The organism is Kocuria sp. CPCC 205235, assembly GCF_040980905.1.
Taxonomy (GTDB): Bacteria; Actinomycetota; Actinomycetes; order Actinomycetales; family Micrococcaceae; genus Kocuria; species Kocuria carniphila.
Genome location: NZ_JAVKPR010000005.1, coordinates 1 through 57,083, shown reverse-complemented (window position 1 = coordinate 57,083; position 57,083 = coordinate 1). Strand labels below are relative to the sequence as shown.

Genomic DNA, 57,083 nt, shown 5'->3' with positions numbered 1-57,083 from the left:
ATGACTGTCTACGCGCTCATCGTGCAGCTGGGCCAGTTCTACGCGGCCGGCAACTGGCTGCTCGTGGTGCTGGACATCATCATCCTGGTGGCCTCCATCTGGGTGATCTTCGAATCCGCGATGGCAATCGGCAAGGCCCGCAAGGAAGGACCGGACCTCACGGACGATCCCCAGTTGGCCGAGGAGCACAGCGGTGCCCAGCGCCGATAACTCGCACGACGCCGCCCGCCCCGGTTCCGTTCCTCCCTCGCGTGGGGAGGAACGGCCGGGGCGGTCCCGGTTGGCTGAGTTGGGGCGCCGGTTTTCGGCCGGGCTGCAGGATTTTTATGCAGCCCCCTACCGGCGCTCCTTCCAACGCGCCAAGCGCGATCAGGACGACTTGTTCATGATGCTCGTGTTGTCCGAAGCGCTCGGACTCCCCAATCCCGCGAGCTACTACACCCTGGAGCTGCTCCCCGTGGTTTACGAAAACTTCCATGAATGGCACACACGTATGGGCATGGAACGCTCACCGTTGAACGAGATCTCATGCTGTTGAACCTCGCGCAATCCCGCCGTGCCTTGTTCTTCGGTGGCAAAGGTGGCGTGGGTAAGACCTCCGTAGCCTCGACGACGGCGCTCGCGGCCGCCCGCGCCGGCCGTCGCGTTCTGATCGTGTCCACCGACCCCGCGCACAACCTAGGCCACCTGTGGCAGCGGTCTATCGGTGCGGACATCGTGGAGCTGCGAGAGAACCTGTACGGGACGGAGATCGACCCCGAGGCCACGGTGGAGGAACACCTGGCAGCAGTGGGGGAGACCCTCTACTCGGTGATGCCGGAGAACCTGCGCGGTGAGGTGAAGCGGCATCTGGAGTTGTCCCGGCAGGCCCCGGGGACGCACGAGGCCGCGATCCTGGAACGGATCGCGGACCTTCTGGTTCTTGGACTGCGCGATTTCGACTTGGTGGTGTTCGATACGGCGCCGTCGGGGCACACGGCGCGGTTGATGGCACTGCCGGAGATCATGAATTCCTGGGTCGAGGGGCTGCTGCGGAACCGGCAGAAGTCGGAGAAGTTCGCCGCCGCCGTTCGGGGTCTCGAGCACGACACCAACCGGGATCACCTGGTGGAGACTCGTGGCCAGGATCCGTTGATCGAGCGGGATCTCCGGATCCGGCGGATCCTTCTGCGGCGTCAGTCTCGTTTCGAGACGCTGCGGGACACACTGCGGGATGCATCGTTGGTGTCGTTCGTGATCGTAACCAACGCCGAACGGATGCCGGTGCTGGAATCGGCGCAGCTCTACGATCAGTTGAAAACCGCCGGAGTGAACGTGGGTGGGCTGGTGGTCAACAGGCGCTCGCCGGCGGATGCGGGGGAGTTCCTCGCGGGGCGCCGGGAGCTGGAGGCCTCGGCTCTGGAGTTGATGACATCCGAGCTGAAAGCACTACCCAGCACGGAGTTGCCGTTGTTGCCCGGAGAGCTCATGGGTGAACAGGCAATCGGGAAGTTTGCGGACCTGTTGGCCTGATGGCATTGAGCCGCTGGACCGCACGCGGTTGGTGGTTCAGACCCAGGAACCGGTGTCCGCCACACGCAGGTGATCGACCGCGGCCAATTGCGGCTGGTCCTGGGCAGCGCGTTGCGCGGTGAACCTGGATGCCGTGAAGAACTCGCGGAGCCGCGCACGCAGGGTGCCGAGCGGCTTCGTACCGCTGAGCGGCGGCACCTGGTGGGTTGCGGGGCGAATGGCGGATGAGGTCATGACGGGCCTTCCATGGCGTTCTTTCTTGAATCCAGCTTGGCCGTTGCGGGGGCGTGATCCAAGGTTTCCGCAACCGTTCGTCACATAAGGGTCCGCGGACCCGAGGTGCGTGTGCCGGGCGAAGTCAGCTTCCGGGCGATTCCTCTCCCGAGGACTGCTCGGTAGGTGGGGTGAAGCTCAGGATCCGGTCATCCTCCGGTGCGGGATTGCCACGCCCGTCCGTGTTATTGGTCATCACCCACAGGGAACTGTCCGGGGCAACGGTGACATCTCGGAGCCGCCCGTACTCGTCGATTAGATGCGACACGGAGTGGGATGTGTTCTCCCGCGGAATCTCGTGGAGCCGTGCGCCGCGCAGATTGGCCATGAAGAGAGAGTTGCCCAGGATGGCTATCCCGCTGGGGCTTGCCTCTGACGGTTCCCACTGTTGGACGGGGTTGATGTACTCATCGTTGTCGCCCATGCCTTCGACCTCCGGCCAACCGTAGTTGCCGCCGGATTCGATCACGTTGAGCTCGTCCCACGTGTTCTGACCGAACTCGCTGGCGTACATCGTGCCGCCCTGCGCCCAAGCCAGCCCCTGCGGGTTGCGGTGCCCGTAGCTGTAGACCGGGGAATCGGGGAACGGATTGTCTTCCGGTACCTCGCCCTCCGGGGTCAGGCGCAGGATCTTTCCGGACAGTGATTCTCGGTCCTGAGCATCCTCGCGATTGCCGGCGTCTCCTGCCGTTGCGTAAAGCATGTTGTCCGGGCCGAAGGCGAGGCGCCCGCCATTGTGGGTACTACCCGCAGGGATGCCGTCCAGGATTATTTCGGCGTGGCCCAGCGTGAGACTGCCCGGGTCGCCGGAGATACTGAACCGCTCGATGCGGTTCTCGTTCTCGGCCGTGAAATACGCATAGAGGTAGTTCTCGTGGACGGCCAGGCCCAGCAGGCCGCCTTCGCCGCGCGGTGCGGCGTCCTCAACCACCGTGACCTCACGAGCTTGGCCGGCGTCGTCGAGCTCGAGGATTCGGGCCGAATCGCGCTCACTGACCAGGGGAATGCCGTTGTAGAAGGCGATAGACCAGGGCGCGTCCAGATTCTCGGCCACGGTCTCCGGTTCACCCAGCGACGACGCCGCAGCGGGCGTTTCGCTGGTGGCGGGCTGGGGCGGCTGGTCGCTGTTATCGCCGCAGGAGGTCAGAAGGAGTAAACCGCTCAAGAGAATGGCGGTGGATGTGGTGCGCGATGTGGGAACCATGCTGCGGTCCTTCCGGGGCCCAGGCGTGTTCCGAGTGTAGTGCTGGCAGGCGGCGTTGAGAGGTAGATCGGGCAGCTCGAACGCTTCCGGGATCAGTAACTGTCACTGAGCCGCATCCACGAATAGGTCGGGTCCTGCGGGGTGCCAGCTGGCGAGTTTTCCCAGTCTTCCTGGCGTCCATAAGGGGTGAGGTCCAGTAGGTCGAACACTTGCATGAAAGTCTCTTCCCCGCGCCCCTGGGTGGACCAGGTATGGAAGACGCGGTCGCCCTTCCGGAGAAACACGCTGACCGCTTGCCGTTCTTCGTTGTCAACGGTGGCTCCGAAATCAGTGTTGAACTGATCTCCAACGGTTGAGTACCAGGGGAGGTCCCATCCCATCCGCTGGCGGAAGTCCAGCAGTCGATCCAACGGTGCTCGTGAAGCGAGGACGAATGAGGTCCGACGCGCGTGCAGGTGAGACAAGGGGCCGATGTGCTCGGCCATCATCGAGCAGCCATCGCACCCTTCCTTCCAATCCGGACCGAACATGAAGTGCTGCACGATGAGCTGAGGGCGTCCGTCGAATAGGTCGAGCAGGGTGATGGTTCCTTCTGGTCCTTCGAACGCATAGTCAGCTCTCACCTCGATCATGGGCATTCGGCGACGAGCCGCGCTGATCGAGTCCTTCATGCGGGTGAGAGCTTTTTCTTGCTGAAGCAGGACCGCTCGGGCGTCGTCCCACGTATGGCGGTCGACGATCGGAGGCCAGTTGTCGTTGGTAGTCATTGGTCGGACTCTTCACTCAGGTTGAGCTAACTGCGCAGGATCTTCTCCATTGCTTTGCCCTTGGCGAGCTCATCGATGAGCTTGTCCAAGTAACGGATTTCCTGCATGAGGGGTTCTTCAACATCTTCAACTCGTACACCGCACACTACGCCTTTGATGAGAGACCGATTGGTGTTCATGTCCGGGGCATCGTCGAAGAAGGTCTGGAAATCGACCTCGTTGTCCAGCTGGGTACGGAGCTGCTCGGGGGAGTAGCCGGTGAGCCAGCAGATGATCTGGTCGACCTCTGCGTTAGTGCGGTTCTTGCGCTCCGCCTTGGTGACGTAGTGCGGGTATACGCTGGCGAAGCTGGTGGTGTAGATGCGGTGCTGGGCCATGGGGTCCTCTGAGATTTGAGCGGCGGGATCGCTCCGAGTTTAGATGGACATCAGCACCGGGAATGCTGACGGATCACCTCGGTGGAACAGGGCTTCGTAAGCTTCGAGCACTTTATCGGACATGAGTTCGAGCATGCCGAGCGTCGCACGAGCGAACTGGACTGGAGGCTGCGGTCCGGTTGTTACGAGTCCATCTGCTGCAACGGCTCGTTGATCAAGATAGTGATCGCACCCCTGTGGCCGGTGGCTTTGGCCCGCCGCAGTTGACGAGGTCTCTCGTCAGAATCGGCGGATTCCGGCGTGGGCGTCGCTGGAGACCCCCCGGGGATTTACCCGCGTTGATCTCTGCTTGTTCGACCCATCGTCGCAGGGTCTCTACCGCAATGTTCAACCTCGCGGGCGGTTGTCGTGATCACCACATACCGACTAGGAACATCATCGTGCTCAAGCCGATCAAGGACCATCCGTTCTACACGGGCAGGGGACGCCTCTCAATGCTTCTGAGGCATTTGTCCAATCCTCTCAATGATGGGCCGGAACAAAACCCAGGACGGTTCAACCAACCCATCGGACGCCCCCCCAAGACCACCATCCGGACAGCAAAAAACCCGGACCCCCAAATAAGGGTCCGGGTTGTCGCTAATCTCCTGAGAGATCACAGAGTGGAGCTCAGGGGGCATGTGTCGAACTCTTAGCCTTCAGACATCACCTGTTACTGATCCAGCCTGCTGCATGACTCAGTCAAGACCAGCAGGCTAGAGATTGGTCCTAGTCTTATCCTCATCGCAGCAGAAGCTCAATAGCCCGCATCCAGACGGGACAGCGGGTGACCTTGAACGTTTTCACGAAGGTGGCCAGTGCGCTCGGCCAGTAGGTGCAGGCTATTGTCGAACGAGTAGAACAGCTACCGCAGACCAGAGGTTAGGAGTTGATGATGGCTGAGACCTTCGACCACCATCCCTGGACCGTCCAAGATCTCGTTGCAGGGGTCACTTCGGGTCGGGTGAGACTGCCTGATATTCAGCGGCCGTTCGTGTGGGGGAATGCCAAGGTGCGCGATCTGGTGGACTCGATGTACCGCGGCTTCCCTGTTGGCCAGCTCATGTTCTGGGAGAATGCGGGCGCCGAGCACAGCAAGACAATCGGCGTCGGGGAGAAGACGCAGAGCGGCTCCATGCAGGTAGTCGATGGCCAGCAGCGACTCACGTCTCTGTATGCAGTGGTCAAGGGGTTGGATGTGCTGCGGGAGGACTACTCCCAGGAGCGCATCGTCATCTCCTTCAATCCTCTGACCGAGCGGTTCGCGATCCCGGACAGCGCGACCAAGCGGTCCTCAGAGTGGATCCAGGACATCCGTGAGGTATTCACCTCTCCCATCGCGGCACGTCGCGATTACATCCAGAAGTTAGAAGTGGCCCGCGGTGTCGAACGCTTGGATCGGGATCTTGAAGGGGAGATCGAACTAGCCGTCAACAAGCTGGCGGACGTCCTGAAGTTCGTGTTCGAGGTTGTGCAGCTCAAGGAGCACGTCTCACGCGAGACGGTCGCCGACATCTTTGTGCGGATCAACTCCCAGGGCGTGACACTTTCGTCGGCGGACTTCATCCTCACGTGGTTGTCGGTCTTCTGGGAGGAGGGTCGCCAGGCGATCGAGGACTTTACCAGGGCTTCCAGGTTCACTCCGCAGGAGATGACCCGGATGGATCGCAAGCCAGTGAGTTGGACTCCCAAGAACCCCTATCTTGCTCTCGACCCGAGCCATGTTCTGCGAGTCGTCGTGGCAGTCGGGAACCGTCGTGCACCGCTGGGCGACGCCTACAATGCCCTGCGCGGCAGGGACCCGCGGACCCGCGAGATCATTCCTGAGCACCGCGAGCGTGAGTTGGAGAAGCTGAAGAACGGTCAGGCTAGAGCGCTCGATCCAAAGCACTGGGACGAATACCTCAAGGTCATCGAGCGCGCTGGCATTCGGACCTCCGCCATGGTCACCTCAAAAAATGCCGTCATCTACGGTTATGCCCTGTGGCTGATCGGTCGCACGGAGTTCAGCGTCCCGGTGGACGAGCTGCGTGAAGTGATGGCCCGGTGGTATTTCATGGCTCAAATCACTGGTCGGTTCTCCGGGAGTCCCGAGACTCGTGCACAGGAAGACCTCAACCGACTCGACGGGCTGGAACGCACGCCTCAGGCCTTCAAAGGGGCCATCTCGTCCCAAGTCTCCACGATCCTCACCGAGGACTGGTGGACCGTGACGCTACCCGAGGATTTACACACGTCGAGCACCGTGGGACCTGCGTACACCGGTTACATCGCGGCGTTGACGATCCTGGACGCCGACGTCTTGTTGTCGACGCTGAAGGTCAAGGACTGGATCGACCCGTCCCGACGTCCCGTCAAGGGCGTGGAGAAGCACCACCTCTTCCCCAAGGACTACCTCAAGCAGGAACTCGGCCTTTCCAGCGTCCGCCAGATCAACCAAGTGGCTAATCAGGCGCTCGTGGAGTGGTTGGACAACATCAAGATCTCCAGCGAAAGACCGTCTACCTACTGGATACGCCAGGTCGAGGACAAGGGCATCGCTGGTGATCGCCTGAGACGGCAGATGTGGTGGCACGCCCTGCCGCCTGGCTGGCAGTCCATGGAGTACCAAGAATTCCTGCAGGCTCGTCGCGTACTAATCGCTAAGGTGACGAGAGAGGGTTTCAAGAAGTTGTCGGACCCCAACTATCGACCCCAGGCCCCCACTGAGCGCGTGGAGGTGTCGGCTCCGGCGCTGCCGTCCTTCGAAGAGTTGGTGCGCGACGGTGTGCTCCCTCCGCGCACATTGCTGACCCCGACCAATGCGGAGACCAACTCGATCGCCGAGGTCACTGAGGACGCCATGATCCGCCTAAATGATGTCGAGCACCGCACACCGGATCTGGCGGCTCAGGCCGATGGTGCCGATGATGCTGACGGCTGGGATTACTGGACCGCCGCATTTGACGAACCGGTCGCGCTGTCCGAGCTGCGCGCGAGGCCACTGACAGTCGATGCATGAGGCCCGAGGGGGTTCAGTCCATGACTCGTAGCGCGTCTGGCCCACGGCGAAGCCAGTGACTTGGGCATCGAGGGTGGATGACCTGCCCTGCTCCCACTCATGACCTTGGGCAGGTCTAGGGGGGGAGACTGCCTTGGAACCGCGCGTGCGCGCTTGGTGGCTGTAACCGACCCTAACCGACCCTCATCCTTGGGCCACGCCAAGCAACAGCATGTGACCGGTTAGCTCTAGGCCCAAGGCACGGGTGTGGCACAAGCACGGCTGTCCTGATGCGTGGCTTTTGTGCCCCCGCCGCCCCGATTCCCAACCTGGACGTGCTCGACCATGGAGCAACCTTGAAACCGCCGAGATATCGGATTATCCGCAACCCGGACATCGAAAGTGCAGTGCCTGCCGACGCTCGTTTGGCGACCCGTGACCCAACTGCAGCAACCTACATGCCGGTCGTAATGAAGCATAAATGGAGAACCCCTGCCAGCGAGCTGACAGGGGCCACAGGGGTGGAGGTGGCGCGACAGTGTTCGAACCTTGCCCCGGCGCTGACGCGGGCCGTGTCTTCGCATCACGCGATTCGGCGTCGGGACTCGTTGGTTGGCCAGGAGTCTTTGAAGCAGCTGCCGCGCCCGGTGACGCGCCTGACGGAAACTATGCTGCTTGAGGCCGAGCGGAGGTATCGGGGTGGGGAGATCCTGCGGACCATCGCGAAGGATCTGGGGGTGAGTCGTGAACGCCTCTCAAGTCATTTGCGCGAGCGAGGGGTCCGGCTCCGTCGAGAGAAGCCCACTCCTGCGCTGGTGCTTGAGATGTGCCGCCGTTACGAACAGGGTGCGTCGTTGGCGAGAGTCGGCGCGCGCCTTGGATTCAACCCCAGTTCCGTGCGTGTCGCGCTCCTCGCTGCGGGTGTGAAGCTTCGGGACACTCATGGGCGAGTGCGGTGAGTCTCGGCGCCCCTGTCGGGGTGTTACTCGATAGCCCCGAGTATTGCTGCGACTCGGAGTGGCAGCAGAGGCTTCGTACCAGTGGTGTTCACAAGCGTGGCGAGGTTGCGCCAGGCATGGGCTCGAATCTGAGCGGTGGTGACTCCGCGCTGCTTGGCGAGAGCTGCTTCGACGTCGCGGACGTTGCCAGGTTGATGCGGGCGGGCTCCGCTGCGGTTCCCATCGGGGTGGTCTGTTTCCAGGAGGAGACGGTCCGTGGGGATGAGGTCGATGGCGTCGCTTCGGCGCAGGGTGGCGGTGTTGATCGAGAAGTAGGCTCCGAGTTCAACTGCGCGCCTTGTGGTGGCTCGGTCGCCGAGCCACCAGTGCAGGATCGCGCCGGTGATCGGGGTGTGTTCGAGATGTTCCACGACTTCGTTGGTTGCCCGGTAGCTGTGGATCGACGTGAGGCGGGGCTTCGCTTGGAGTTGCGTGAGCAGCGCGGCCAACACCTCGTGTTGTTTGGCGAGGCGGGATGGGACTTTTGCGTCGAGTCCAATTTCGCCGACGTAGGGGGTGCGGGCGATGAGACGCTCGAACTCCTCAGGGTCGTAGCCGTCGAGTGCGGTCTTCACTCCTGGGTGAACGCCGACGCCCCAGATCGCGAGCAGGTCGTGGTGCTGGCGATCGAGGGCGAGACGCGACTCGACGAGGCTACGGCTTGCCGCGAAGATCACGGCTCGGAGGTTCAGCAGGTCGCGAGGGGTGATCGTCGGGTCGATGTGGGCGTGGAGGTCAACGGCCAGGAAGTTGGTCATGTCAGTGTTTCCAGCTCGCGCGCGCCGCGGACGCAGAGGTCACGGGCGTCGGTTGCGGAGTACCCGTCGGGCAGGCGCATTGCTGCGATGTCGCTGACCCGGATTCCGCGGGCCACGAATCCGCGGATGCTGGGAAGGATCGACGCCTTTTCGAGTTGGGATCTCGCGGCCTCGCTGGGAGGGGCGTCGATCACGTAGGTGCTTCGGTCGGCGAGTTCCGCGGCCGCGAACGATGCCCGGCGCACCAGGCACCCGAAGCACGTTCCGCAATGGTCGGTCGCTGTCACGCCGAGCCATCGTCGGTTGGTGAACGCGCACGAGTTGGTGGCGCTGAGAAGGTCCGAGGCGGGGTCATCGCCGACCTGGTCCGCCAGCCACCGGAACATCTCGCCCTTCGTCTGTGCCGCGAATGGATTGGACAGGGTTCCCCATGCGCCAGCGGCGGAGACGAGTCTGGACAGTTCGGTGAGGAACCACGGGTGGGTGGTGCGGGTGGAGAGGCTGCCGAGCTGGTCAGGGCCCAGGGGTGGGTTCAGTGACGCGAACCCGTTCTCGGGGATCCAGAGCTCCACCTTGTTGACCGAAGCAAGGGCGAGGCCGAGCGCAAGGAACAGGAACGATCGGGTTCGCGTGGTGTTCTCATTCTTGAACCGGTGGCCTCCGGGTTGCGTCTGGCGTCGGGTAAAGCGGATCTGCGCGTGCTGCTGCGTGCTGCCCTCGGGGCAGAGGTCTCGGATGCGTTCGGCGACGTCCTGCTGAATGGGTGAGATCGATGTCGCCCCGACGTGAGATACGAGCAGGTGCGGTTCGGGCCGGGTGCGCGCGAGGAATGCACCGGTGGCGGAGTCGGCGCCGCCGCTCATGAGCACCACCCGCTGCACGTCGGGATACCCGTTGGGCGCGATGTCCTCACGAGGGATGCGTGCTGCACGGAAGGTGAGCGTCCATCGGTCACCCGACAAGAAGTCGAGGAGCTGCTGCAGCTGGTTCGTGATGGCGTTCCAGGGTGCCGTGTCGTGGACGGGGACGCTCAGAGCAATGTGGCGTTGGGTCCAGTTGACGCGGCCGGCCCGGCGCGGGACGGAACGGTCTGCGGCGTAGACCATCGCAGCGAGGCGGAACAGTTCGATGTTCTCGCGTCGCACCGGGCCGAGCTTGCCCAGCCGGGGCCCCAGGGAGGTGTTGAAGGTGCCGGCCCCAGCGGTGGGCCAGTAGAACGTGCGATCGGCGGACTCGGGAGTGAGCGCCGATGGGACCTGGAAACGAAGGTCGAACTGCGCCATCTCAATCTGCCTCGTGGATGGTTCTGAGATATTCGAGTCCGTCTTCGATCGCGCGCGTGAACTCCTCGGCGCTGGGCCCACTGGGCGAGAGATCCGCGTGTGCGGCGAGCTCTTCCGCGGCCTGACGGATCCCGTCCTCGAACGCCGCGCGTTCGGCTCCTGACATGTCCTTAGTGTTCAGGTTCGATGCGGTCTCCACGAGGTATGCCTCGGCCAGGATTAGGGCGACCGCTTCCTCGGCGATCTGCCCGAGTGACACGTCCGTCCCCGCGCTGTCGCTCTCGACAAGCCATTCGGCGAGCCTGCCGACGACCTCCATCTGCTCCGCAGTCTCGATCGTTCCCGCGGGGAGGTCCTCACAGACTTTCTGTGCGATCTGGTGGGCGACGTCGAAGATGTTCGGGTTCGCCCGCAGTGCGTCGTAGTCCAGGCCGAGATCGCGGAGAGTCTGGGCATCGCCGCTGCGGTACGCGTATGCCGCTGCGGCTCCACGGCCGGCGGAACGCGCGGAGGCTGCCGTCGATCTCGTGAGACTCTCGCCGCCCCGGCGGCCGCCCCCATTCCTTCCCCCTCCGCCGCGGGAGGAACGGAAAAGCGCGGCCGTGGGCAACATCCTGCCGGCCGGTGAGCTCGGGGACGGCTTCAGCGGGGAGAGAAGCGAGGGCTGGTTACCTGGGGGCGGCGGGGCCTGGCCGTCAGCCCCAGGGAGGCTGGCCAGCCAGTCGTCGAGTCCGTCGCGCAGGTCACCACCGGCGGCGCTGCCGGAGTAGGAGCCTTTAGTTCCCATCAGCGCTTACCGCCCTTCGGTGGCGGCGTGGTGAGCGCCTTCTTGATGCTGCCGTCTGGGAGCTGCGCGGCCAACGCGTTGATGACATCCTTCATCCCGGGGATCTCGACCCCGGAGAGGATGACGGCGGTACCTGGCTGCAGATCGGAGGCCGGGAGCCGACGGAACGCGTCAAGCGCGGCCGGTTGCACGGCGACATGTGCGGCGGCGAGTCTGACGATCCCGGAGACCGCGCCGCTCCTGGACACGGTCTCGTGCACGCAGCCCCAGGTGCCGCAGCAGCTGATCGACATCGTCTGTCGTGAGCGCTCGCAGGCTCTCGTCGGTGAGTTGCCGCCTATCCACCGTGCGGGTCGAGGCCAGCAGCGCGGCCAGATCGCGGAGATGTTGGGGAAGCTCAGCGCTGACCAGGAGGTCACCGCGAAATGATGCCGCCAGGTGCAGGTACGGGCTCAGGTCGAGGTCATGAAGATCCGGTGGGAGCTTGGCCCACCGAATCATGTCCTCGGCGAAGTGCGGGGCGACCGCGGCTGCTGACGCTGCTTGGGTCTGCGCTTCCTCCGCTTCGGATGGTCGCGGATCTTCCGCTGTGTCGGCCGGTTCCGCTCCGGTCACGTCCGCAGCCATCTCGGCGGGTTCAACCGGTGCGTGGTCGGCGAGGTCAGTTGGCGGAGCGGGGACGGAAGGTTCTTTCGGCCGGTTGGCTTGCGCTTCCAGCGACTCCAGTCGATCTCGAAGCTCACCGGTTCGCAACCATGACAGCACGGACTGGAACTGATCCGGCAGGAGGACTTCAAGAACCATGAGCTTGGCGACGACGTCGAAGTCGAGTTCGATGCCCCGCCGCGCAGCGATGGATCGACGGATGTTCAGGTCGTTGAGGAATCGCTTGATACGCCGCGGGTTGCCCCGGAGTTTCTCGTAAAGGATCGTGGTGAGCCGACGTGCGAAGGACAGCTCTCGCTGGACGTCGAGGTCGTCAGGCGCTTTCAGATCGTCGAGAGCGCCGGCCATGCGGAGCCGGTGACATTCGGTGATGACCTTTTCAAGCTGCTCATCGGTGAGACGCTGGCCAACGCGATTCTGCAGCTGCAGCAACAGCACATACGACTCGGTGTCGAAAGCACCCAGAGCCGGCAGTGGAACGGTCGTCTGGACGATCTTGTGCAGATAGAGCTTGGACGGGGGTTCCGCCGGGAGAGCGTCTTCGTCCTCTGGACGTTCCGTGGGCATGCTCGACTCCGGCAGGCGGGTGCGGATCGCATCAGCGACCCGGTCCTCGTCTGCCGCGATGACGAACGCCATGCCCTCGACGCTCAGGAACAGACGGATCGCTTCCAAGGTCTCCACGACGGTATCCACCAGGCACCGGTCGAGGTCGTCGACCAGCACCGCCACCCGGCGTACGTGAGCCATCTCCTCGGCCCCCAACAGCTCAGCGAACTCGGCCTTGAAACCGGCCAGGCCCCGCGGCTGGTCGCCGGCGTCAGTCCCCTCGGACGCCGGTTCTCGAATGAGATCCAGCACTTCGCTGACGCCGGGGATCTGCAGGGTAAGCGACGACTTGGCGGCGAGCTTGACAGCCTTGGCCCAGTCGACCCGATCAGAGAGCCTCTTCAAGAGCTTCTTGATCTTCTCGCCCTTGGACTCCTCGACGTCCTTGAGGCGTTCAGTGAGTTCGGCCGCGATAGCGTCGAGGACCTCACCGATCAGGCTCTCCTTCGCGCCCACGGCAGGGTCGTAACGCCAGGGGTCGGTGCGGACGGTGATGATCTTTGCGTTCTCAGGGTCGCTACGGGAGTCAAGATCGGCCTTGATGAGTTCAAGGACGGTGGTCTTGCCGCTACCCCACGGGCCGGACAGTCCGATCGCCAACGGATCGAGCGCGTCATCGAGCACGGCGTCAGAGACCGTTTCCGCGATGGCCCGCGCCGCGAGGAAGTCCACTTTCGACGGCTCATCGGACCAGAGGCGACCGCGAAGATCCTCAATCGTGGACATCACGCCTCCTCACGTTCAGCTGCGAAGGCGGTTCCATGAGACCTGCCATGAGCTCGCCCGCCGCCGGGACGGTGCGCGAAGCGCCCACAAGCATCCGACGGCCTGAGTTTTCGTCTAGGATCTCACGTCAGCCCTCCCATTCGGGGTCGACACGCAGAGAGCCGTCGGCAGGTGGCCGTAGCGGGTCAGTCCGTGGAGTCGCTCCCGCCGGAGGAGAGCGGCCGCCGGGCCTGGGCATCGAGGTGTGCCTGCTTGACGGCGATCAGGTCCTCCTCGACGGAGCCTGTCGTGCGGTCCTTGGTGACGTGAATGTCGACTCCGGCGTCGTGGAGCTGTTGGACGACGGCGACGTGATCGGCGTACTTGGAACCGAGCCGAGCGAGATCGGTGACGATGAGCCCGGTCACGTCCTCCCGCTCGACGGCGTCGAGCATGTGATGTAGACCGTGGCGACTGCGCCCGACGTCGGTGAAGACCTCGGTGACGGTCATGCCGTGCTCGTCGGCGTAGCGGCGGCAGTCGGCTTCTTGCTGGTCCAGCCAGGTCGGGTTCTCTGCCGCGCTGTACCGGTAGGTGACGGCCTTCATGACGCACCTCCGGCCGTGACCAGAACCTCATCCGGGGTAGTACCGCGCGACTCGGCTTCGCGGCGGGCGGTGCGGCGCTGCAGGTGCTCTCGGTAGCGGACGCGGGCGAGGGCGATGAGACTCATCGGGCCGAGCCAGAGCATCTTGAGCGCGTTCCATGCGCACAGCAAGACGACCAGGTGGAGCCAGCCGGGGTCGCCCTGCTCGATGTGGTCAGTCAGGAGCTTGACGGCGGCGATGTAGGGGGCGGCGAGCAGCATCGCGGCAACGCCCCATTTGAGTCCGCGGCGGGTGTAGACGGCATCGCGGATGCGGTTCGTCGGGAAGAGCCGGCGGGCCGGTTCCAGGTTCTGGGCGGTGTTCTCGCTCTGGCGCCAGCGGCGTCGGACGCGGTCGCTGAGGAACATCGGTGGGCCTCCATTCAACACGGTTCGAATGATCGAGAAGCGGCGTGTTGGTGGTGGCCCCTGGAAGGGGCGATCCCGAAGGACCCTACAGATGGAATGCCTGCGCTTCACCTCCTAGTTTACGGGGCCTGGCGAAGGGGAAGGTCTCGTCGCGGTGCCGGGTGCACCTGCGCTGGTAGTGCCTGGTGAGTGGAAGGACCCGGTCATGGTTGCTCTGGCTGACTACGCCTCCGATGAACGGACGGCCCGCGTGATGCTCTCGATGATGATCGAGCCCGCCGACCGCACCGTCGGTCGCCTGCTGCGCCGTGAAGGCGCCGTCGAGACCCTCCGGCTCCTCGACGCGGGCGGATCGATGCCCGGCGTCCGGGCTGAGGAAGCAGCGATCCTGCACCACACCGCGCAGCAGTTCGCTTCACGGGGCGGCCTCGGCGATGATCTGGCGGGGGTGCTGGACGGGTCGTACGCGCCGCTGATCCCTGGCGATGCGCATTGGCCGGTCACGGTGGACGCGCTGGGCGATCGTGCCCCGTACGTGCTGTGGACGAAGGGGGCGACCTCGTTCCTCGCGAGGGGGCAGGAAGATCGGGTGACGATCACCGGTTCACGAGCATCGACAAGTTACGGCGATCACGTCGCCGGCGAGCTCGCCCACGACGCGTCGCACGCGGAGCAGATCGTGGTCTCCGGCGGCGCCTACGGCATCGACGGCGCCGCGCACCGCAGCGCCCTGAGTAGCGGTGGGCAGACGATCGCGGTGATGCCCGGCGGGCCGGACCGGCTCTACCAGGCGGGGCATCGCGACATGCTCGAACGGGTCGGCGATGTGGGGTTGCTGGTGAGCGAGATGCCGCCCGGGTCGGCGCCGACCCGGCACCGGTTCCTCGCCCGCGGCCGGCTCCTGGCGGCACTGTCCTCGGCGACGGTGATCGTGGAAGCAGGGGCACGCTCCGGCTCCCTGCACGTCGCCCGCGAAGCGCACGACCTCGGTCGTGGGGTTGGGGCGGTGCCCGGACCGGTCACGTCCGCGGCGAGCACCGGCACGCATCTGCTGCTGAGCGACGGCACTGCTGCCCTCGTCACCGGCCACCACGACCTCGCCACCCTCACCAGCGACCGACGCCAGGCCCCGGCACGAACCACGGGCCTGAGCCCCCTCGATTCCGTCGAGCAGGAACGGCCCAGCCGCTCCCTCTAATCTCAGGTCGCGGCTCAGAGGGAGCGCGCCTGCCGGGCCTCCATGGTGAGGTCCGGCTGCTCGGTGTTCGGGGTGTGGCGGCTGAGCTGCTGCGCCCGGGTGAGCGCGGCAGTGGCGCGGGCGGCGTCGAGCTTCTGCGCATCCGATCCCGCATCGGGGCCCAGCGGGGTGTCGTCTGTGATCTGGTATCGGTCGCGATAGGCGGCGACGACCCGGCCGGCCTGCCGCCACCGCTGCGCCGCCCGTGCGGCCGCGGGCTTGGTCCCGAGCGCGGCCGTCCATGGTTCTCCCTCGTTCAGGTCGCGGTCGAGGACCGCGGATGCGCGGTGTTCGATCAGCTCTTCGCGTTCGGTGAGGGCCTGGTGCATCTCGGGGTCGGTGACGCCGGAGGCATACGGGATGAGCCCCGCGACCAGCCGTGGCGATCGGCGGGTGCGCCCGGACCCGGCAGGGCGGGCGGTGGCGCGGGCGAGGCGGTGATGCAGGACCGAGGCGATGTCGTCGGCATCGACGAAGCCCCGCGCCGCCACGAGCCGCGGGAACAACTCATCGAGGTCGTGATGGTTCGCCTCGGCCCGGCGCAGCTCCGCGGACAGGGCACCGTAGTCGTCGGAGCCCAGCACCTCATCGACCTGTTTCTCGTCCAGGCCCGAAGCGGTGAGCAGCTGAGCCCAGCGGTCGTGCTGGCCGGCTTGGGCGATGGTCTCGTATTCCGCCGCCAACTGGGCGATGGACCCCCACCGTTCGTGTTCGGCGGTGATGGTCTCGTGCGCGGACAGCTCGGCGCCGACGTGCTGGAGCACCCCGTACAGGACGGATCGGGCGGTGGCGTCGGGGTTGTCGGAGGGGTGCGGGGCGACGTGCGCGTCGTCTGTGGTGTCGGTGGCGACGTAGGCGTGGTTCCCGTGCCGGCCGCGGGTCATCGCGACGTAGAAGTTCTCCCGCGTCGTCGTCGCCGTCACGACCGCGTGCGCGGTATCGACCGTGACGCCCTGTGCGCGGTGTCCGGTGATCGCGTACCCGAGTTCGACCTGTTCGGCGACATAGGCGGCGGGGAGCACGAGCGATCCGCCGAAGCGTCGCCCGGCGGGGCGGACGGTGATCGACCCGTCCCCGGAGACGGCGGTGATCGTCCAGCGGTCGCCGTTGCGCACCCAGTTCTTGCCGTTCTTCGACCGCAGGCGCCGGTCGTTCTCCCTTGTGATGACCCGATCACCCTTCGACGCCTGGGTGCCGTCGTGCAGGGTGACCTCTCGGCCGGGGGTGATCGTGCCGTCGAGGATGAGGTCGGCGCGGGCCCGCTCGTTCAGCTGGGTGACGGTCTCGCGGGTTTCGGCGACCAGGATCGACGCCCGCCCCGCCTGCACGTCGCGTCGCCAGGCGGTGTAGGCGGCATCGACCATCGCGTCCTGCTCCCCGCCGCGCACCCGGTCGTGCTCGATGAGCGTGTCGATCGCCGGGATACGCCCGTGCCGCAGGGCCAGCGAGTTGGCCTTCTCCCATTGATGGGTGAACCGGTGGACGTCGACCAGTTCGGGGGCGTCGTCGCGGTCGTGCACGAGCATCCCGAACGCCCCGCCCGCATCCACGGCCTGGAGCTGCGACCAGTCACCCACGAGCAGCACTTTCGCGCAGGCTTGTTCGGCGAGGCCGGTGATGCGATCGAGGGAGCCGGTGCCGGCCAGGGATGCCTCGTCGAGGATCACGAGCTGGTCCTTGTCGAACGTGGTCCCGTGGAGGAGATGCATCTGCCACCAGCGGGCCGTGTTCTCCGTCTCGATCCCCAGCTCCTCGCCGAGCACCTGCGCCGCGTTCTCCGACGGCGCGAGCCCCACCACGCTGCCGGCGCCGTGCTGCTTCTTCCACGCCCGCTTCAGCGCGCTCATCGCCGTCGTCTTCCCCGCACCGGCGGGCCCGACGAGCACGTCCACGATCCGGCCCGACACGGCGATCCGCTGAAGGGCATCGGCCTGATCAGGGCCGAGCCTGCGGCCCTCCGCGTCGGGCCTGCTGGTGATCTTCTCGACGGTGGCCAGTTCCACGGTCGGCCCGGTCGTCACGTGGGAACGGTCGAGGAGGCGGTCTTCCGCAGCCAGCAGCTCCTCGGTCGAGTACAGGACGGCGCCGGGGTGGCGGAAGCGGCTCGAACCATCCGGGCGGCGGAACACGACCGGGCTCGACGCCAGCTCCGGCGGCGTCAACCGCAGCGACGCCTGCTCGGCCGCGTCGGTCACCATCCCGGTGATCGCCTCCCGATCCTCCGCCGACGCGAAACGCACCCCCATGAGCTGCCGGCTCGCTTCGGAGTGGAGGTTCCAGCGCCGCCACGTCGACCGCTTCTCACCCACCGCCGCGACGACCGACTGGCCGAGGTCGGTGATGGTGTCCAGCGGTATATCGTCGGCCCGCAGCAAGGCCGTCCGCTCGGCGGTCGCGGTGAGGGTGCGCGCCCAGCCGGTCGCGTCCTCGCCCAAGACCTCGCCGGCGCGGTGACGCCAGTTGGCGGTGAGGGTAGCGAGCGACTGCACCCGCTTCTCCGGACGGGTCGCGAGCGTCGCCTGGGCGCGGAGCTTCAGGATAGTCTTCGCCGACGGCTCACGGCCGTGCTTGGCCCGGTAGGAGTCGATCAGGCGGTTCTTCTCCTCCTCGATCTGCCGAGACCGAGACGAGAACTCCGAGATCAGCTCGTCGGGCACCGGGGCGAGCTCCCACGCGGAGTTCCGATCCCGGCCCCGCTCCCTGGCCTCCCACTCGATCCCGAACATGCCCGTGATCCGATCCGCCAACGTGGCATTGTACCGCTCTGACAGGGCGACGACCGAGGCGTGCACCGGGCGACCGGCGAGGGTCCGCCACTTCTGATCTTGCACGGTGAGCACTTTGTTGCTCACCACGACGTGCGTGTGCACCTGCGGATCACCACTGCGCGAGTCGTAGTGATCGAACGCCGTCGCCAGGACGCCGGCGACATCGACATGCGCGACCGCGCCCTCCGGTCCGGCGGCACCGACGCGGGTGGTCGCGACCTCGCGTTCGAGGAACGCAACCACCTCCGCAACCGCCTGATGATGCGCGTCCGCGATCAGGGATTGCGTGCCTCCGTCCGCAACACCCCACCACGCCGACAGCGACTTCGGCACCGAGAACGTCAGATCGTAGCCCGCGACCGCGCGGCGGGTGCCGCGCTCGGCCTCCTCCGACTCGATGGCCGCGACCTGCTCCGCACGCGACACCAGCCCGAGGTTCGGGTCGAGGTTGGCGACGCGCTGATCGATGCGGTCCTGCACGCTCGCGTACTGCCGATACGCCTCACCCAGCGGATCACCCGTGATCGGGTCGCGGCCCATCCCGACCAGGAGCTGGAGCTGCGCCTCGGACACCTGCCCGCCCTCGGTGAGCTCACCTGCGCCGAGGTACGGCAGGCCCGACCCCATCCAGAAACCTGGAGGAGTTCCCTCCTCCGTGTAATACCTCGTCAGCGGCGTGGAGAGGGAGCGGTCGCCGTCACCGGCGGCGACGGTGCGCAGCAGGTACTCGTAGCCGTCGCCGGCGCTCATCACTCGCATCGAGACCGTCATGCCGGCCAGGTGAGCCGACGGCGTCTCACAACGGCGAAGCGTCTGAACCTACCGTTGTCAACTTGGGTTGACGGCGGGGGCCTCGCTTGAAAGACGTGTGGCGGCTCATGCGGCGGCGAGAGCGACGGGCCGCGGAGGCGGTCGAGTAACGCGCTGTCGTGAGGGTCGGTGCAGCGCGGGCGAGGGCTGTTCGGGGTCGCGGTCGTTCGATGGGCGCCTAGTCGCCTGGTGGTGCACCTGGCAGGTGCTCAGCCCGGCAGGTCGGCGTTCGTCAGTCGCGTCGAGGTCCGGGGTTCACGAAGCCTCTGGAGCCCTCATGCGCGACGACCATTCCCACCGCGGCCGCCCTCCCCGAATCGGTTCGCTGTTCAGCGGCTACGGCGGCCTCGGCCTCGCCGTCGAATATGCCACACGCGGGGAGACGATCTGGTTCTCCGAGATCAACGACCCCTCCATCCGCATCTTCGCCCCGCCACTGGCCGGGCATCCCGAATCTCGGAGACATCTCCGCCGTGGAATGGACGACGGTGCCACCGGTAGACGTGCTCATCGGCGGGTTCCCCTGCCAGGACGTCTCGACCGTCGGCAAGGGCGCCGGCCTCGCACCCGGCACCCGCTCCGGGCTGTGGTCGCACATGGCGGCCGCGATCGACGCGCTGCAACCCGAGCTCGTCGTCATCGAGAACGTCCGAGGCCTGCTCTCCGCATCCGCAATCCGCCCCGCCATGGAAGGAGCAACCCCCGATGCACGCAACCCAGACGATGCAACCAGCGAGCCTGCAACCGCCGTTCGCAACCTGGAACCCGACCCGTGGCTGCTGGGAGACGAGCCAACGCGACCTCTTCGGGCGCACGGAGCCGTACTCGGGGATCTGGCCGACCTCCGGAGAACTGCACGATGGATCGGCCTACCGGCGTCACTGGCCGGCCCACCGCATCACCGGTTCCGGGTCTTCATCACCGCCTACCGCGAGGACGCTGTTCCGGACGCCGCTGGCCTCGGACTCCTCGCGCGGCGGCGAGACCCTGGATCAGGTACGGGCACGGCGGGGCACGATCGCCCTGAGCCATCAAGTGATCGACCTCGCCCTGCACGGACCGCATGGCTCGCCCACCAGCTGGAACGAGTCGGAGACCCTGTTCGCTCTAGTCGAGGACATCTTCACCGCTAGGGGCGATACGCCCACGCCATCGCCCGATGGGAGCACATTACCCAACGAGCAGCCCCGCCCCCGCGATCCTGAACGAGGAGAAAGGCCCCCGCCCGGCACCAGAGTTCGTCGAATGGCTCATGGGCCTGCCCGCGGGCTGGGTCACCGACCCAGAACACGGCCTGACCGTAAACCAGCAGAACACTGCCCTGGGTAACGGCGTCCTATCTCTCCAAGCTGTCGTCGCCCTCGACGCACTACAAGCGTAAACCGTGAGCGCAGAGGGCCGAGGCGAACCGGCGGTGGGACTGCAATAGGCAGCCTGAGGAAGGGGTCGCAACCCGGTGTCGAGTTACGACTCCTTCCTGCTGTCAGGTCAGCTGGAGAGTGGTGATGCAGGTCGCGTCGTCATCGTTCATCGTGGAGATCGTCTCGGTTCCCGACTGGCCTTCATGTTCAATGGTGAGGGTTGCTTCGATGCCGCGGGGCACCCAGATGCCGACGAAGCCGTTGTCGTAGATCTGCCGCACCTCGTCAACGAGCACATCACCGTCATCGCCGGTGAGGGTGACCTGAACCTCGGCATTTGCCAGCTCACCGAGGCAAGTGGTCAGGCTGTGGAAGTAGCAATCGTGGGTTTGGGTCAGGTAAGGGGCGACCGAGATGTACACCTCGTCTTCGGGCATCGGCAATTGTGTTTCGCGTTCTTGATCGTCGGTGAGGACGAGCGCATCCGGCTGAACGGATGCGATCAGGCCGGTGGGGCGATCGGCGACCGGCATGGTGTCGAGGCGTTCGATGACCTGCGCGGCGTCGAGGCCAGCTAGATCATGAGTCGCCAGGAAGCCACCGTCGACTGATTGGCCGTCGGCCGTGGGCGACGCGGGTTCAGGCGAGGACGAGGTGGCGCATCCGGAGAGAACGAGGGCCGAGATGAGCGTTGCACAGGCGACGATGATGAGCTTCCGTCGCGGCGTGGCGGGGTGAGTCATGCCGTAATCCTTCAAAGAATGTGGGCGGGTCGGTACCGGGCGCGCTCGCCACGGCACCGACCCTGATGGTCGATCAGAGGGTGGCGAGGAGGTCTTGCATCTCCTGGATCTCGGTGGTCTGTGCGTCGATGATCGTCTGTGCGAGCTCGACAGCATCGGGGTTGCTGCCGTCATCGACCTGCGTCTGGGCCATCTCGACCGCTCCCTCGTGATGGACGATCATCTGCTCCAGGAACAGGCGCGACGCCTCGGCGCCGTCCGCCGATTCGAGGGCCGCGAGGTCGTCCTCGGTCATCATCCCGTCGCCGTGGTCCATCCCGTCCATCTGGTGTTCCTCGGGGTCGGCGCCCCAGTCGTCCAGCCAGCCCTGGAGCTGCTCGATCTCAGGACCTTGGGCAGCCTTGATCGCCTCGGCCAGCTCGATCACTTCGGGGTGGACGCCGTCCTTGGCGAGGACAATGTCGCTCATCTCGATGGCCTGCTCGTGGTGGACGATCATCATCGAGGCGAACATCACGTCCGCGTCGTTGGCGTCAGCTGCCTGCTCGGACGCACCGTGGTCCATGCCCGGCATCGAGTCGTCTTCGCTCCCGGCCGAGCAGCCGGCCAGCACGAGGGCAGCGGAAAGGGCGATCGCGGCGGTCGCCGCGGTACGAAACTTCATGAGTGTTCTCCAATGTCAACAGTCGCTTCGGTGACGCGGCACCCGGGAGGGTGCCGCGTGTCTGGGAGGGAACCGTCGGCGCTCGGTGCGCGCCGGGTTCACCCCTCCATCACGTGCGACTGATACAGAGAACGTGCAACGACGGTGCCCGAGACAAACGCCTGTCGATGGAACGTGCCACGAACAACGGCCGGGGCGCGAGGTGCATCCATCCAGGCAGAAGCCGAGGCGGCACGAGGAGAAGCAGGACGAGCAGCAATGCGAGCACGCAGGCCATCGCCATACTCAGATGAGCGCCGCCCCCACAGTCCGTACATGTGCCACCGAGGTCACTGGCTGTTCCTCCGGACTCATGCGTGCCCGCAGCGAGGTGATGCGCCTCGTCGGCATCTGTGGCGGAAACCGACATGGCCGCGGGCGCGTGAGCAACCGGCGTGCCGTGCAGGTTCAGCGTGTGCATGGCCAGCAGGCCGGTGACAACCGCGGCCACCAGCACGCCGCCCAGCAGCACACGCCGGAAGAGGCTCCGAAGACCCTTCCCTTGTTGCACAGCTGCCACCGACACCATGTGGCCTAGTTTACGGGCTCGTCGGGCAGCTCCGGAGACCGGGACCACGGGCGCCAGATGACCCCGCGTCGCCGGCGAGCACACATCCTCATGTCAATTCGACCCGAGCTCCGGGAATACCCCCTGGGGGTATTAGGTTGGGAATGGTGAGGTGTTCAAGAGGGTCAGGAGATATCGATGCGCTTGTTCGCGATCCGCGACTTCCGTCGTTTGTTCAGTGCGCAGATCATCGCGCTGTTCGGTACGGGGCTGGCTACCGTCGCCCTCGGCCTGCTCGCTTACGAGCTCGCCGGCCCGAGTGCGGGGGCAGTGCTTGCGACGGCGCTGACTATCAAGATGATCATGTACGTGTTGATCGCTCCGTTGGCTGCGGCCTATGCCGACCGGCTCCCGAGGCGGACGTTCCTCACTCTGCTAGACGTGGTGCGCGCATTGGTGGTGCTCGCGTTGCCGTTCGTCACGGAGATCTGGCAGATCTACGTCCTCATCGGTGTGCTGCAGGCGGCGTCGGCGGCATTCACGCCGACGTTCCAGGCGGTCATCCCCGATATCGTGCCCGAGGAATCCGACTACACCCGGGCGCTGTCCGCGTCGCAGGTGGCGTACACGATGGAGAGCCTGCTCAGCCCGGTGCTGGCGGCCATTGCCCTGACGTTCATGACGTTCAACTGGTTGTTCGTCGGCACATCGGTGGGTTTCGTGGTCTCCGCCGCCCTGGTGCTCTCGACTCGCATCCCCAACGCGGCCCCGAGTGGTCAGGCGGGCGCGTGGAACCGGGTCACCTCGGGCGTGAAGGTCTTCTTCGCGACTCCTCGTCTGCGCGGCGTGATGGCGCTGAACGTGGTGGTCGCCGCGGCCGGGTCGATCGTGGTGGTCAATACGGTCAACTACGTCCGCGATCAGCTTGGTGGTTCCCAGGCCGACGTCGCCTGGATGCTCGCGGCTTCTGGCGGTGGCACGCTGCTGGTCGCCCTGTTCCTGCCTCGCGTGCTCGACCGGATCGCCGAGCGGATCGTCATGATGACCGGTGCCATCGTGCTGCTCGCCGGAGTGGTGGCCGCCGTCACGATGACCGCCACCCAGGCGGCGTCCTGGATGATCACGGCACCGATCTGGGTGGTCATCGGCGGCGGCATGGCCTTGATCGTGACTCCCACCGGACGCGTCATCCGAGGTTCAGTCGCGAAGAACGAACTCCCGGCTGCCTTCGCGGCACAGTTCTCGCTGTCTCACCTGGCCTGGCTCGTCACGTACCCGATCGCGGGATGGGTCGGCACCGCGTCCGGGTTCACTCCGGCCTGGTCGATCCTCGCTGCTCTCGCGATCGCCGGGGCCATCGCGGCACAGGTGCTGTGGCCTCGCGAAAAGAAGACGGAGACCGTCGAGGACGGTGCTGGCGCCGAAACTTCGATGGGCGACCTGGCACTACGCGATGAGATCGAAGCCGCCGAAGGCACCCTCGCGGCATCCCAGTGCGCCTGCGTGCGCACTGCATAAAGCACATAGGCGGCGGATGGAGCGATGGTTCTGCCCGCCGCCGTGTGGTGCTCGCGGTGGTGCGGCGATCCGGCCTGTGGATCAGGAGCGGGTCGGCGCCCGCTGGTGCAGGAGGGGTATCCAGTCGCGGACGAGGCCGGCGGCGTCGATCCCGGTGAGTGCGACGGGGATATCCCCGAGGTAGTGGGCCGTGAGCAGTGGGTCGGTGGAGACGATTCGTGTGCTCGTGCCCAGTGCCGGGTGACCGACGCCGGTGAGGGTATGCCCGTGGATGCGTGCAGAGAACGCCGAGGACGGTAGGTAAATGCCGGGGTCGTCGGCCAGGCCGACGTCGTGCAAGAGGGCTCTGGCGGCGTGGATGCCCTGGGCGACCGAGTCATCCCAGTGATCGACTCGGTACGAGCCGTGGCGGGGATAGTGGTGCACGGCGACGCCGCCGGCGGCGTAGATGCGCTGGCGAGGCGTGTGTAGCGAGCGTAGGTGGTCATCGACGGGGATGCCGTTGGGGCCGGTCCAGGGGGCGGGGGCGGCGGGTAGGGTGCCGTGGGCGACGATCGCCAGGTCTCCTTCGACTCGCGGGCCGTCATCGAGCACGACGGTGATGCGGTCGGCGTGGCTACGGATCGCTGTCGGCGTGCGTCCGAGGTAGGCGGCATGCTGAGGCAGATGCAGGTCGAGGAGTCGTCGGGCCGCATGTTCGCCGATCCCGCCGGCACCAGGAAGGAGAGCCCGGGCAATGAGGGCGACATCGTGTCCGGCGTCAGTGAGGAGCGAGGCGGTCTCTGATGCGACGAGCCCTCCACCGAGAATCAGCACACGAGCCGTGCGGGCGGTCGCGAGCACGTCGCGGACCCGGACGGCATCCGCGATCGAGTGCAGTGTGGTGAGCCGTCCCGCGTTGAGAGCCTGGTCTCGTCCGAGGATCGTCTCGTCGAGGGTGCGCGGCCGGCTGCCGCTGGTAATGATGAGCGCGTCGTAGGTGCGCGACTTCCCGGAGTCGAGGTGTACATCCCGGCTCCGAGGGTCGATGCCGCGCACCGTATCGGCGATCACCTCCGCACCCGTGGGCGGCAGAGTGGTCTGAGCGGGTTCGAGGAGGCCGATGGCCACGCCCTTGTTCACTAGCGTCCGGTTGTGGGGCTGTTCGCCACTGCGGGTGAAGAGCTCGATGTCGATGTCAACCTCCGAGGCCTGCAAGGTCTTCGCGGCGGAGGTTCCGGCCGCGCCCGCGCCGATAATCCCGACCTTCATCGTGCTCTCCCCTCGGGGGCTATCGCTGTGAAGGCCGGCAGCAGGATCGCGTCGATGAACCACGGCGCGTCGTCAGGGTCGATCCGGCCGGTGCGCACTTCCTCGGCCGCGCCATTCATCACCACGTGCGTGGTGGTCAGCAGCCAGGACACGGGCAGGTCGGCGCGGAAGGCGCCTTCGCGCTGGCCGCGCAGCAGCAGGCCGCGCATGCGGGCCTCAGCTTTCTCGTGCATCTCGCGGATGCGTGCCGCGGGGAGCTCTTTCTGCGCGGCGGCGAGCAGTGCGCGGGACTGATCGACCAGGACCCAGCTGGAGGCGACGAGCCGTCCGAAGGCCTCGCGTGCATCCCCGTCCAGGGGCACCTCACGCAGCACCTCCTCGCCGCGTTCGAGGCTGTCCACCAGTGCGGCCTCGATGAGCTCGGCGCGAGTTTGGAAGTGACCGTACAGGGTGACGCGTCCCACGCCGGCCTCGGCGGCGATATCGGCGACTGAGGCGTCGGGGTTCTTGCGGATCGCCGTCACCGTCGCGGCCAGGATCTTCGCCCGGTTGCGCTGGGCATCGGCGCGCTGGTTGGCCGCCCGGTTCGCTGTCGCCGGGCCGCGCCGAGGACCGCCGGCCGCCTGGGCCTTCTTCGTCGGCATACTCCACCTCTCAACTCGTACGGGAATGTATGAGATAGTGTAGCTGTTACAACCTGTACACCGATGACCGAGTTACGGTGTCGCCGCCCGACTCGGCGGCGGGACAGAGGAGAGGAGCGAGACGGCCATGAGCGCGACACACACGATCACAGGGGGTGCGACATGAGCGACACGAGCACTCCGGTCCCCAAGGCAGGGGCGAAGCAGTGGTGGGGTCTAGCGATCTTGGTGATCCCCTCGACCCTGCTGTTCATGATGCTGACCATCCTGTTCTTGGCCGCTCCGAACCTCGCCGCGGACCTGAACCCGACGAGCACCCAGCTGCTGTGGATCCTCGACATTTACGGCTTCGTGATGGCCGGCTTCTTGGTCGCGATGGGTGTGCTCGGCGACCGGGTGGGCAAGCGGCTGCTGATGGTGATCGGCGCGATCTTGTTCGCCGCGGTCTCCATCGCGGCTTCCTTGACCACGATCCCTGAGCTGATGATCGTCTGGCGTGCCGTCCTCGGACTGGCCGCGGCGATGATGGTGCCGGCAACGATCGGCCTGATCTTCGTGCTCTTCGCCGACGCGAAGCAGCGTGGAGTCGCGATCGGCGTCTGGGCCGGCGGCATCTCCGCGGGCGTGGCCCTCGGCCCACTGCTCAGCGGCCTGCTCCTGGAGAGCTTCGGCTGGCAGGCGACCTTCCTGGTGGCGGTGCCAATCATGGCGATCGTCGCGATCGGCGCCCCGCTGCTCGTGCCCGAACACCGCGACCCGTCGGCGAAGATCGACTTGTTCAGCGCCCTGCTGCTGGTCGGTGGCCTGCTCGCGATCATCTACGGCATCAAGCGCTTCGCCGCCCAGGAGCCCGCATTGCCCTCGATCGGCCTGCTCGTCGTGGGCGCGCTAATCGGACTGTGGTTCGTGATCCGGCAGTTGCGCGCCAAGCAGCCCCTGCTGGATGTGCGCCTTTTCGCCAACCGCACCGTCAGCGGAGCACTCGCCGTGTTCCTGCTCTCGGCGGCAGCACTGGGCGGGGTGTACTCGCTGTTCACCCAGTACCTCCAGCACGTGCAGGGCCTCTCGCCACTCCAGGCCGGGCTGGCGATCCTGCCCGCCGCAGCGGTACTGATCGTCGTTTCCACGCTCTCTCCGGTGCTCGCAAGAAAGTTCCGTCCAGGGAACGTGATCGCGATCGGCCTGCTCACACAGGTCGTCGGCTACATCCTGTTCACCCAACTCGACGCCGGAACGGGCCTCGCGCTGGTGATCGCGAGTTTCGTCATCACCTACCCCGGCGTCGCGCCCTCGATGGCACTGACCACCGACCTCGTAGTGAGCTCGGTGCCACCGGAGAAGACCGGCGGCGCCTCGGGGCTCGCGACCACCGCGAACGACCTGGGCATCTCGCTCGGAATCGCAGTGATCGGCAGCGTCGGCATCGCCACCTACCGCAACCACATCGACGGAAACCTGCCCGAAGGGCTCTCCCCGGAGGCGACGGCAGCCGCCTCGGACAGCATCGACGGCGCACTCGCGACGGCACCAGAACTGCCCGGCGCGCTGGGTGAGCAGCTCGTGAGCGCCGCACAGGCAGCCTTCGCGGGCGGAATGAACATGGCCGCGATTGTCTCGGCCGTCATCGCCGGAGTGGCAGCGATCATCGCCGCGACCCGCCTGCGCCATATCCGCCCCACCGGCGAAGCGCAGCAGCCCACCGAAGAAGAAGTTCACACTAAGTAGGAATACCCCCATGGGGTATAACGTTGAAGAAGTCATACACAAGTGAAGGAGTTTGGATCATGACCACGACGACCGAGTACCAGGTGACCGGAATGAGCTGCGGTCACTGCGAAACCGCGATCCGCGCCGAGGTCTCCGAGATTCCCGGTGTGACCGACATCGACGTCAGCGCCCAGACGGGACGCCTGACCGTCACCGCCGAGCAGCCGGTGGACGACGCCGCGGTGATCGCCGCGGTCGATGAGGCCGGCTACGCGGCCGCGAGGAGCTGAGATGAAGGCGCCTGCACGGCTGGGCCTGTACGGGCTGGTCCTCGTAGTCGTGTTCGCCGTAGCTGGATTCACGGCGAACGCGGTCATCCCCGAGGAAACCGTGCAGAGCTGGGCAGAAGACACCGCAAACAACACGCACCATGAGGAAGGAGACGCCATGAACGGCGACGAGCATGAAGGACATAACGCCGGCACATCGTCGCTGGGCCTGGGCCTCGCGCAGGACGGCTACCAGCTCACCGCGGTGACCGCACCGACTGCCACTGGCACGGAGGGCGAGCTGGCGCTTACCGTCACCGGCCCCGACAGGAACCCGGTCACGGACTTCGACCTGGAGCACGAGAAGGAGTCGCACCTGATCGTCGTCCGCGCAGACGGGCAGCACTTCCGCCACGTCCACCCGCAGATGAACGATGACGGCACCTGGACGGTCCCCTGGCAGTGGGAGGCTGCGGGCTCCTACCGGGTCTTCGCGGACTTCGTCCCCGCCGAGATCGGGGAGGGCATCACGCTCTCGACCTCGGTACAGGTGGCCGGCGACTTCGATCCTGTACCGGCCGAACCGGCTACGACAACCAGCGTGGACGGCTTCGACGTCAGTGTCGAAGGTGACCTCGTCGCGGGCTCCACATCGGAGCTGACCATGACCGTCACCCGTGATGGCGAGCCGGTCACCGGGCTGGAGCCCTACCTGGGCGCGTTCGGGCACCTGGTCGCGCTGCGCGACGGCGACCTCGCCTACCTGCACGTCCACCCGCACGGAGACGCGCCGCAGGCCGGCGAGACCTCCGGGCCGCAGATCGTCTTCGAGGCGACCGCACCGACCGACGGCCGATACCTGCTGTATCTGGACTTCCAGGTCGACGGACAGGTGCACACCGCACCGTTGGTGCTCGACACCACAACCGATACCGGCGCGGGTAACAACCACACCGCCCCCTCCGACCAGCCCTCCGATACCGAACCGGGCACCGGGGATGAGCATGAGGAAGGAGCAGACCATGGCCACTGAGAACACCAGTACGGGTGTCGCCGGGATCGAGTTGCAGATCGGCGGCATGACCTGCGCCTCGTGCGCGAACCGGATCGAGAAGAAGCTCAACAAGCTCGACGGCGTGACCGCGAGCGTCAACTACGCGACCGAGAAGGCCAGCGTCACCGGCACCGACCTCGACGCGGCTGCACTGATCGCCGAGGTCGAGAAGACCGGCTACACCGCCGTCCTCCCGAAGCCCGCGAAGGGATCCGGCGAAAGCTCGGACGAAGAGGGCGAATCCGCCGAGGACGCCGAGCTGCGCACGCTGCGACAGCGACTCATCGGGTCGGCGGTGCTCGCGGTGCCGGTCATCGCGATGGCGATGATCCCCGCCTTGCAGTTCGACTACTGGGGCTTTGCCTCCCTCGCCCTCGCCGCCCCCGTCGTGGTGTGGGCAGGGTGGCCGTTCCACAAGGCCGCCTGGATGAACCTCAAACACGGCGCGGCGACGATGGACACCCTCATCTCGGTCGGCACCACCGCGGCAATGATCTGGTCGATCATCGCGCTGTTCTTCGGCACCGCGGGCGACCGCGGCGTGGTCCACCCCTTCGAATTCACCATCTCGCGCTCCGACGGCCTCGGGCACATCTATCTCGAAGTCGCCGCCGGCGTGATCACCTTCATCTTGCTCGGCCGCTACTTCGAGAAGCGCTCCAAACGCCGCGCCGGCGCAGCCCTCCGCGCACTGCTGGAGCTTGGCGCGAAGGAAGTCTCCGTGCTCCGGAACGGGCAGGAAGAGCGAGTCTCCATCGACGAGCTGACCGTGGGTGATGAGTTCGTCGTCCGGCCCGGCGAGAAGATCGCTACCGATGGCACCATCACTTCCGGCAACTCCGCGATCGACGCTTCCATGCTCACCGGCGAATCCGTGCCCGTCGAGGTCTCCGAGGGCGATGCCGTCACCGGCGCGACCGTGAACGCCGGCGGCCGCCTGGTGGTCAAGGCCACCCGCGTCGGCTCGGACACCCAGCTGGCCCAGATGGCGAAGATGGTCGAGGACGCGCAGTCGGGCAAGGCCGAGATCCAGCGCCTCGCCGACCGCGTCTCCGGCGTCTTCGTGCCCATCGCCATCGCGGTCGCCGTCGCGGCCCTCGGTGCCTGGATCGGGGCGGGCTTTCCGCTTTCGGCGGGGTTCACGGCTGCGGTCGCGGTGCTGATCATCGCCTGCCCCTGCGCGCTCGGCCTCGCGACGCCGACGGCGCTGCTGGTGGGCACCGGGCGCGGCGCGCAGATGGGCGTGCTCATCAAGGGCCCCGAGACTCTGGAATCGACTCGCAGGGTCGACACGATCGTGCTGGACAAGACCGGCACCGTCACCACCGGCAAGATGACGCTGACCGACGTGATCACCGCGGACGGCGTGGATCGGGCCGAGCTGCTGCGCGTCGCCGGCGGACTGGAGGACTACTCCGAGCATCCCATCGCGCAGGCGATCGCCGCCGGAGCCACGTCCGAGGTGGGCGATCTGCCTGCCCCCGAGTCGTTCGAGAACATCGAGGGCAAGGGCGTGCAGGGCGTCATCGACGGGCACGCGGTCGTCGCCGGTCGCGAGTCGCTGCTGGCGGACTGGTCGATCCACCTCGATGAGGATCTCCGGGCCGCGAAGCAGGCGGCGGAGTCCGAGGGCAAGACCGCGATCGCCGTCGGCTGGGACGGCGCCGCGCGCGGTGTGATGGTCGTCTCCGATCAGATCAAACCCACCAGTGCGCAGGCGATCGCCCAGTTCAAGGAGCTGGGGCTGACCCCGGTGCTGCTGACCGGTGACAACCGAGCCGTGGCCGAGCAGGTCGCCGCCGAGGTCGGCATCGAACAGGTGATCGCCGAGGTGCTGCCCAAGGACAAGGTCGACGTCGTCGCCCGGCTCCAGGGCGAGGGCAAGGTCGTGGCGATGGTCGGCGACGGCGTCAACGACGCCCCCGCTCTCGCGCAGGCCGACCTCGGCCTGGCCATGGGCACCGGCACCGATGTGGCGATCGAGGCCGCCGATATCACCCTCGTGCGCGGCGACCTGCGCGCCGCCGCGGACGCGATCCGGCTCGCGCGGCGCACTTTGCGGACGATCAAAACGAACCTGTTCTGGGCCTTCGCCTACAACACCGCCGCGATCCCACTCGCCGCCTTCGGGCTCCTCAACCCGATGCTCGCCGGCGCGGCCATGGCCCTGTCGTCCGTGTTCGTCGTCTCCAACAGTCTGCGGCTGCGGACCTTCAAGGCCCGCGCGGACGATACCAGCGCTCCGGCACCCGCCGGACCGGCACCGGCCCGCGAGCCGGTGAACGCCTGACCCCATCCGTCATCGACACAACACGAAAGGAAACACGATGACTGCACATGAGAACCTGAACCTGACCGAGGCCTCCGCCAGCGGCGGGAGCTGCTGCGGCCACACACCCAGTGCGGAGGCCATCGCGCACACCCCGGCCGAGGAGATGACCGAATGCAAGGTGATGGCCAGCACCCCGGTCGTCAAGGCGCAGGCGGAGGAAGCCGGCCTCTATCGCGACTACCAGGGCCAGCGGTACTGGTTCTGCTGCGCCGCCTGCGGCCCCCTGTTCGACGCCGATCCCGACCGCTACGCGAACGCCGCCTAACGGCATCTGGTTCCGCGCTCCCGTCGACTCGGCTCGCACGGGAGCGCGGAGCCGTCGCCCGGCCTCAGCCCATGGCCAGAGGCGCTGAACGAAGGAGATGAGACCATGAGCAACGATCCCTCGACGCGATCGGACGCGCACGCCGAGCACGCGCATCACCACGAGCATGAGCCGCACGCCGGCCACCACGATCATCACCAGGGTCACGGCGAGGCTCCTGGCCCCCACGTCGATCATGATGCCCACGCGGGCCATGCCGGACACGCCGGGAACGGTCATGGCCATGCCGGTCATGGCGATCACGTCGGTCAGTTTCGCCGTTTGTTCTGGATCATGCTCGCGCTCGCCGTGCCGGTCGTGGGTTTCAACGATATGTTCGCCCATCTCGTCGGCTACCATCTGCCCGAAGCCGCGTGGGTCTGGTGGGTGTCGCCTGTGCTGGGCACGGTCATCTACTTCTGGGGAGGCTGGCCCTTCCTCACCGGAGGGCTGAGCGAGATCCGCTCCCGCAAGCCCGGGATGATGCTGCTCATCGCGCTGGCGATCACGGTCGCGTTCCTCGCGTCCTGGGGCGCGAGCCTGCACATCCTTCACCACGAGCTGAACTTCTGGTGGGAGCTGGCGCTGCTGGTGGTCATCATGCTGCTCGGCCACTGGATCGAGATGCGCTCGCTCGCCCAGACCACCTCCGCGCTGGACTCGCTGGCGGCGTTGCTCCCTGACGAGGCCGAGAAGATTGACGGCGACGAGGTGGTCAAGATCGCTCCCACCGATCTGACCGTCGGTGACGTGGTGATCGTCCGTCCTGGCTCGTCGGTACCCGCCGATGGGCGGATCGTCGACGGGTCGGCATCGATGGACGAGTCGATGGTCACCGGCGAGTCTAAGACGGTGCGTCGGGAGGCCGGCGACCAGGTGGTTGCCGGCACCGTGGCCACCGATTCGGGGCTGCGCGTCGAGGTCACCGCGACCGGAGACGACACCGCTCTCGCGGGCATTCAGAAGCTCGTCGCCGATGCCCAAGCATCCTCGTCGCGCGCCCAGCGGATCGCCGACACCGCGGCCGCGTGGCTGTTCTGGTTCGCCCTGGGAGCAGCACTGATCACCGCTGCCATCTGGTCCCTCGTCGGGCTGCCGGATACTGCCGTGGTCCGTACGATCACGGTGCTGGTCATCGCCTGCCCTCACGCGCTTGGTCTGGCGATCCCATTGGTGGTGTCCATCGCGACCGAACGAGCCGCCCGCGGCGGAGTGCTCATCAAGGATCGTCTCGCGCTGGAGTCCATGCGCACCGTCGACGCGGTGTTGTTCGACAAGACCGGTACCCTGACCAAGGGCGAGCCGACGGTCACGGCCATCGATTCCGCCGGCAGCCGAACCGAAGATGAAGTGCTGGCCCTGGCCGCCGCCGCGGAGTCAGACAGCGAGCACCCGCTCGCTCGCGCCATCGTCGGAGCGGCCCGCACCCGAGGACTCGCAGTGGCCGCAGCCTCCGACTTCGCCTCCTCCCCGGCAGTCGGTGTCAAGGCCACCGTCGATGGAACGGTCATCGAGGTCGGCGGTCCTTATCTGCTCGACCAGCACCAGCAGGACGAGCTCCCCATCGCTGACACCTGGCGAGAAGAGGGTGCGATCATCCTGCACGTCCTCGCCGACGGGGACGTCATCGGCGCCCTGCGACTGGCCGACGAAATCAGACCCGAATCCCGCGAGGCCGTCGACGCACTGCACGCCGCCGGGGTACAGGTCGTGATGATCACCGGCGACGCGCAGGCCGTCGCTGACACGGTCGCGCAGGATCTCGGCATCGACCGCGTCTTCGCTGGAGTCCGACCGGAAGACAAAGCCGCCAAGGTCGCCGAGCTCCAGGACGAGGGCCGTAAGGTCGCCATGGTCGGTGACGGCGTCAACGACGCTCCCGCGCTCGCCCAAGCAGATGTCGGTATCGCCATCGGCGCAGGCACAGACGTGGCGATCGGATCGGCTGGCGTCATTCTGGCATCCTCGGACCCGCGGTCGGTGCTGTCGGTCATCGAGCTCTCCCGAGCGACGTTCCGGAAGATGAAGCAGAACCTGTGGTGGGCCGCTGGTTACAACCTCCTCTCCGTCCCGTTGGCCGCAGGCATTCTCGCCCCGATCGGGTTCGTGCTGCCGATGAGCATCGGCGCGATCCTCATGTCTGCCTCGACCGTGGTCGTCGCCCTCAACGCGCAACTGCTGCGCCGACTCGACCTCACCCCGCAAGCCAGCACGACCAGAGTCCTCGATCGCTCCGCATGAGCGTCGGTCGGTCGAACCGTATCCGTTAGGAGGTCGCTCACCATGGACACCCCAGCCATTGCCACCGCACCGGTGGCTCACGGCTACATCACCGAGAAGGAACGCTATCTCGCGAGGCTCCGACGCATCGAGGGGCAGGCCCGCGGTATCCACCGCATGGTCAACGAGGATGCCTACTGCATCGACATCCTCACCCAGATCAGCGCGATCACCTCTGCTCTGGAAAACGTCGCTCTCGGCCTGCTCGATGACCACCTCCAACACTGCGTCGCCGGAGCGATTCAGGACGACGGTGCTGAGGCTGACGCGAAGCTCAAAGAAGCTTCCGACGCCATCGCCAGACTCGTCAAGTCCTGAGGAGGACACATATGAGTATCATCGCCAGCGCCCTACGGTCGGCCCGAGATTCGAGCGAAATCAGCGTCTCGGTGAGTCGCTGCTGCGACGCGATGAGATGGGTGATCACCGCGACCACGAGGTCGCGCAAGAGTCGCCGATAAACGGTCGGCCATGTCTCCGTCCCGGGTTCACGAGAGCGCTGAGACCGACATGGCATCCTACGACCCCTTGATCGCTCGGACACACACCATCCATCAGCCGATTGGCCCCGTCGCCTACGACTGCGTGAAGCTCATCGTCGTCCGCTCCGGGTCAGCGATCCTGTTCAGCGAGTTCGGAGAGCGGCCCGTCAAGGTCGGCGACGTCATCCTCCTCGGTGCGAATGTGCTGTGCAGCAGCGAACCAGAAGGTCACGTCACGGTCACGGCGATCTATGCCGACACCGACTTTCTGCTGGATCAGTTGTTCTGGCAATACGTGGGAGTGCTTCGTGACCGCCTCGACGCGCAAGGGTTCGCCGACACGATCTACACCGAACCTGCCCAGGTGCTCCGTATCGGGGAGGACCGGGCGGGATTGTTGATGCCCTGGCTGGACGAGCTCGTCGCGCTCAGCGTCGATGGTGTCTACCGGGAGAGGTTCCATCGGATGCAGGCGCTGTGGCATGCGGTCATCGACCAAATCGCGCCGTTCATCCGTATCTCGCCATATCGGACCTCGCCGAACCAGCGGGCACGGGTCAGACCGACTCTGCCCCGTGATCGCCGGTTCGCGCCGCTACGCTCCGAAGCGCGGCAGGTGCGCGATGTTCTGCGCGGTGACATTGCTCGGTACTGGGAGTTGCCGGAGTTGGCTGGGATGGTGCATCTGTCCCCGAAGCAGCTCGCACGGGTGTTCGTGGACGCCTACGGAAAGACGCCGTTGACCTATCTCACGATGCTCCGGGTCGAGGAGCTGGCCCGCCTGCTGCGCGAGACAGACCTGACGATCGAGCAGGCCGGCCGGCGGGTCGGCTGGCGGTCCCGCAACCGCGCGTCGGCGGCCTTCCGCGAGTGCGTCGGGATCACGCCGAGCCGGTACCGGGCGATGCGATCCGCGGGCAGCAGCATGCACACGAATGAGACATCGGTGCCCACCTAAACGACTCCATCCCGGGCCGGCGCGCCCACGGCGGCGGTTTCGTTGATATCCCGTTGTTCTACGTCAGGTGCCTCCGAGTTCCTGCCGGCCAACTTACCGCTCCATTCGTTCGCTGACCGTCTCGACACTCTCCGGATACACCTGGCTCACCTCGCAGGTGCAAGACCAACCGCCCACACCCCCTGGTGGCTGGTCTACCGGGAGGAGGCCGAACGATGGCGACGAGGGAAGAGGCCCGCCAGAAGCGGGAAGAGAAGCTCGACGAGCTGCACGAGAAGCTCACCGGTGCGGTCGAGCAGCTCGTCACGGGCGAGGACTGGGCTGACGCGCTCCGCTTCGCCGCCCGGTTCCGGTCCCGCAGCTTCAACAACGTCCTGCTGATCTGGGAGCAGCATCAGGCGGCGTTCGAGCAGGGGCGGGTGCCCGAGCCGTTCCCGACCTATGTCGCCGGGTACAAGCAGTGGCAGCAGCTCGGCCGGCAGGTCGAGAAGGGCCAGCCGGGGTATCAGATCCTTGCTCCGGTCACGGGGCGGTTCGCGTCGGCGAACCCGTCGGACCCGGCGTCCTGGTATCGCCTGAATCGGGGTGAGAAGCCAAAGCCGGGCGAGGTGGTGCGCTCGCGGATGGTCGGCGTGCGCCCCGCCTACGTCTGGGATGCCTCCCAGACCGCCGGTGATCCGATCCCCGACGCGCCGTCGCCGGTGCTGTTGAAGGGCGAAGCCCCCGACAGGCTGTGGGACGGTCTGGCACAGCAGGTGCGGGCTGCCGGGTTCGAGCTGATGCGGGTGCCGCATGAGGGGATGATCCGCGGCGCGAACGGTCTGACGGTTTTCGAGGCGAAGACGGTCGCGGTGCGGGAGAACATGGACCCCGTCGCCCAGGTCAAAACCCTCGCCCACGAGCTCGCGCATGTGGTAATGCACGACCCCAGCCAGGAGGATGCCCGTCAGCATCGCGGGATCGGGGAGGTCGAAGCCGAGTCCGTCGCGCTGATGATCGGCGCCGCCCACGGAATGGACACCACCGGGTACACGATCCCGTACGTGGCCGGGTGGGCCGCGAACGTGGACGGCAAGGAACCGGTCGAGGTCGTCAAAGCGACCGGTGAGCGGGTGCGGAAGACCGCCGCGGGGATTCTCGACCTGCTCGACACCGTGCAGGTGCCCGACGGCGCCCCGCCGGGCCTTGACCGTGATGCGCCGCGGCCTGTGCGTTCGAAGGAGCGCAGCGCGGCGACGGTTTTGGAGCCAGAGCCCAGCCGAGCCCCGGAGCCGCGCGTGCACGGGGGTTGTGATGGCTGCCCGGACCGCGTTCACGACCGCTCTCGCCGGGCTCGCCCCGAATGCGCCGTTGCCGATTGCGGCGCGATTGTTCGCGCAGGCGGGGGTGCCGGTGTTTCCGTGCGCGCCGGGCGGGAAGAACCCGTTCACCGAGCATGGCTTCCACGACGCCACTGCTGACCTCCGTCAGGTGGAGTCGTGGTGGCGGCGGTTCCCGGCGGCGAACATCGGAATGCCCACCGGCGCTGCCTCCGGCGTGGTGGTCGTGGATGTCGACGTGCACAGCGTCGACGGCTACGAGGCGTTCCGTCGGGCACGTCAGGCGGGGCTAGTGCACGGGTGGGAGGCGCTGGTGCGCTCGCCCACCGGCGGCCTGCACGTCTACTACCCGGCCGCCCTCACGAGTGAGCAGCCGTCGTGGCAGGCGGGGCGTGCGGGGATCGACTTCCGTGGAGATCGCGGTTACATCATCGTGCCGCCGTCTCGCCGCCTCATCGACGGCGAGACGGCCCTGTACCGTCTCGCGTCGCTGAGTCCGACGCCGGGCCGGGCGTTGGACGCGGCAGCGCTCCGGACGTTCCTGGACCCGCCGCGCCCGCCCCGCTGGCTCCCCAAGCGGGGATCCTCGGTGGGGCGGGCCGATCCGTTGAAGCTCGCGAAGTGGCTGGGCGGTGAGCGCACGGATCGCAACCACAAGTTGTTCTGGGCGTCCTGCGTGCTCGCCGAGGAAGGCGTGCCATACCGGGATGCGCTCGATGCGATGCTCACCGTCACTCAGCCTGACTTCGGGCAGCGCGAGATCGCCCGCACCGTCGCGTCCGGCTACAAACGCATCCACGGCGACACACCCCGCCCCAGAGGAGCCGACGCGGCACGAACCGATCCCGCCAATGATCTCGATGTAGTGGCTGAGGGGCGTGTTCCGGCGAGGGGGCTGCGATGAACCCTCAGGAGCGTCGCAGGTGGGCGGTGGTCACGGCCGCTTCGGGCACCGTGCTCATCGGGGCGGGTGCGTTCTGGTTGAGCTTCACCGCGCTGGCCGATCTCGCCGTGCGGTCGGGCATCGCGGCTGGGCAGGCGTGGATCTGGCCGCTGCTGGTGGACGGGCTGATCGTGGTCGCCACGGTCGCCGTCGTCGCCCTCGACGGACACCGGACGGCCTGGTATCCCTGGGCGTTGCTGATTGCGGGCGCGCTGGTGTCGGTGACTGCGAACGCGGCCCACGCTCTCGTCACCGCCGACGCGACCGTGCCCGGCGTCCTCGCCGCGACGGTCGCCGCCGTCCCGCCCTTGGTGCTCCTGGCCTCCACGCATCTCACGGTCGTCCTCATCCGCTCCACCCGTGTTGCCGATGTACCGGCCGAGTCGCCGGTTCCCGTGCTGTTCCCGGCGGCCAGCTCCGAGGCTGAGGCTCCCGACCGGCCGGCTTCGGAAACGCTGGCGCTGGCGGAGCCGGCGGAGACCGAGGAGATCACCGCCCCAGTCGTGCACGAGCCGGTCGCGTCCGAGCCTACTGAGGCCGATGCGCCCGAGGTCGGTGTGAGGCGGCGGGAGCCGGCGGCCCGGTTGCGGGGTGAGGGGTGGTCGAACAAGCAGATCGCCCGCGCCATGGGCGTGCATCCCTCGACCGTGGGCCGGTGGCTACCACGCCCACCCGACCCCGACCCGCGGGGATCGCGTGAGTCGTCCGACCCGAGAGGGGTCGGCATCCCATCCGATCAGTCTGAGGAGGAATCATCATGAACGCCGAACCGCATCCGCACGACCCCCAGCAGAACCGGCCGCCCGATCCGTCCCCGACACCGGAGCGGCCCGAGGTGTCGGCGGTGATGGCGCCGGAGGCGATCCAGGCTGCCGATGTCGTCCGCGACCAGCAAGCCGAGCTGGCCACCGAGAAGCCGGCGCGTGGGGTCGACTGGGTGCGCCCGTCGGATCTGATGGCGCGGGCCGGCGGTGCCCTATCGCGGCGCGGGATCGACTTCCAAGCCGACCTCGCACTCCGTGCCAGGGCCGGTATCGCCACCGGCGCGAAGCACCTTACTGCGTCCGCGAAGCGGTTGCCGCCGCTGTCCGCGTTCGGGCGAGACGAGCCCACGGTCGAGGCGCGCGGCCTGGGACGGGGATGAGGCGGGGTGACCGATCATGCACACGAGCCGACCGGCTTTCCCTGACCGCCCGCCGTGTCGTGGGAGGCGCGGTGCACCTGTCTGTCAGGAGGTGCCGTGATGATTCCGCACACGATGACCGCCGCCCCGGGTGGCGGCGAGGACTACACGACCGGTGAAGGGCTCCGCGCGCTGCTGGGCCGGCTGCACGAGGAAGGGCCAGGAGCGTGGCGTACCGACCCGACCGCCGCGAAACTCATGAGTTACGCGGCGGACAAGTACGCGGCTCTGGCGAGGAAGCATGGGCTTGATCCCTGGGAGGCCGTCAGCGCGGCGTTCGAGGTGATGCGCACCCGCTCGGCGCGGGAGGCGGAGGACCCGTGGGCGGTGGTCACGCACGCGGTGCGGATCACCTGCATCGCCGAGGAACGCGGCCAGGGCCTGCTCTGTTCGACACATCAGGCCCGCCGCCCGCACTACTCGGTCTTCCACGACGCCGAACGCCTCTCCGACCGCGAGAACCCCCTCGATGACTACCACCCCGCGTTCCACACCACCGACCCCGACCCCGGCAACGACGACGAGGAGTCGCGGCCGGAGGCGGCGGAGCCGACCGGGGTGCGGCCGGAGGCGGCGGAGCCGACCGGGGTGCGGCCGTCGGCGTTGAGTGCGGTGGAGGATGCGATCGCGTTCATCACCGTGCTGGGGTGGCCGCCGCAGACCGCCCGCGCCGCGGTCGAGCACATCTGCCAGGCGCTCACTCGGGCGGGGTCCAGGCAATCAGCGTTCGAAGTGCTGCGCCGCGACCAGCACTCCCGCGCCCTGCTCGACCTCCCCGGCACCTCATGGACCGCGCTCCTGCGGGTCCTGCTCGGAAACCCCGCCCCGGGCCTGTCCGCGACGAGCGCGGGCCGGGGCATCCTGCTGCGGCTATTGATCGGTGAGACGCTGCCGGTGCTGCTGCACGACGACGACCTCGTGCTCACCGTCTCGCTGGCGGCACCGAAACATGGCGGTGGGCGATGAGCGGCGGGCATATCGAGCTGGAGCGGGCGGTGTCCTCGATCATCATCGGCAACCGGCACCGCACCGACCTGGGCGACATCGACGCCCTGGCGGCGTCCATCGCGCGTGACGGGCTGCTCCAGCCCCCGACGATCACGCCGGAGGGGGTGCTCGTCTGCGGGCGGCGCCGGCTCGCCGCGATCCAGAAGCTGAACTGGCGGGTGGTGAACGTGTGGGTGCGGCAAGGAATCTCGGACCGGCTCGGGCACCTGCTCGCGGAGCAGGACGACAACCTGCTGCACAAGGACCTCACCCCGCTGGAAGCCGCCAGCCTCTACCGCGAACTCAAAGCCCTCCTCGCCGAGGACGCCGCACGCCGGCAGGAAGCCTCTCGGTTCTCCACAGCCCGCCAGCCTGAGGAGGAAGGGGACGGTGGCGGAAATTTTCCGGCACCGCCCTCGCCTGCGGGCGAGGCCCGGCAACAGGCGGCGGCGATGATCCCCGGCGCTGCGTCCTATCGGACGTTGGACAAGATCGAATACGTCCAGCAGGCCGCCGCCCGCGACGACCTCCCCGCCGAGACCCGCACCCAGGTCGCGGACGCGCTCGCACGGATCGAGGCGGGCGCGCCGGTGCATCCGATCTTCGAGGAAGTCCGCGGCCTGGTCGGTGATCCAAGGGTGTCGCGGGATGCGCGGCTGGACGAGCTGGCGAAAGCAGCGATCGCCCGAGCCAAGGCCAAGCCGCAGCGCCGCAAGACCGGACCGTCTCCGGTGGCGGGGCCGGTGGCGTGGACCACGCGGTCGTTCCTGGTGATCTGGGGCGAACTCACCGATTGGTGGACGCACTACGACGCCGCCCAGCTCGCCACGGAGCTCACCGATGAGCAGATCGAGATGTTCCTGACGATCGCCGCCGGCACCACCGCGTTCGCCGCCGCCCTCTCCACGGCGCGGAGCACCGAGCCCAGCGATGCAGGCGATCCCGCCGAAGATGCGGATGGGGAGGGCGCGGTGCGGCACCTGCGCGCCCTCTGACCTCCCTGATTGTTCGCCGCCCCGAACCCGTCGTGGGTGTCGGGGCGGATGTGCGTCTGGTGCACCTGGTGGCCATGAACCCGACTGATGCTTCTCGTTCCCGCCGCCGCCTCGTCGTGATCGTCACGGCCGCCACCCTGGTGCTAATCCTTGTCGGCGTCGGCGTCTACGGCCTGGTCACCGGCCCCCGCACTCCCGACCCGCCGCCCGCGACCTCGTCCGCACCGTCCGGACCGGTCACTCCCGGCGGCGATCCGCGCGAGCTGGCCCCGATTCCGGAGACGGATGATCCGGAGGAGTTCGCCCGCTCCGTCGCCGAAGCCTTGTTCGCGTGGGATACCGCGTCTGGCCTGATGCCGTTGGACTACACGAGCGTGCTGCTGGAGGTCGCCGACCCCACCGGTGTCGAACAGGCCGGCCTCGCCTCCGATATCGCCGGCTACCTCCCAACCCGCGAATCCTGGACCGAACTCCGCAAATACAGCACCACCCAGCATCTGGAGATCACGAACGTGTTCGTACCGGAGGCGTGGGCGGACGCCGTGGGGCAGGCGCAGCCGGGGCAGCTGCAGCCGGGCACCACCGCGTACACGATCGAGGGCATCCGCCACCGCGCCGGCGTCTGGAACGACGAACCCACGACCAGCGCGCATGAGGTGGCGTTCACGATCTTCCTGACCTGCCCGCCCAACGGCGACCCCTGCCACCTGCTGCGGCTGTCGATCCTCGACCAGCCCCTGCACTGAAAGGGAGGCAGCGATGCGGAAGGTGATCGCGGCACTCGCCGCCCTCGTCCTACTGGGCCCGTTGCTCGGGCTCGTCTCGGTCGGGTTGCTCATGAACCCGGCCACCGTCTCCTGCGCCGCCCCCGACGGCGGGTTCCAGGTCGGTGAGATCCCTGGGGAGCTGACGGCGACGACGCGGAACGGGGAGACGATCACGCTCGGCCGCGCCGAGCTCACCCATGCCGTCACGATCATCGGGACCGGATCGGGCATCGAGGGGGTGGGGCGCGACGGCATTCTGATCGCGCTGATGGCCGCGCTCACCGAGTCGCGCATGCGGATGCTCGCCAACACGAGCGTCTACCCCGAGAGCGGCGACTATCCCAACGACGGCAACGGGTCAGACAACGATTCACTGGGCTTGTTCCAGATGCGCCCGCAGGAGGGGTGGGGCACGGTCGCCGAGCTCATGGACTCCGACTACCAAGCCGCCGCGTTCTACGGCGGTCCCGGCGGGCCGAACCAGGGCTCGCCGCGCGGGCTGCTGGATATCCCGGGGTGGGAGCAGATGGGCAAGGGCGAAGCCGCCCAGGCCGTGGAAGTGAGCGCGTATCCGGACCGGTACGACAACTACGAACCCGTCGCCGAACAGATCCTCACCACCCTCACCAGCACCGGCGTTGGTGCTCCCGCCCCCGTCGCCCCGGCTCTCGTGCTCGCCGCGGGACCGGTGATGGAGTCGTCGCGGGTGGTGTTCCCACTGCCTGAGGGCACCTGGGTTGCCACCTCGCCGTTCGGACCGCGCACACACCCGATCACCGGCGAGGAAGAGTCCTTCCACACCGGCGCAGATTTCTCCGCCCCGGACGGCACGCCGATCCTCGCCGCCGCCGACGGCACAGTGACCGTTTCTGAGTTCTCCGGCGGGTACGGCGGCCTCGTCGTCATCGAACACCACATCGACGGGCAGACCGTCGCGACCGCGTATGCGCACTCGTGGGAGAACGGCATCCACGTCCGAGCCGGCGACCAGGTGCGTGCCGGGCAGCACATCGCCGACGTCGGCTCCAGCGGCATGTCGACGGGGCCGCATTTGCATTTCGAGGTCCGCCAGGGCGGCACCGACGGCGAGTACATCGACCCCGCGAAGTGGCTCAACGACCACGACGCCGCCGACCTCCCCGAAGCCGACGTGCCACCGGCCGGGTCCGAAGACTGTGACACCGGAGCGGAGGCACCGGGTGATCCGTCGCCGGTCGAGGGCAACCCGGATGAGCTGGTGGACGACCCGACTAGCGACGGGCAGATCACGGTGCGGATGCTCAGCGTCTACGAACAGACCCTCGCGGCGTTCCCGGAGTCGACGTGGGCGTGCTACTCGCCCCGCCCCGGTCAGAAATCCGAGCACCCGCTCGGACGGGCCTGCGATGTGGCGTTCGGGAACGCGATCGGCCAGCACCCGACCCCGGCACAGCTCGAGTACGGGTGGCAGGTCACGAACTGGCTCCAAGAACACGCCGACACCCTCGGCGTCGAATACCTGATCTGGCAGGGCAAGATCTGGTCGGCCTCCCGCGCCGACGAAGGCTGGCGCGACTACACCGGCGGCGGGATGCACGACCCCGCCGATATCACCGGCGGCCACTACGACCACCTCCACATCACCGTGAAAGCGGGTGCGGCGTGATGAACGTGTTCCCGGACTTCGACGGTCTCTCCGGCATCAGCGAGCTGCGCGAGGTCGCCGGCGCGCTGCTCATGTTCGTGCTCGTGGTGGCGGTGCTGATGCTGATCGTGTCCGCGATCTGCTGGGCGATCGGCGCTGCGAACGGCAACTACCAGGTCGCGGCGAAAGGCCGCATCGGCGTGTTCGTCGCCCTCGGCGGCGCGATCCTCGCCGGCGCCGGCGTCGCCTGGATGAACTGGCTCATCACCATCGGCGGACAACTCTGACGACCCGCTCCGCTTCGTTCTCTGGGCCCGTCTCCGGGTGCTTCGGCACCCCGGGGCGGGCCTTCTTTTTGTGCCCGGTGGGGCGGGGTGCACCTGGCGGTCGGAACTGTCTTCCGTCTTCTGAAAGGGCACTCATCGTGATTGACATCGACCCCAACTCCTCCGGGCTTCCGGGCATCGAGCAGCTGCGCACGATCGTCGGCGCCGTGATGACCGTCGGCCTCATCCTGTCCGTCCTCGCCCTGATCATCTCCGCGATCGTCTGGGCCTACGGCTCCAACAGCAGCAACCCGCACCTCGCGGGGAAGGGAAAGACCGGCCTGCTGATCTCCTGCGGTGCGGCGATCATCTGCGGCGGCGCTGTCGCGCTCATCAACTTCTTCTGGGGCGTCGGCCAGCAGGTCTGATCTCTTCTGCGTGTGAAAGGAGGGGTCTGCCGTGAGCGTGTGCGACATCCCCGTCATCTCCAACGTGTGCGATGCGGTCGGCGAGGGCACCGCATCCCTGATCGCCGCCCCGTTCGACTGGCTCGCCTCCTCGATGGCCGGGGCGGCGGCCTGGCTGATGGAGACCATGTGGACCGTCTTCGACACCACCACCCTGGTCGATCTCACCCAGGACGGGTTCGTGTCCGTCTACAACCTGCTGTTCGGGATCGCCCTGTTCATCGTCGCGATCTTCTTCTTCCTCCAGCTCATCACCGGGATGATCCACCGCGACCCCACCGCCTTGTCCCGCGCCGCCCTCGGAGCAGGGAAATCGATCCTCGGATCGTTCGTGGTCATCACGCTGACCACGGTGCTACTGGAGATCGTCGACCAGCTCTGCATCGGCCTCATCCAGGCCGCCGGTGAGACCACCGAGTCGATGGGCAACCAACTCCTGCTCCTCGCGAACGCTCTCGCGGGCCTGAACATCGCAGCCCCAGGCGTGGGGGCGATCGTGTCGATCTTCCTCGCCGGACTCATGATCGCCGCGATCGGGATCGTCTGGTTCAGCCTGCTGATCCGGAAGGCCTTGATCCTCGTCACCGTCGTTCTCGCCCCGCTCGCGCTCTCCGGTGCCTCTTGGGATGTCACGAAGGGGTGGATCGGGAAGTGGGCGACGTTCCTGGTCGCGCTGATCGTCTCCAAGCTCGTCCTGGTCGTGGTGTTTCTGGTGGCGATCACGCAGGTCGCGACACCGATCGACTCGGGCCTGACCGCCGTGACCGAACCCATCGCCGGCATCGTGCTGCTCGGCATCGCGGCGTTCGCGCCGTACATGGTCTACCGGCTGATCAACTTCATCGGCTTCGACCTCTACAACAGCATGGGTGCCGAGCAGGACGCGAAGAGCGCGATGAACCGGCCCCTCCCGATCCCGTCCAAGCCGAACACCGACGGCACCCAGAAGATCCTCGACGGCTCCGGCGGAGACAGCGACTCCAACGGCGGTGGAGGAAGCGGCGGTGGGACGCCCCCGAGCACCACGCCGCCCGCGGGAACCGAGACTGCCGGTGCCGAAGCGGGCACGGAGGCCGCGGCCAGTTCGGGCCCCGCGGCCCCGGTCGTTGCCGGCGCGGTCGTCGTCAAAGAGGCCGCCGAAGCCGGCCCGGAAGCGGGGAACGAGGTCGGGCAGCAGGCCGATGCGGCCGCCAGCGGCGCACAGAACACCGGCAACAGCACTCCCGGCGAAAGCAGCGGCGGCAATCGTCCCGGTGATGGGGGTTCGGGTGGGACGCTGCCTCCGCCGTCGCCGCCGGTGCCGAACACCCCGCCCGACCCGAACCCGGCACCGCTGAGTGGGAAGGAGTAGCTCATGTCTCGCACCGACACGACGACGACCGGGGGCGAGCTGGTCCCGGTGAAGTTCTCCCGGCTCACCCGCCGCGGCCTCATCCTGGGCCTGTCCCTGTCGCAGGTGATCGCCCTCGGCATCGGCGGCGTCTCCCTGGTCGGCGCGCTCTACGCCGGCGGCGGCATCCTCGTCCTCTACTCCGCACCCATTTGGCTGCTTGCCATCGCCCTCGTCTGGGTGAGGATCGGCGGGCGGGCACTGGTCGAATGGCTCCCAATCTGCACGTGGTGGCTGTGGCGCACCACCGGTGGGCAACTCCTGTACCGGCGACGAATCGTCACACCTAGGCCGGCGGGCACCCTCGCCCTGCCCGGCGACATGGCCCGGCTCCGCGAGTACGCCGACCCGGAGACCGGGGCAGGCATGATCCACGACCCGACCGGAAACACGCTCACCGTCGCAGTTCGGGTGACGCATCCGGCGTTCGTGCTCCTGGACCCGTCCGAACAGAACCGCCGCGTCACAGCCTGGGGCCGGGTGCTCGCCACGATCTGCCGCTCCGGACGGATCAGCGCGCTCCAGGTGCTGGAGCGCACCCTGCCGGACTCCGGGCAGGGGCTGGCGGAATGGTGGGCCGAGCACGGCACCCACGACGGCTCCTGGGCCTCGACCACCTACGCCGAGCTCATCGACCGGGCCGGCCCCGCCGGGGAACGCCACGCCACCACGCTGTCGCTCTCGCTGGATATGCGGGCGGCGGCCCGGCAGATCCGCACCGCCGGCGGCGGCATCAAAGGCGCAGCAAACGTGCTCCGGCAGGAGATGGCAACCCTCGTCGCGGCGCTCCGGGCCGCGGACCTCACCCCCTCGGGATGGCTGTCCACGGGTGAGATCGCGGTGATGCTGCGCACGGCCTACGACCCCGCGATCGGCCCCACCCTGGAACGCCACGGCCAGCTCGGGCAGGACCTCGCAACCGCCGGCCCGGTCGCGGTGACCGAGACGTGGGATCGGCTGCGCACCGACTCCGGCCACCACGCCGTCCTCTGGATCAGCGAGTGGCCGAGATCGATGGTGTATCCGGGGTTCCTCGCCCCGGTCGCGCTGTCGACGGGGATTCAGCGGTCGATCTCGCTGATCTGCACCCCGCTGCGCACCGACCAGGCGGTGCGCGACATCCGCAAGAAGAAGGTCGAGCACATCTCCGACCAGGCGCAGCGACGGCGGATCGGGCAGATCCAGGACGCCTCCCAGACCGCCGAGTACGAGGACGTGCTCCGCCAGGAAGCCGACCTCACCGCCGGACACGGGGTGCTCCGCTACACCGGCCTGATCGCAGTCACCGCACCGACGGCGGAGGAGCTGGATACGGCGGTCGCCGCGATCGAGCAGGCCGCGATCCAGGCCTCCTGCGAAACCCGGCTGCTGGTCGGTCAGCAGGCCGCCGCGTTCACCGCCGCCGCACTACCGCTGGCTCGCCGCATCTGACCCGCAGTTGAGCCCGGTGCGTGGCCGGGTGCACCTGGGAGCACGGCGCCCCGACCCTCCATTCACCTCCGCGGGTCGGGGCGCTGCCGCATCCGTTCCCACGTATCGAAAGAGGCCCGCTCATGCCTACGTTCAACGACCCTGCCGCCGATGCCCGCGAAGCCTCTGAGGCGGTCCGCGGGCTCGCCCACGCCACCCAGCGCATCGAGAACCCTGAGGTGCTGTATCCGGTGATCGGCGAGCTCATGGCGACCACCAGGAACCTGTCGCAGGTGCTAGACCAGCTCGCCCGCGCCCACCAGCAGCACACCGGACGAGCGATGACCGATTCCGGCGACCGGGAGGCAAGCAGCCACCTCACGTTCGAGGCCGCCGCCGCACTCCACGAAGCCGCGGCGCACATCGGGCAGGCCGACACGGTGCTCGACCGGGCGTCGAGCCGGGCCGGGCAGATCGCCTGGCGCCCTGAGGACCCGCGGTACCGGTGGGTCAGTGTCGTGTTCCTGCAAGGGAGCGAGGCGCAGCCGGTGATGGAGATTATCGACCGGCAGGGTCCGGATGCCGCGATCGCATACCTCGCCGCCTTCGATTACGGCGAGGAGACCGTGAGCGCTGCGATGGAGAACGGGTACGTCTACGAGACCGCCCCGCAGACCCCGGCGGACCGACTCGTCAAGGACGGCGATTACGCCCTCACCTACAGCCCCGACCTGAACTATGTCGGCCTGTCCCGCCGCATCGACGCCCCCGAACCCGAGCGCGAGACGCCGACCGCCGAAGCAGCTCCTGCCAGCCGGGGTGTGGGGCGGCATCGCGGGGCGGAGCGTGCGGATGGGTCATCGTGGTTCCTGCCGGATGCGATCGCTGAGGTCGCCGAGTCGCGGGGACTGTCGCTGTGACCCGGCAGCCGGAGGCCGAGCGCCTGCACACCGCCGTCCTCGTCGCCCCGTCGAAAGAACGCCGGCGCCTGCGCACGCAACGCCGCAAAGCTGCCGCCCGGCTCCTCGCCGAACAGCGCCACCGCGAGCAGGCCGAGGCGAAGGCGAAGAAAGCGGCGGAGCGGGCGGAGCGGAAGGCGACCCGGTATCTGCCCGCCGCCGGCGAACCCGGGCCCGTCGCGCTCCGGTCGCCGGGCGGGTTCCGGCTGCCGCGGCATCAGGACACCTCCGCCATGTTGGCTGGTGCGTATCCGTTCCTCGCTGAAGGCGGCCTCGGCTCCCAGGGCGTGTTCGTCGGCCAGGATCTCTACTCGGGCGGCTCCTTCGTGTACGACCCGTGGGTGCTGTACGCGAACGGGATCATCACGGCACCGAATGTGGTGGTGGCTGGGATCGTTGGCAGCGGGAAGTCGTCGCTCGCGAAATCGCTATACACCCGCTCGTTGGGGTTCGGGCGACGCGTCTACATCCCCGGCGACCCGAAAGGGGAACACACGGCCGTGGCGGGGGCGGTCGGGGGGCGGGCGATCAAGCTCGGCCACGGCCTCGCAACCCGGTTGAATCCGCTTGATGAGGGGTATCGGCCGGCCGGGATGAGTGACCAGCAGTGGACCGCGACGGTCACGTCCCGCCGCCGAGACCTCATCGGCGCTCTGACGGAGACGGTGCTGGCGCGGCCGATGTCGCCGTTGGAGCACACCGCGATCGATACGGCGCTGGCGGTGACGATGCGGGAGAACGACGTGCCGATCCTGCCGATGGTCGTCGACCACCTCCTCGACCCCGCCGACGACCCCGACGGCCGCCTCCGGGAAGACGGGCGCATGGTCGGGCACGCGCTGCGCCGTCTCGTGCACGGCGATCTCGCCGGCCTCTTCGACGGCCCCTCGACGGAGGTGTTCGATCCGTCGCTGCCGATGATCTCCCTCGACCTGCCCCAGGTCACCGAGAACTCCACCCTGATCTCCGCCCTGATGACGTGCTCGTCGGCGTGGATGGAAGCGGCGCTGCTCGACCCGGCGGGCGGGCAGCGATGGTGCGTGTATGACGAAGCGTGGAGGGTCATGTCCCAGCCCGCGCTGCTGAAACGGATGGACGCGCACTGGCGCCTCGCGCGGGCATACGGCATCGCGAACATGATGATCTTCCACAAGATCAGCGACCTCGACAATGTGGGCGATCAGGGATCGGCCATGCGCGGCCTCGCCAACTCGCTCCTCGCGAATGCGGAGACGCGGGTGATCTACCGGCAGGAATCCGATCAGCTCGGCCCCACCTCCGCAGCCCTCGGACTGACGGGCACCGAGCAGGGCCTGCTGCCGACGCTCGGGGTCGGGCAGGGGCTGTGGAAGATCAAGGGCTCCTCCTGCGTGGTCCAGCACCAGCTCCATCCCGCCGAACATCGCCTCTTCGACACCAGCTCACGCGCAGCGGCCATTCCCCGCAAGTTCAAGAATCCTGAAGCCTGATTCGCCGGAAGATGCGGATCGAGGGGCTCTGTGCGGGGTGGTGAGGTTGCATCTTCACGAAAGATGCGACCTCACCCTATTCTGCCGGTGATCGCGCAGGCCGGCCTGGTGTTCCACTTCATGGAGTTGTGTGCGGTGTGGTGCTGGCGCGTGGTGCCTGGCTTCGTGCCTAGCGTTTCCCGCGTGCGGCGCGCAGCCCGTTGAGAATCACCAGGACCTCGGCGATCTCGTGCACGAGGACCACGGCGGCGAGTCCGAGGATGCCGAACAGTGCGAGCGGGAGCAGCGCGGTGATGATCAGCAGCGAGAGGATGATGTTCTGGTTGATGATGCGCCTGCCGCGGCGGGCGTGGTCGAACGCGCGTGGGAGCAGCCGTAGGTCGTGGCCGGTGAAGGCGACGTCCGCGGACTCGATCGCGGCGTCGGAGCCGGTCGTCCCCATGGCGATCCCGATGTCCGCGGCGGCCAGTGCCGGGGCGTCGTTGATGCCGTCGCCGATCATGGCGACCGCACCGTTCGTGCCGAGTTCGGTGATCGCGGCGGACTTGTCCTCGGGGCGCAGCTCGGCGCGCACGTCCTCGATCCCGGCCTGCGCGGCCAGCGCGCGGGCGGTGCGGACATTGTCGCCGGTGAGCATGGTCACCCCGACGCCCTGCGCGGTGAGGGTGCGCACGACCTCGGGGACCTCGGGGCGCAGCTCGTCGCGAACCCCGATCGCAGCGACCGGCACACCGTCGCGGTGCACGATGACGACCGTCATGCCTTGCTCTTCCAGGTCCGAGACCTGGTCGCCGAGTGTCCCGGCGTCGAGCCAGCGGGGGCTGCCGACGGTGATCTTCGTGCCGTTGAGGTGGCCTTCGATGCCGTGCCCTGCCTGCTCGGTCACGTCTTCGGCGGCAGGGGCGCCCGGGGCTGCGGCGGTGATCGCTGCGGCCAGCGGGTGGGTGCTGTGCTGTTCCAGGGCCGCCGCCCAGTGGAGTGCCTGCGTCTCGGTCACGCCATCGGTCGTGAGCACGGTCGTGACCGCGGGTTCGTTGCGTGTGAGTGTGCCGGTCTTGTCCACGGCGATATGACGGATGGTGCCGAAGCGCTCGAAGACTGCGCCGGATTTGATGATCACGCCGAACCGGCTGGCCGAGCCGATCGCGGCGACCACGGTGAGCGGCACGGAGATCGCCAGTGCGCAGGGTGAGGCGGCGACGAGCACGACGAGGGCGCGGGTGATCCACAGTTCCGGATCGCCGAGCAGCGAGCCGATGAGCGCGACGAGAGCGGCGAGCACGAGCACGCCGGGCACCAGCGGGCGGGCGATCCGGTCGGCGAGACGGGCACGGTCGCCCTTCTCCGTCTGCGCCTGCTCGACGAGCTCGACGATCGTCGTGAGGGAGTTGTCGGTGCCTGCCGCGGTCGTCTCGATCTCCAGGACTCCGGCGGCGTTGATCGCTCCGGCCGACACTGCGTCTCCGGGCTCGACGTCGACCGGGATCGACTCCCCGGTGATGGCCGAGGTGTCCAGGCTGGAGCGCCCCGACCGGATGATCCCGTCGGTCGCGATCCGCTCGCCGGGGCGGACGAGCATGAGTTGCCCGACGGTGAGGTCTTTCGCCGGGATCTCGACTGAGGCGCCGTCGCGGCGGACGGTTGCGGTCTCTGGGACGAGTTTGAGTAGCGCCCGCAGCCCGCCGCGGGCGCGGTCCATCGCCTTGTCCTCCAGCGCCTCGGCGATCGAGTAGAGGAACGCCAGCGCGGCGGCCTCCTCGACGTAACCGAGGACCACCGCACCAACGGCGCTGATCGTCATCAGCAACCCGATGCCCAGCTTGCCCTTGAACAGCTTTCGGATCGCGCCGGGGGTGAATGTGGACGCGCCCAGCAGCAGGCCGACCCAGAAGATCACCAGGGCCGCGACTTCCGCCCCGGTCCACTCCAGGATCAGGCCGGTGCCGAATGCGATTCCGGAGAAGACGGGCACCATGATCCCGCGGTCACGCCACCACGGACGCTCTACTTCCTCGGTTTCCGGGGTCGTGGTGGTCGGCTCGTCGCAGCCGCATGCGGCGCTCACGTGTTCGCCTCCGTCCCGCAGCATCCCGGCACGGTGCAGGCCGCGTCCAGGCACGGGGCGCTCTCGTCAACGGCCAGCGTCACGTCGATGAGCGCTGTCAGCGCCGCGGTCAGGTGCGGGTCCGCGATCTCGTAGCGGGTCTGCCGGCCCTCGGGCTCGGCGACCACGATGCCGCAGTCGCGCAAGCAGGTCAGATGGTTCGAGACGTTCGAGCGGGTCAGTTCCAGCCCGCGTGAGAGCACCGCCGGGTAGCTCGGGCCGTCCAGCAGGGTCATCAGGATCCGGGAGCGCGTCGGGTCTGCCATGGCCCGGCCGAGCCGGTTCATGACGTCGAGACGTGAAGTAATGGTCAGCATGCACTGAACTATACAGTGGATGCTGACTAGTTGTCGCCTTCGTCAGCGTGCTGCATGCGCTCCGCGCGCTACCAACAGGGTTGCCTTCCCGAGGAATGCCATAGAGACACGCACGTTGCGGGGGTCGGGTGGGTGCACCTGGCGGGTATGAGACACGCCCCAAACGTTGCCGATTCCTCCTCGTCGTCCGTTCCGGTGTCGGTGCCGCATCTCGTGCTCGACGTGCACGACGACGGCACCCTCACCGCTACCCTCGACACCCGCCCCATCGACCCGCCCGAGGGGGTGGGCGCGTGGCGGCGGGCCATGTTCGCGCAGATCATCGACCACGCCACGAACGACCGGTCCGTCGCTGTCAGAGTGACCGTGCACGAATCCGACGCCACCACGTTCACCGACATTCTCCCCGCCGCGAAACGCCCCGCCCCGGAACCTGTGGCTGAAGAGAAGGCGGAGTCGCGGCGGGTGCCGAAGCGTCAGCGGGCGGCTGATCCGATCTCTGTGGACGGGGGCGGCGGGTTCATCGCCGGGGAGGACGTCGCCGTCGCCGTCATCACCGCCCACACCGATGCGAGCCCGGACGGGCGCGCACGCGCCCTCCTCGACCCCGCGGTCGTCGCGGCGGCGCGGGCGGGCGAGGTGGTGCTGGTCGGGCGGGTCTCCGGCACGGTCGCCGTGCGGAGTCTGTCGTGATCGGGCCGCAGGGCCGTCCCGGCGGTAGCGGGCAGATGGGTGACGAGCTCACCAACCTGATCCTCATCGCCGCCGGCGGCCTCCTCGGGGTCGCGTTCGTGCTTCGCGCCGCCGGTAGCGTGGCGGCGTTCTTCACCGGCATCCCGCAACCCACTGCCGGAGCGTCCGGCGGGGTTGCGGTGTTCTTCAACCCTGCTGATCCTGGCGGGCAGCTCGGCGCCGACGGCCTGAACCCGGTCGTCTACTGGGTCGTCGCGACCCTTATGCTCGGCGCTCTCGTCACTGTCGGGTTCTGGGTGTGGAGTCTGATTCGTCGCACGATGCGGCAGGCCGTGCTGGACCCGCACCGGCAGGAGGGTACAGCCACCCGCCACGAGATCGCCCAGGCCGCCTCCACCAAAGCGTTGGTGCGCCGTGCCAGCACCTTGCGTCCCTCGCTGGAGAATCCCGCACCACGGGATGTCGGTTACCGGCTCGGCACCGCGCACCGGCACGAGGTCTGGGCCTCGGTGGAGGATTCGATCCTCCTCGTCGGCGCACCCAGGAGCGGCAAGGGCCTGTTCCTCGTGATCCCGGCGATCCTCGACGCCCCTGGTGCGGTGGTCACGACCAGCACGCGTCCCGATAACGTCACCGCCTGCCTGCGCGCGAGGAAGCGCATCGGCCCGGTGGCGGTGTTCGATCCGCAGCACCTCGCCGACGGCCTCCCCGCCGGTCTCCGTTGGTCGCCGATCCGGGGCTGCGAGTCGCCGCAGACCGCGATGATCCGCGCCGCCGGCCTCGCCTCCGCCACAGGCCTCAGCGCGGGCGGCGTCGAAGGCGGCGACTTCTGGGAAGGGAAAACGAGGGCCGCGCTCCAAGCGCTGCTGCACGCCGCCGCCCTGGACCGCCGCACCCCGACTGAGTTGTTCCGGTGGACGCTCGATCCCACGTCGGCGGCGGATGCGGTCGCGATCCTCACCAACCATCCGGATGCGGCGACCGGGTGGGCGGACTCGCTCGCGTCGATGATCGACGCCGACCCCCGCACCAGGGATTCGATCTGGCAAGGCGTGTCGCTATCGCTCGCCGCCCTCGCGGACCCTCGGGTGCTCGACGCCGTGTCCCCGGGAGCGGGCGAGGAGTTCGACCCAGAAGCGTTCATCCGACAGCGCGGCACCCTGTTCCTCCTCGCCACCGGTGCCGGGGCCGGGAACAGCGCCGCGTTGGTCGCGGCGCTGGTGGAGGATCTGGTCGAGACGGCCCGCCGCCTCGCCGCCCGCTCCGCCGGCGCCCGCCTGGACCCGCCGATGCTGCTCGCGTTGGACGAGATCGGGAACCTCGCACCCCTGCCATCCCTTCCGACGTTGATGGCCGAGGGCGGCGGGTCTGGGATCACGACGCTCGCGGTATTGCAGTCGCTCGCGCAGGCACGGGACAAGTGGTCGGAGCACCAGGCCGGGGCGATCTGGGACGCCTCGATCGTGAAGATCCTCCTCGGCGGAGCCTCCAACAGCCGCGACCTGCAAGACCTCTCCACGTTGATCGGGGAACGCGACGAACTGACCGACTCCACCACGGTCGGTGACTACGGCTCCCGCTCCAACCAGCGCTCCGTCCGCCGGGTCGCGATCCTCCCACCGGACCGGATCAGGACGCTCCCGTTCGGCACCGCCGTCACCCTGCTCCGTTCCGCGCCGCCGATCATCACCGACCTGCGCGCCTGGCCCAACCGCCCCGACGGGGCCCAGCTCAAAGCCGACCGCGCCGAGGTCGAATGCCTCCTCCACGACGCCCACCGGACCTGAGCCGGCGAGGGAGGGGGGAGGGCGGGTGCACCTGCTTGACCCAGCGGCTCCTACACGAGGTGGCCGCCTGAGCAGAGCAACGGGAGCACACGATGAACGAGCAGCCACGTAACCCCGATCCCGAGATCGGCGATGCCTTCTACGGGTTCGTCGCCTCCGAGCCGCAGCTGACCTGGCACGACGGCACACCGCGCCTGTACTTCAAGGCCGGGCAGGAGCGCTACGAGTACGGACCCGACGGGTCGCGCACCAAGCTGCCCACCACGTTCCACGATGTCGTCGCGTTCCGTGGAGCCGCTGTCAGCGGTGACGAGACGCTGTCCAAGCTGGACTGGTTCGTCGCGCACGGCCGCCTCGAACCGAACACGAACCCCAACACCGGGGTGGAGACGAAGGAGTTCATCGCGAACCGGCTCGGACCCGACGCCGCCCGGATGAACATCGAGATCGGCACTCCGCGTCGCCGCTCCCAGATGGAGTCCCCGAACCGGCGGCAACCGGCGCGTCAGGTCGCGTTCGAGCCGCCCGAGCAGGACCAGCCCGAGCACGAGCAGCCCACACGGGCCATGTGAGAGGGGCGAAGCCTGATGAACGACGACCCCACGCTCCCACCCGACGACCTGGCCTCCGAGCCTGAGGAGTGGGAGGAGGACTTCGGGCGGCTCGACCCTGACGATGACATTCCGGGGCCGCCGCGGCCGGTGAACTGGAACCTCCTGCTCTCTCACGACCTGGAACAGGAATGGCTCGCCCTCAACCGGTGGGTCGAATGGCTGAGGCGAACCTACGCGCTGCCGGCGTCGGTGATCCCGCCCTACTGGCACCGGCATTCCGAGCTGCACTGGGAGCTCAGCGCTCTGCACCTGCACTGGCTGGGCGCCTACGACCCGGAGCAGAACGCGTCCGCCGCGATCGGTTGGCACCGCGACTTCGCCGCGGCCCGCCAGCGCCTCCGCGACTGGGTGGCCGCCTCCGGCACCCGACTGGACCGCGACCGGCCCTCCCGGCAGACCGCGTGGCCCGGCGAACCGCCCGCCCCGCCGGTCGAGGACACCCCGATCACCGACCGACGCGCGGACTTCGTGCAGTTCGTGATCGCGCAGGTCGCCCGCCGCAAGGCCGCCGAAGACGCCGTCTTCGCCCGCCTCGATGACGCCGCGCGCTCAGACGATGGGTAGGTGACGAGCGGTGGTGCGGAATTATCAGCGCAAGACCCAGCGGCCCTCCGCAGACCGGAACCTGCGCGTCACCTTCACCCGGCGCGAGCAGATCGACGTCGAGAAGGTCGCCGAAGTCCTCATCCGCGTCGCCCTGCGAGAAGCCGGCACCGGCACGAAGGCCGGGCAGGCCGGCACCCGACTCCGGGCGCTGCTGAGCAGCGAGCGGTAGAATCCCCGGTACGTAGTACGTCCATCAGGGCGCTACCGGCTTACCCCTTTGTTGCCCGAACCCGTCGCGGTTCGGCAGGCCTCCCCATCTGTGTCGTGACAGCCCAACGGCGCCCGCACCCATCCCTTCTGGGATTGGGTGAGCGCCCGAAAGGCAGTCACGACCATGACGCTCCTCGACCTTCCCGCCGGCCTCGACCTCAGCGCCCTGCGTGCCCTCGCCGGCCCCGCGACCCAGGCCCTCGATGTCACCCTTCCCGATGGGAAGGTGCCGGCGATCTCCTACCTGCGGGTCTCCACCAAGGACCAAGCCACCCGTAACGGCCTCGAAGAAGGCCTATCCATCCCTGCGCAGCGCGAGGCCGCGCAGCGCAAGGCCGAGCAGCTCGGTGCGGTCATCGTCAAGGAATTCATCGAGCCTGGCGAGTCCGGCAAGACCGCCCGCCGCAAAGCCCTCCAGGAGATGCTGGACTACCTCGCCGAGCATCCCGTCAGGTACTGCATCATCAACAAAGTCGACCGGATCGCCCGGAACCGGCTCGATGATGCGATCATCCACGCCACGCTCCGCCAAGCCGGGGTCACACTCGTGTCTGTCATGGAGAACATCGATGAGACCCCCTCCGGGATGCTCATGCACGGCATCATGGCCTCGATCGCGGAGTTCTACTCCCTGAACCTCGCCCAGGAGGTCACCAAGGGTCTCGTGCAGAAAGCCTCTATCGGCGGCACCCCGCACAAGGCACCCATCGGCTACCTCAACGTCCGCCTCACCGATGCGAACGGGCACGAGGTGCGCGACGTGCAACTCGACCCCGACCGGGCCGACCTGATCCGGTTCGCGTTCACCGCCTACGCCACCGGCTACTGGTCCCTCTCCAAGCTCGCCCGGGAGCTGGAGACCCGCGGCCTCGCCACCCGGCCCACGCCGACCTTCCCCGCAAAGCCGGTCACGACCACGGGGCTGCACAAGATCGTCACGAACCCCTACTACCAGGGCATCGTCACGTTCCGCGAGGTCACCTACCCCGGCACCCACGAACCACTGGTGACGCCGGAGACGTTCGAGCAGGTGCAGACGATCCTCCAGCAGAACCACGTCACCGGCGACAAGCCGCAGAAGTACGACCATTACCTCAAAGGCTCGATCTACTGCGGCTGTGGAAAGAAGCTCATGTTCGAACGGCCCCGCAACCATCAGGGCGTCGCCTACGACTACTTCACCTGCACCGGCCGCCGGTTCAAGCGCAACGACTGCCAGCGCACCGCCATCCTCGTCCACCGCGTCGAGCAGAGCATCGAGAACCGCTACCAGCACGTCTCCGTCACCGACGACGAAGCCGAACAGATCAAGGCCGTGCTCGGGCAGGTCTTCGACGCCCTCGCCGAATCGACCAGCGACGAACGGACTCTGCTTGCCGGGCAGAAGGCCAAGCTCGAAGCCGAACAGGTCAAACTCCTCCAAGCCCACTACGCCGACGCGATCCCCATCGACCTCCTCAAAACCGAACAGGACCGCATCCGCGCGAGCCTCCACGCCATCACGAATCGGCTCGACACCCTCGCGACGACCTACGCCAACGCGAGGATCGGGCTCGACGCGATCCTCGGCCTCCTCACCGACATCGGTGACGTGTACGCGAAGGCCGAACCCGCCGAACGACGGATGCTCAACCGGGCACTATTCGACCGCATCACCATCGATGACGAAGACCAAGCCGCCCTCGAACCAGCCCAGACGATCGCGACGATCCTCGACGCCATCCCCAGGCCACACAACGAAAGAACCTTGCCCCGCGATCACGCGGGGCAAGGTTCGAACGTTCAACTTTACGTGGAGCTTAGGGTGTCTAGAGTCAGGACATCGTTGACAGTCCTGGCGTTGACAGCCACCCCATGACCGTTGACAGGTGAGCCGGGACATCGTTGACACAAACCAGTCTGTGATCGATGACAGGTGAGTCGGGACATCATTGACACCCTCGAGACGGTGACGATGGTCAATGGGAAGCACAACACGACATCTGGTCATCGTCCGCTCCGTACGCGATCAACACCTCACCGTGGCCCAGGCCGCCACCCGCTACGGCGTCTCCCGGCAATGGGTCTACAC

At 67.5% G+C, this 57,083-nt stretch carries 55 protein-coding genes (1 of these 55 running past the window's edge); 36 read left to right on the top strand and 19 right to left on the bottom strand.

The genetic code is table 11. The features are described 5' to 3' along the window. The 3 genes in view from RF638_RS05350 to RF638_RS05340 are tightly spaced (each overlapping or abutting the next) and all read left to right on the top strand, a layout consistent with a single transcriptional unit that may run on beyond the window. Positions 1 to 210, top strand: the end of a protein-coding gene (locus tag RF638_RS05350) for a carbon starvation protein A (RefSeq protein WP_129702355.1). It extends 1,506 nt beyond the left edge of the window; 210 of the gene's 1,716 nt are visible here — the last part of the coding sequence; the start codon falls outside the window, past its left edge; its stop codon occupies positions 208 to 210. Then, a complete protein-coding gene (locus RF638_RS05345) occupies positions 194 to 538 on the top strand; it encodes a cory-CC-star protein (RefSeq protein ID WP_311198956.1) in 345 nt (114 codons plus the stop codon). Before RF638_RS05350 ends, RF638_RS05345 begins: the two co-directional genes overlap by 17 nt. Beyond that, positions 529 to 1,512, top strand: coding sequence for an ArsA family ATPase (locus RF638_RS05340; RefSeq protein ID WP_315278242.1), 984 nt, complete (start codon positions 529 to 531; stop codon positions 1,510 to 1,512). The genes RF638_RS05345 and RF638_RS05340 overlap by 10 nt, the downstream gene beginning before the upstream one ends. Positions 1,513 to 1,548: 36 nt before the next feature. Here the strand turns inward: RF638_RS05340 and RF638_RS05335 are convergent, their stop codons facing one another. From RF638_RS05335 to RF638_RS05320, 4 genes are all read right to left on the bottom strand, one after another. Further along, positions 1,549 to 1,746, bottom strand: coding sequence for a hypothetical protein (locus tag RF638_RS05335; protein WP_129702357.1), 198 nt, complete (start codon positions 1,744 to 1,746; stop codon positions 1,549 to 1,551). Positions 1,747 to 1,870: 124 nt separating this feature from the next. After that, positions 1,871 to 2,989, bottom strand: a complete 1,119-nt coding sequence (locus tag RF638_RS05330) for a sorbosone dehydrogenase family protein (protein ID WP_368841562.1) — start codon at positions 2,987 to 2,989, stop codon at positions 1,871 to 1,873. Positions 2,990 to 3,081: 92 nt separating this feature from the next. Then, a complete protein-coding gene (locus RF638_RS05325) occupies positions 3,082 to 3,756 on the bottom strand; it encodes a DUF899 domain-containing protein (RefSeq protein ID WP_368841561.1) in 675 nt (224 codons plus the stop codon). A 26-nt stretch (positions 3,757 to 3,782) separates the two neighbouring features. Next, on the bottom strand, positions 3,783 to 4,133 hold the full coding sequence (locus RF638_RS05320) for a DUF2200 domain-containing protein (RefSeq protein WP_368841560.1): 351 nt from the start codon (positions 4,131 to 4,133) through the stop codon (positions 3,783 to 3,785). 931 nt (positions 4,134 to 5,064) lie between these two features. On the opposite strand from RF638_RS05320, the gene RF638_RS05315 reads away from it, so the two are divergent. Then, on the top strand, positions 5,065 to 7,173 hold the full coding sequence (locus tag RF638_RS05315) for a DUF262 domain-containing protein (protein WP_368841559.1): 2,109 nt from the start codon (positions 5,065 to 5,067) through the stop codon (positions 7,171 to 7,173). Positions 7,174 to 8,134: 961 nt separating this feature from the next. Here RF638_RS05315 and RF638_RS05310 read toward each other — a convergent pair. The 7 genes from RF638_RS05310 to RF638_RS05280 form a co-directional block, all read right to left on the bottom strand. Further along, a complete protein-coding gene (locus RF638_RS05310; protein ID WP_368841558.1) occupies positions 8,135 to 8,908 on the bottom strand; it encodes a TatD family hydrolase in 774 nt (257 codons plus the stop codon). Continuing rightward, positions 8,905 to 10,191, bottom strand: coding sequence for a hypothetical protein (locus tag RF638_RS05305; RefSeq protein ID WP_368841557.1), 1,287 nt, complete (start codon positions 10,189 to 10,191; stop codon positions 8,905 to 8,907). The genes RF638_RS05310 and RF638_RS05305 overlap by 4 nt, the downstream gene beginning before the upstream one ends. Position 10,192: 1 nt before the next feature. Beyond that, on the bottom strand, positions 10,193 to 10,978 hold the full coding sequence (locus RF638_RS05300; protein ID WP_368841556.1) for a hypothetical protein: 786 nt from the start codon (positions 10,976 to 10,978) through the stop codon (positions 10,193 to 10,195). Beyond that, complete coding sequence (locus tag RF638_RS05295; RefSeq protein ID WP_368841555.1) at positions 10,978 to 11,169, bottom strand: hypothetical protein; 192 nt, start codon at positions 11,167 to 11,169, stop codon at positions 10,978 to 10,980. The genes RF638_RS05300 and RF638_RS05295 overlap by 1 nt, the downstream gene beginning before the upstream one ends. Continuing rightward, positions 11,150 to 12,979 (bottom strand): P-loop NTPase fold protein, encoded by a 1,830-nt coding sequence (locus RF638_RS05290; protein WP_368841554.1) that lies wholly within the window; start codon positions 12,977 to 12,979, stop codon positions 11,150 to 11,152. The genes RF638_RS05295 and RF638_RS05290 overlap by 20 nt, the downstream gene beginning before the upstream one ends. A 185-nt stretch (positions 12,980 to 13,164) precedes the next feature. After that, on the bottom strand, positions 13,165 to 13,566 hold the full coding sequence (locus tag RF638_RS05285; RefSeq protein WP_368841553.1) for a recombinase family protein: 402 nt from the start codon (positions 13,564 to 13,566) through the stop codon (positions 13,165 to 13,167). Then, the gene (locus RF638_RS05280; protein WP_259915523.1) at positions 13,563 to 13,973 is read right to left on the bottom strand and encodes a hypothetical protein; all 411 of its coding nucleotides are present in this window, start codon (positions 13,971 to 13,973) and stop codon (positions 13,563 to 13,565) included. The genes RF638_RS05285 and RF638_RS05280 overlap by 4 nt, the downstream gene beginning before the upstream one ends. Positions 13,974 to 14,178: 205 nt before the next feature. Between RF638_RS05280 and RF638_RS05275 the strand changes: the two genes are divergently transcribed. Further along, on the top strand, positions 14,179 to 15,171 hold the full coding sequence (locus RF638_RS05275) for a DNA-processing protein DprA (protein ID WP_259915524.1): 993 nt from the start codon (positions 14,179 to 14,181) through the stop codon (positions 15,169 to 15,171). Positions 15,172 to 15,185: 14 nt separating this feature from the next. On the opposite strand, the gene mobF is transcribed toward RF638_RS05275, so the two are convergent. Further along, positions 15,186 to 18,749, bottom strand: coding sequence for a MobF family relaxase (mobF, locus tag RF638_RS05270; protein ID WP_259915525.1), 3,564 nt, complete (start codon positions 18,747 to 18,749; stop codon positions 15,186 to 15,188). 527 nt (positions 18,750 to 19,276) lie between these two features. On the opposite strand from mobF, the gene RF638_RS05265 reads away from it, so the two are divergent. Next, positions 19,277 to 19,921 (top strand): DNA cytosine methyltransferase, encoded by a 645-nt coding sequence (locus tag RF638_RS05265; RefSeq protein ID WP_368841552.1) that lies wholly within the window; start codon positions 19,277 to 19,279, stop codon positions 19,919 to 19,921. Between the two features lie 26 nt (positions 19,922 to 19,947). Continuing rightward, positions 19,948 to 20,169: a hypothetical protein gene (locus RF638_RS05260; RefSeq protein WP_259915529.1), complete on the top strand. Its 222-nt coding sequence runs from the start codon at positions 19,948 to 19,950 to the stop codon at positions 20,167 to 20,169. A gap of 102 nt (positions 20,170 to 20,271) precedes the next feature. Here RF638_RS05260 and RF638_RS05255 read toward each other — a convergent pair whose 3' ends face one another. The 3 genes from RF638_RS05255 to RF638_RS05245 all read right to left on the bottom strand — a co-directional run bounded on the left by RF638_RS05255 (position 20,272) and on the right by RF638_RS05245 (position 22,124). Next, positions 20,272 to 20,892, bottom strand: a complete 621-nt coding sequence (locus RF638_RS05255) for a CueP family metal-binding protein (protein WP_259915530.1) — start codon at positions 20,890 to 20,892, stop codon at positions 20,272 to 20,274. A 73-nt stretch (positions 20,893 to 20,965) separates the two neighbouring features. Further along, positions 20,966 to 21,556, bottom strand: coding sequence for a DUF305 domain-containing protein (locus RF638_RS05250; protein WP_368841551.1), 591 nt, complete (start codon positions 21,554 to 21,556; stop codon positions 20,966 to 20,968). 109 nt (positions 21,557 to 21,665) lie between these two features. Next, entirely contained in the window at positions 21,666 to 22,124 is a 459-nt protein-coding gene (locus RF638_RS05245; protein ID WP_259915536.1) for a DUF6153 family protein, read from the bottom strand. A 177-nt stretch (positions 22,125 to 22,301) separates the two neighbouring features. Between RF638_RS05245 and RF638_RS05240 the strand changes: the two genes are divergently transcribed. Beyond that, complete coding sequence (locus RF638_RS05240) at positions 22,302 to 23,621, top strand: MFS transporter (RefSeq protein ID WP_259915538.1); 1,320 nt, start codon at positions 22,302 to 22,304, stop codon at positions 23,619 to 23,621. Positions 23,622 to 23,702: 81 nt separating this feature from the next. On the opposite strand, the gene RF638_RS05235 is transcribed toward RF638_RS05240, so the two are convergent. Both RF638_RS05235 and RF638_RS05230 read right to left on the bottom strand, forming a co-directional pair. Beyond that, a complete protein-coding gene (locus tag RF638_RS05235; protein ID WP_259915540.1) occupies positions 23,703 to 24,872 on the bottom strand; it encodes an NAD(P)/FAD-dependent oxidoreductase in 1,170 nt (389 codons plus the stop codon). After that, the gene (locus RF638_RS05230) at positions 24,869 to 25,516 is read right to left on the bottom strand and encodes a TetR/AcrR family transcriptional regulator (protein ID WP_259915543.1); all 648 of its coding nucleotides are present in this window, start codon (positions 25,514 to 25,516) and stop codon (positions 24,869 to 24,871) included. The genes RF638_RS05235 and RF638_RS05230 overlap by 4 nt, the downstream gene beginning before the upstream one ends. A gap of 162 nt (positions 25,517 to 25,678) precedes the next feature. Here RF638_RS05230 and RF638_RS05225 point away from each other — a divergent pair, with 162 nt between their 5' ends. From RF638_RS05225 to RF638_RS05120, 22 genes are all read left to right on the top strand, one after another. Next, on the top strand, positions 25,679 to 27,241 hold the full coding sequence (locus RF638_RS05225; protein ID WP_259915545.1) for an MFS transporter: 1,563 nt from the start codon (positions 25,679 to 25,681) through the stop codon (positions 27,239 to 27,241). A gap of 59 nt (positions 27,242 to 27,300) precedes the next feature. After that, positions 27,301 to 27,513, top strand: coding sequence for a heavy-metal-associated domain-containing protein (locus RF638_RS05220; protein WP_259915547.1), 213 nt, complete (start codon positions 27,301 to 27,303; stop codon positions 27,511 to 27,513). A 1-nt stretch (position 27,514) separates the two neighbouring features. Next, the gene (locus tag RF638_RS05215) at positions 27,515 to 28,525 is read left to right on the top strand and encodes a heavy-metal-associated domain-containing protein (RefSeq protein WP_259915548.1); all 1,011 of its coding nucleotides are present in this window, start codon (positions 27,515 to 27,517) and stop codon (positions 28,523 to 28,525) included. Then, entirely contained in the window at positions 28,515 to 30,836 is a 2,322-nt protein-coding gene (locus RF638_RS05210) for a cation-translocating P-type ATPase (RefSeq protein ID WP_259915549.1), read from the top strand. Before RF638_RS05215 ends, RF638_RS05210 begins: the two co-directional genes overlap by 11 nt. Before the next feature lie 37 nt (positions 30,837 to 30,873). Next, positions 30,874 to 31,143, top strand: coding sequence for a YHS domain-containing protein (locus RF638_RS05205; protein ID WP_259915550.1), 270 nt, complete (start codon positions 30,874 to 30,876; stop codon positions 31,141 to 31,143). Between the two features lie 105 nt (positions 31,144 to 31,248). Beyond that, entirely contained in the window at positions 31,249 to 33,423 is a 2,175-nt protein-coding gene (locus RF638_RS05200; protein ID WP_259915551.1) for a heavy metal translocating P-type ATPase, read from the top strand. A gap of 42 nt (positions 33,424 to 33,465) precedes the next feature. Further along, entirely contained in the window at positions 33,466 to 33,780 is a 315-nt protein-coding gene (locus RF638_RS05195) for a metal-sensitive transcriptional regulator (RefSeq protein ID WP_259915552.1), read from the top strand. 192 nt (positions 33,781 to 33,972) lie between these two features. Further along, positions 33,973 to 34,902: a helix-turn-helix domain-containing protein gene (locus tag RF638_RS05190; protein ID WP_259915553.1), complete on the top strand. Its 930-nt coding sequence runs from the start codon at positions 33,973 to 33,975 to the stop codon at positions 34,900 to 34,902. Positions 34,903 to 35,117: 215 nt separating this feature from the next. After that, positions 35,118 to 36,362, top strand: coding sequence for an ImmA/IrrE family metallo-endopeptidase (locus RF638_RS05185; protein WP_259915554.1), 1,245 nt, complete (start codon positions 35,118 to 35,120; stop codon positions 36,360 to 36,362). Next, on the top strand, positions 36,295 to 37,125 hold the full coding sequence (locus tag RF638_RS05180; RefSeq protein WP_259915592.1) for a bifunctional DNA primase/polymerase: 831 nt from the start codon (positions 36,295 to 36,297) through the stop codon (positions 37,123 to 37,125). Before RF638_RS05185 ends, RF638_RS05180 begins: the two co-directional genes overlap by 68 nt. After that, positions 37,122 to 37,925 carry a DUF2637 domain-containing protein gene (locus tag RF638_RS05175; protein ID WP_259915556.1) on the top strand — a complete coding sequence of 268 codons (804 nt, stop codon included), beginning with the start codon at positions 37,122 to 37,124 and terminating at the stop codon, positions 37,923 to 37,925. Before RF638_RS05180 ends, RF638_RS05175 begins: the two co-directional genes overlap by 4 nt. After that, the gene (locus RF638_RS05170; protein ID WP_259915558.1) at positions 37,922 to 38,308 is read left to right on the top strand and encodes a hypothetical protein; all 387 of its coding nucleotides are present in this window, start codon (positions 37,922 to 37,924) and stop codon (positions 38,306 to 38,308) included. The genes RF638_RS05175 and RF638_RS05170 overlap by 4 nt, the downstream gene beginning before the upstream one ends. A 99-nt stretch (positions 38,309 to 38,407) precedes the next feature. Continuing rightward, a complete protein-coding gene (locus RF638_RS05165; protein ID WP_259915593.1) occupies positions 38,408 to 39,313 on the top strand; it encodes a hypothetical protein in 906 nt (301 codons plus the stop codon). After that, positions 39,310 to 40,329, top strand: a complete 1,020-nt coding sequence (locus RF638_RS05160) for a ParB N-terminal domain-containing protein (protein WP_259915561.1) — start codon at positions 39,310 to 39,312, stop codon at positions 40,327 to 40,329. Before RF638_RS05165 ends, RF638_RS05160 begins: the two co-directional genes overlap by 4 nt. A gap of 74 nt (positions 40,330 to 40,403) precedes the next feature. Beyond that, positions 40,404 to 41,075 carry a hypothetical protein gene (locus RF638_RS05155; RefSeq protein WP_368841584.1) on the top strand — a complete coding sequence of 224 codons (672 nt, stop codon included), beginning with the start codon at positions 40,404 to 40,406 and terminating at the stop codon, positions 41,073 to 41,075. Between the two features lie 13 nt (positions 41,076 to 41,088). After that, positions 41,089 to 42,741, top strand: coding sequence for a M23 family metallopeptidase (locus RF638_RS05150; RefSeq protein ID WP_259915565.1), 1,653 nt, complete (start codon positions 41,089 to 41,091; stop codon positions 42,739 to 42,741). Next, positions 42,741 to 43,007 (top strand): DUF6112 family protein, encoded by a 267-nt coding sequence (locus RF638_RS05145; RefSeq protein WP_259915594.1) that lies wholly within the window; start codon positions 42,741 to 42,743, stop codon positions 43,005 to 43,007. The genes RF638_RS05150 and RF638_RS05145 overlap by 1 nt, the downstream gene beginning before the upstream one ends. A 137-nt stretch (positions 43,008 to 43,144) precedes the next feature. Further along, positions 43,145 to 43,414: a DUF6112 family protein gene (locus RF638_RS05140; RefSeq protein ID WP_259915567.1), complete on the top strand. Its 270-nt coding sequence runs from the start codon at positions 43,145 to 43,147 to the stop codon at positions 43,412 to 43,414. A gap of 31 nt (positions 43,415 to 43,445) precedes the next feature. Beyond that, a complete protein-coding gene (locus RF638_RS05135; protein WP_368841550.1) occupies positions 43,446 to 44,804 on the top strand; it encodes a conjugal transfer protein TrbL in 1,359 nt (452 codons plus the stop codon). A 3-nt stretch (positions 44,805 to 44,807) separates the two neighbouring features. Continuing rightward, on the top strand, positions 44,808 to 46,274 hold the full coding sequence (locus RF638_RS05130) for an SCO6880 family protein (protein ID WP_259915571.1): 1,467 nt from the start codon (positions 44,808 to 44,810) through the stop codon (positions 46,272 to 46,274). A 122-nt stretch (positions 46,275 to 46,396) separates the two neighbouring features. Further along, complete coding sequence (locus RF638_RS05125; protein ID WP_368841549.1) at positions 46,397 to 47,173, top strand: hypothetical protein; 777 nt, start codon at positions 46,397 to 46,399, stop codon at positions 47,171 to 47,173. Continuing rightward, positions 47,170 to 48,681: an ATP-binding protein gene (locus tag RF638_RS05120; protein ID WP_259915576.1), complete on the top strand. Its 1,512-nt coding sequence runs from the start codon at positions 47,170 to 47,172 to the stop codon at positions 48,679 to 48,681. The genes RF638_RS05125 and RF638_RS05120 overlap by 4 nt, the downstream gene beginning before the upstream one ends. A gap of 169 nt (positions 48,682 to 48,850) precedes the next feature. Here RF638_RS05120 and RF638_RS05115 read toward each other — a convergent pair whose 3' ends face one another. Further along, positions 48,851 to 50,746: a cation-translocating P-type ATPase gene (locus tag RF638_RS05115; protein ID WP_259915578.1), complete on the bottom strand. Its 1,896-nt coding sequence runs from the start codon at positions 50,744 to 50,746 to the stop codon at positions 48,851 to 48,853. Next, entirely contained in the window at positions 50,743 to 51,102 is a 360-nt protein-coding gene (locus RF638_RS05110) for a helix-turn-helix transcriptional regulator (RefSeq protein WP_259915580.1), read from the bottom strand. Before RF638_RS05110 ends, RF638_RS05115 begins: the two co-directional genes overlap by 4 nt. A 213-nt stretch (positions 51,103 to 51,315) precedes the next feature. Between RF638_RS05110 and RF638_RS05105 the strand changes: the two genes are divergently transcribed. The 6 genes from RF638_RS05105 to RF638_RS05080 all read left to right on the top strand — a co-directional run bounded on the left by RF638_RS05105 (position 51,316) and on the right by RF638_RS05080 (position 56,870). After that, positions 51,316 to 51,795 carry a hypothetical protein gene (locus RF638_RS05105; RefSeq protein ID WP_259915582.1) on the top strand — a complete coding sequence of 160 codons (480 nt, stop codon included), beginning with the start codon at positions 51,316 to 51,318 and terminating at the stop codon, positions 51,793 to 51,795. 35 nt (positions 51,796 to 51,830) lie between these two features. After that, a complete protein-coding gene (locus RF638_RS05100) occupies positions 51,831 to 53,582 on the top strand; it encodes a type IV secretory system conjugative DNA transfer family protein (RefSeq protein WP_368841583.1) in 1,752 nt (583 codons plus the stop codon). Positions 53,583 to 53,674: 92 nt separating this feature from the next. Further along, entirely contained in the window at positions 53,675 to 54,154 is a 480-nt protein-coding gene (locus RF638_RS05095; protein WP_259915585.1) for a hypothetical protein, read from the top strand. A gap of 15 nt (positions 54,155 to 54,169) precedes the next feature. Beyond that, entirely contained in the window at positions 54,170 to 54,760 is a 591-nt protein-coding gene (locus tag RF638_RS05090; RefSeq protein ID WP_259915587.1) for a hypothetical protein, read from the top strand. 10 nt (positions 54,761 to 54,770) lie between these two features. Further along, a complete protein-coding gene (locus RF638_RS05085) occupies positions 54,771 to 54,971 on the top strand; it encodes a hypothetical protein (RefSeq protein ID WP_141268390.1) in 201 nt (66 codons plus the stop codon). 165 nt (positions 54,972 to 55,136) lie between these two features. After that, positions 55,137 to 56,870, top strand: coding sequence for a recombinase family protein (locus RF638_RS05080; protein WP_368841548.1), 1,734 nt, complete (start codon positions 55,137 to 55,139; stop codon positions 56,868 to 56,870). The last annotated feature ends 213 nt before the right edge of the window (positions 56,871 to 57,083 follow it).

Coding starts and splice junctions, on each gene's coding strand:
- RF638_RS05340 (WP_315278242.1), top strand. CDS start 529: ATGCTGTTGAACCTCGCGCAATCCCGCCGTGCCTTGTTCTTCGGTGGC.
- RF638_RS05335 (WP_129702357.1), bottom strand. CDS start 1,746: ATGACCTCATCCGCCATTCGCCCCGCAACCCACCAGGTGCCGCCGCTC.
- RF638_RS05330 (WP_368841562.1), bottom strand. CDS start 2,989: ATGGTTCCCACATCGCGCACCACATCCACCGCCATTCTCTTGAGCGGT.
- RF638_RS05325 (WP_368841561.1), bottom strand. CDS start 3,756: ATGACTACCAACGACAACTGGCCTCCGATCGTCGACCGCCATACGTGG.
- RF638_RS05320 (WP_368841560.1), bottom strand. CDS start 4,133: ATGGCCCAGCACCGCATCTACACCACCAGCTTCGCCAGCGTATACCCG.
- RF638_RS05315 (WP_368841559.1), top strand. CDS start 5,065: ATGATGGCTGAGACCTTCGACCACCATCCCTGGACCGTCCAAGATCTC.
- RF638_RS05310 (WP_368841558.1), bottom strand. CDS start 8,908: ATGACCAACTTCCTGGCCGTTGACCTCCACGCCCACATCGACCCGACG.
- RF638_RS05305 (WP_368841557.1), bottom strand. CDS start 10,191: ATGGCGCAGTTCGACCTTCGTTTCCAGGTCCCATCGGCGCTCACTCCC.
- RF638_RS05300 (WP_368841556.1), bottom strand. CDS start 10,978: ATGGGAACTAAAGGCTCCTACTCCGGCAGCGCCGCCGGTGGTGACCTG.
- RF638_RS05290 (WP_368841554.1), bottom strand. CDS start 12,979: ATGTCCACGATTGAGGATCTTCGCGGTCGCCTCTGGTCCGATGAGCCG.
- RF638_RS05285 (WP_368841553.1), bottom strand. CDS start 13,566: ATGAAGGCCGTCACCTACCGGTACAGCGCGGCAGAGAACCCGACCTGG.
- RF638_RS05280 (WP_259915523.1), bottom strand. CDS start 13,973: ATGTTCCTCAGCGACCGCGTCCGACGCCGCTGGCGCCAGAGCGAGAAC.
- RF638_RS05275 (WP_259915524.1), top strand. CDS start 14,179: ATGGTTGCTCTGGCTGACTACGCCTCCGATGAACGGACGGCCCGCGTG.
- mobF (WP_259915525.1), bottom strand. CDS start 18,749: ATGACGGTCTCGATGCGAGTGATGAGCGCCGGCGACGGCTACGAGTAC.
- RF638_RS05260 (WP_259915529.1), top strand. CDS start 19,948: ATGGGAGCACATTACCCAACGAGCAGCCCCGCCCCCGCGATCCTGAAC.
- RF638_RS05255 (WP_259915530.1), bottom strand. CDS start 20,892: ATGACTCACCCCGCCACGCCGCGACGGAAGCTCATCATCGTCGCCTGT.
- RF638_RS05250 (WP_368841551.1), bottom strand. CDS start 21,556: ATGAAGTTTCGTACCGCGGCGACCGCCGCGATCGCCCTTTCCGCTGCC.
- RF638_RS05245 (WP_259915536.1), bottom strand. CDS start 22,124: ATGGTGTCGGTGGCAGCTGTGCAACAAGGGAAGGGTCTTCGGAGCCTC.
- RF638_RS05240 (WP_259915538.1), top strand. CDS start 22,302: ATGCGCTTGTTCGCGATCCGCGACTTCCGTCGTTTGTTCAGTGCGCAG.
- RF638_RS05235 (WP_259915540.1), bottom strand. CDS start 24,872: ATGAAGGTCGGGATTATCGGCGCGGGCGCGGCCGGAACCTCCGCCGCG.
- RF638_RS05230 (WP_259915543.1), bottom strand. CDS start 25,516: ATGCCGACGAAGAAGGCCCAGGCGGCCGGCGGTCCTCGGCGCGGCCCG.
- RF638_RS05225 (WP_259915545.1), top strand. CDS start 25,679: ATGAGCGACACGAGCACTCCGGTCCCCAAGGCAGGGGCGAAGCAGTGG.
- RF638_RS05220 (WP_259915547.1), top strand. CDS start 27,301: ATGACCACGACGACCGAGTACCAGGTGACCGGAATGAGCTGCGGTCAC.
- RF638_RS05215 (WP_259915548.1), top strand. CDS start 27,515: ATGAAGGCGCCTGCACGGCTGGGCCTGTACGGGCTGGTCCTCGTAGTC.
- RF638_RS05210 (WP_259915549.1), top strand. CDS start 28,515: ATGGCCACTGAGAACACCAGTACGGGTGTCGCCGGGATCGAGTTGCAG.
- RF638_RS05205 (WP_259915550.1), top strand. CDS start 30,874: ATGACTGCACATGAGAACCTGAACCTGACCGAGGCCTCCGCCAGCGGC.
- RF638_RS05200 (WP_259915551.1), top strand. CDS start 31,249: ATGAGCAACGATCCCTCGACGCGATCGGACGCGCACGCCGAGCACGCG.
- RF638_RS05195 (WP_259915552.1), top strand. CDS start 33,466: ATGGACACCCCAGCCATTGCCACCGCACCGGTGGCTCACGGCTACATC.
- RF638_RS05190 (WP_259915553.1), top strand. CDS start 33,973: ATGGCATCCTACGACCCCTTGATCGCTCGGACACACACCATCCATCAG.
- RF638_RS05185 (WP_259915554.1), top strand. CDS start 35,118: ATGGCGACGAGGGAAGAGGCCCGCCAGAAGCGGGAAGAGAAGCTCGAC.
- RF638_RS05175 (WP_259915556.1), top strand. CDS start 37,122: ATGAACCCTCAGGAGCGTCGCAGGTGGGCGGTGGTCACGGCCGCTTCG.
- RF638_RS05170 (WP_259915558.1), top strand. CDS start 37,922: ATGAACGCCGAACCGCATCCGCACGACCCCCAGCAGAACCGGCCGCCC.
- RF638_RS05165 (WP_259915593.1), top strand. CDS start 38,408: ATGATTCCGCACACGATGACCGCCGCCCCGGGTGGCGGCGAGGACTAC.
- RF638_RS05160 (WP_259915561.1), top strand. CDS start 39,310: ATGAGCGGCGGGCATATCGAGCTGGAGCGGGCGGTGTCCTCGATCATC.
- RF638_RS05155 (WP_368841584.1), top strand. CDS start 40,404: ATGAACCCGACTGATGCTTCTCGTTCCCGCCGCCGCCTCGTCGTGATC.
- RF638_RS05150 (WP_259915565.1), top strand. CDS start 41,089: ATGCGGAAGGTGATCGCGGCACTCGCCGCCCTCGTCCTACTGGGCCCG.
- RF638_RS05145 (WP_259915594.1), top strand. CDS start 42,741: ATGAACGTGTTCCCGGACTTCGACGGTCTCTCCGGCATCAGCGAGCTG.
- RF638_RS05130 (WP_259915571.1), top strand. CDS start 44,808: ATGTCTCGCACCGACACGACGACGACCGGGGGCGAGCTGGTCCCGGTG.
- RF638_RS05125 (WP_368841549.1), top strand. CDS start 46,397: ATGCCTACGTTCAACGACCCTGCCGCCGATGCCCGCGAAGCCTCTGAG.
- RF638_RS05110 (WP_259915580.1), bottom strand. CDS start 51,102: ATGCTGACCATTACTTCACGTCTCGACGTCATGAACCGGCTCGGCCGG.
- RF638_RS05100 (WP_368841583.1), top strand. CDS start 51,831: ATGGGTGACGAGCTCACCAACCTGATCCTCATCGCCGCCGGCGGCCTC.
- RF638_RS05095 (WP_259915585.1), top strand. CDS start 53,675: ATGAACGAGCAGCCACGTAACCCCGATCCCGAGATCGGCGATGCCTTC.
- RF638_RS05090 (WP_259915587.1), top strand. CDS start 54,170: ATGAACGACGACCCCACGCTCCCACCCGACGACCTGGCCTCCGAGCCT.
- RF638_RS05080 (WP_368841548.1), top strand. CDS start 55,137: ATGACGCTCCTCGACCTTCCCGCCGGCCTCGACCTCAGCGCCCTGCGT.